Annotated in this window: 36 protein-coding genes, 1 pseudogene and 3 riboswitches (2 of these 40 running past the window's edge); of the genes and pseudogenes, 10 read left to right on the top strand and 27 right to left on the bottom strand. The window is 34.6% G+C overall.

Annotated elements, in window-relative coordinates; translation table 11 throughout:
• Both kdpA and kdpF read right to left on the bottom strand, forming a co-directional pair.
• Positions 1-1,555 carry the 5' portion of a potassium-transporting ATPase subunit KdpA gene (kdpA, locus tag B7R65_RS10065; protein WP_088042696.1) on the bottom strand. 116 nt of this gene lie to the left of the window's left edge, so only the first 1,555 of its 1,671 coding nucleotides appear in the window; its start codon is at positions 1,553-1,555; the stop codon falls past the left edge of the window.
• A gap of 40 nt (positions 1,556-1,595) precedes the next feature.
• Positions 1,596-1,673, bottom strand: a complete 78-nt coding sequence (gene kdpF, locus B7R65_RS21975) for a K(+)-transporting ATPase subunit F (protein ID WP_088042695.1) — start codon at positions 1,671-1,673, stop codon at positions 1,596-1,598.
• Between the two features lie 602 nt (positions 1,674-2,275).
• Positions 2,276-2,418: riboswitch (cyclic di-AMP (ydaO/yuaA leader) on the bottom strand.
• Positions 2,419-2,650: 232 nt separating this feature from the next.
• A riboswitch (cyclic di-AMP (ydaO/yuaA leader) is annotated at positions 2,651-2,789 on the top strand.
• A gap of 116 nt (positions 2,790-2,905) precedes the next feature.
• Between kdpF and B7R65_RS10055 the strand changes: the two genes are divergently transcribed.
• The 4 genes from B7R65_RS10055 (at position 2,906) to B7R65_RS10040 (ending at position 6,213) form a co-directional block, all read left to right on the top strand.
• Complete coding sequence (locus B7R65_RS10055) at positions 2,906-3,283, top strand: Na-translocating system protein MpsC family protein (RefSeq protein ID WP_088042624.1); 378 nt, start codon at positions 2,906-2,908, stop codon at positions 3,281-3,283.
• A gap of 239 nt (positions 3,284-3,522) precedes the next feature.
• A riboswitch (cyclic di-AMP (ydaO/yuaA leader) is annotated at positions 3,523-3,667 on the top strand.
• Between the two features lie 164 nt (positions 3,668-3,831).
• Positions 3,832-4,230: a hypothetical protein gene (locus B7R65_RS10050; protein WP_142288234.1), complete on the top strand. Its 399-nt coding sequence runs from the start codon at positions 3,832-3,834 to the stop codon at positions 4,228-4,230.
• Positions 4,231-4,263: 33 nt separating this feature from the next.
• A complete protein-coding gene (locus B7R65_RS10045; RefSeq protein ID WP_088042622.1) occupies positions 4,264-4,683 on the top strand; it encodes a CBS domain-containing protein in 420 nt (139 codons plus the stop codon).
• Positions 4,684-5,142: 459 nt separating this feature from the next.
• On the top strand, positions 5,143-6,213 hold the full coding sequence (locus B7R65_RS10040) for a pyruvate kinase (RefSeq protein ID WP_088042621.1): 1,071 nt from the start codon (positions 5,143-5,145) through the stop codon (positions 6,211-6,213).
• A gap of 37 nt (positions 6,214-6,250) precedes the next feature.
• Here the strand turns inward: B7R65_RS10040 and B7R65_RS10035 are convergent, their stop codons facing one another.
• Complete coding sequence (locus B7R65_RS10035; protein WP_088042620.1) at positions 6,251-6,592, bottom strand: hypothetical protein; 342 nt, start codon at positions 6,590-6,592, stop codon at positions 6,251-6,253.
• 205 nt (positions 6,593-6,797) lie between these two features.
• On the bottom strand, positions 6,798-7,697 hold the full coding sequence (locus B7R65_RS10030) for a LysR family transcriptional regulator (RefSeq protein ID WP_088042619.1): 900 nt from the start codon (positions 7,695-7,697) through the stop codon (positions 6,798-6,800).
• Between the two features lie 203 nt (positions 7,698-7,900).
• Here B7R65_RS10030 and B7R65_RS10025 point away from each other — a divergent pair, with 203 nt between their 5' ends.
• The 4 genes from B7R65_RS10025 (at position 7,901) to B7R65_RS10010 (ending at position 12,257) form a co-directional block, all read left to right on the top strand.
• Positions 7,901-8,500 (top strand): chromate transporter, encoded by a 600-nt coding sequence (locus tag B7R65_RS10025; RefSeq protein ID WP_088042618.1) that lies wholly within the window; start codon positions 7,901-7,903, stop codon positions 8,498-8,500.
• A 41-nt stretch (positions 8,501-8,541) separates the two neighbouring features.
• Positions 8,542-9,084 carry a chromate transporter gene (locus B7R65_RS10020; protein WP_256941247.1) on the top strand — a complete coding sequence of 181 codons (543 nt, stop codon included), beginning with the start codon at positions 8,542-8,544 and terminating at the stop codon, positions 9,082-9,084.
• Positions 9,085-9,393: 309 nt separating this feature from the next.
• Positions 9,394-10,770, top strand: coding sequence for an aspartate aminotransferase family protein (locus B7R65_RS10015; protein ID WP_088042617.1), 1,377 nt, complete (start codon positions 9,394-9,396; stop codon positions 10,768-10,770).
• Positions 10,771-10,790: 20 nt separating this feature from the next.
• Complete coding sequence (locus tag B7R65_RS10010; protein ID WP_088042616.1) at positions 10,791-12,257, top strand: CoA-acylating methylmalonate-semialdehyde dehydrogenase; 1,467 nt, start codon at positions 10,791-10,793, stop codon at positions 12,255-12,257.
• Between the two features lie 126 nt (positions 12,258-12,383).
• Here B7R65_RS10010 and B7R65_RS10005 read toward each other — a convergent pair whose 3' ends face one another.
• The 7 genes from B7R65_RS10005 to B7R65_RS09975 all read right to left on the bottom strand — a co-directional run bounded on the left by B7R65_RS10005 (position 12,384) and on the right by B7R65_RS09975 (position 27,451).
• Positions 12,384-12,593, bottom strand: coding sequence for a hypothetical protein (locus B7R65_RS10005; protein WP_088042615.1), 210 nt, complete (start codon positions 12,591-12,593; stop codon positions 12,384-12,386).
• A gap of 47 nt (positions 12,594-12,640) precedes the next feature.
• The gene (gene hydA, locus B7R65_RS10000) at positions 12,641-14,041 is read right to left on the bottom strand and encodes a dihydropyrimidinase (RefSeq protein WP_088042614.1); all 1,401 of its coding nucleotides are present in this window, start codon (positions 14,039-14,041) and stop codon (positions 12,641-12,643) included.
• Between the two features lie 26 nt (positions 14,042-14,067).
• Complete coding sequence (gene preA, locus B7R65_RS09995; protein ID WP_088042613.1) at positions 14,068-15,342, bottom strand: NAD-dependent dihydropyrimidine dehydrogenase subunit PreA; 1,275 nt, start codon at positions 15,340-15,342, stop codon at positions 14,068-14,070.
• A 14-nt stretch (positions 15,343-15,356) separates the two neighbouring features.
• Positions 15,357-16,694 (bottom strand): NAD(P)-dependent oxidoreductase, encoded by a 1,338-nt coding sequence (locus tag B7R65_RS09990; protein WP_373419558.1) that lies wholly within the window; start codon positions 16,692-16,694, stop codon positions 15,357-15,359.
• A 72-nt stretch (positions 16,695-16,766) separates the two neighbouring features.
• Entirely contained in the window at positions 16,767-17,657 is an 891-nt protein-coding gene (locus B7R65_RS09985) for a nitrilase-related carbon-nitrogen hydrolase (RefSeq protein WP_088042611.1), read from the bottom strand.
• Between the two features lie 441 nt (positions 17,658-18,098).
• Positions 18,099-24,803 (bottom strand): immunoglobulin-like domain-containing protein, encoded by a 6,705-nt coding sequence (locus B7R65_RS09980; RefSeq protein ID WP_088042610.1) that lies wholly within the window; start codon positions 24,801-24,803, stop codon positions 18,099-18,101.
• A gap of 647 nt (positions 24,804-25,450) precedes the next feature.
• Positions 25,451-27,451 (bottom strand): alkyl/aryl-sulfatase, encoded by a 2,001-nt coding sequence (locus B7R65_RS09975; protein ID WP_088042609.1) that lies wholly within the window; start codon positions 27,449-27,451, stop codon positions 25,451-25,453.
• 328 nt (positions 27,452-27,779) lie between these two features.
• Here B7R65_RS09975 and B7R65_RS09970 point away from each other — a divergent pair, with 328 nt between their 5' ends.
• Positions 27,780-28,688, top strand: a complete 909-nt coding sequence (locus B7R65_RS09970; RefSeq protein WP_088042608.1) for a LysR family transcriptional regulator — start codon at positions 27,780-27,782, stop codon at positions 28,686-28,688.
• Positions 28,689-28,766: 78 nt separating this feature from the next.
• On the opposite strand, the gene B7R65_RS09965 is transcribed toward B7R65_RS09970, so the two are convergent.
• The 6 genes from B7R65_RS09965 to B7R65_RS09940 form a co-directional block, all read right to left on the bottom strand.
• Positions 28,767-30,230, bottom strand: a complete 1,464-nt coding sequence (locus tag B7R65_RS09965) for a spore germination protein (RefSeq protein ID WP_088042607.1) — start codon at positions 30,228-30,230, stop codon at positions 28,767-28,769.
• Between the two features lie 366 nt (positions 30,231-30,596).
• Positions 30,597-31,868, bottom strand: coding sequence for an MFS transporter (locus B7R65_RS09960; protein ID WP_088042606.1), 1,272 nt, complete (start codon positions 31,866-31,868; stop codon positions 30,597-30,599).
• A 139-nt stretch (positions 31,869-32,007) separates the two neighbouring features.
• On the bottom strand, positions 32,008-33,912 hold the full coding sequence (locus B7R65_RS09955; protein ID WP_088042605.1) for an alkyl/aryl-sulfatase: 1,905 nt from the start codon (positions 33,910-33,912) through the stop codon (positions 32,008-32,010).
• Between the two features lie 61 nt (positions 33,913-33,973).
• On the bottom strand, positions 33,974-35,491 hold the full coding sequence (locus B7R65_RS09950) for a long-chain-fatty-acid--CoA ligase (protein ID WP_088042604.1): 1,518 nt from the start codon (positions 35,489-35,491) through the stop codon (positions 33,974-33,976).
• A gap of 203 nt (positions 35,492-35,694) precedes the next feature.
• A complete protein-coding gene (locus B7R65_RS09945; RefSeq protein ID WP_088042603.1) occupies positions 35,695-36,903 on the bottom strand; it encodes an iron-containing alcohol dehydrogenase in 1,209 nt (402 codons plus the stop codon).
• A 91-nt stretch (positions 36,904-36,994) separates the two neighbouring features.
• Positions 36,995-38,512: an aldehyde dehydrogenase family protein gene (locus B7R65_RS09940; RefSeq protein WP_088042602.1), complete on the bottom strand. Its 1,518-nt coding sequence runs from the start codon at positions 38,510-38,512 to the stop codon at positions 36,995-36,997.
• A 453-nt stretch (positions 38,513-38,965) separates the two neighbouring features.
• Here B7R65_RS09940 and B7R65_RS09935 point away from each other — a divergent pair, with 453 nt between their 5' ends.
• The gene (locus B7R65_RS09935; protein ID WP_088042601.1) at positions 38,966-39,874 is read left to right on the top strand and encodes a LysR family transcriptional regulator; all 909 of its coding nucleotides are present in this window, start codon (positions 38,966-38,968) and stop codon (positions 39,872-39,874) included.
• Positions 39,875-40,009: 135 nt separating this feature from the next.
• Here the strand turns inward: B7R65_RS09935 and B7R65_RS09930 are convergent, their stop codons facing one another.
• The 10 genes and pseudogenes from B7R65_RS09930 to B7R65_RS09885 form a co-directional block, all read right to left on the bottom strand.
• Positions 40,010-40,912: a LysR family transcriptional regulator gene (locus tag B7R65_RS09930; protein WP_218780416.1), complete on the bottom strand. Its 903-nt coding sequence runs from the start codon at positions 40,910-40,912 to the stop codon at positions 40,010-40,012.
• A 157-nt stretch (positions 40,913-41,069) separates the two neighbouring features.
• Positions 41,070-45,245 carry a S8 family serine peptidase gene (locus B7R65_RS09925; protein WP_179194829.1) on the bottom strand — a complete coding sequence of 1,392 codons (4,176 nt, stop codon included), beginning with the start codon at positions 45,243-45,245 and terminating at the stop codon, positions 41,070-41,072.
• A 497-nt stretch (positions 45,246-45,742) separates the two neighbouring features.
• Positions 45,743-49,882, bottom strand: a complete 4,140-nt coding sequence (locus B7R65_RS09920) for a S8 family serine peptidase (protein WP_088042598.1) — start codon at positions 49,880-49,882, stop codon at positions 45,743-45,745.
• A 339-nt stretch (positions 49,883-50,221) separates the two neighbouring features.
• Entirely contained in the window at positions 50,222-51,484 is a 1,263-nt protein-coding gene (locus tag B7R65_RS09915; RefSeq protein ID WP_088042597.1) for a helix-turn-helix domain-containing protein, read from the bottom strand.
• A 742-nt stretch (positions 51,485-52,226) separates the two neighbouring features.
• Positions 52,227-53,669: a spore germination protein gene (locus B7R65_RS09910; protein ID WP_088042596.1), complete on the bottom strand. Its 1,443-nt coding sequence runs from the start codon at positions 53,667-53,669 to the stop codon at positions 52,227-52,229.
• A gap of 418 nt (positions 53,670-54,087) precedes the next feature.
• Entirely contained in the window at positions 54,088-55,119 is a 1,032-nt protein-coding gene (locus tag B7R65_RS09905; protein WP_088042595.1) for a C40 family peptidase, read from the bottom strand.
• 21 nt (positions 55,120-55,140) lie between these two features.
• Complete coding sequence (locus B7R65_RS09900) at positions 55,141-56,226, bottom strand: dipeptide epimerase (RefSeq protein ID WP_088042594.1); 1,086 nt, start codon at positions 56,224-56,226, stop codon at positions 55,141-55,143.
• Positions 56,227-56,387: 161 nt separating this feature from the next.
• Positions 56,388-56,705 carry a DUF3870 domain-containing protein gene (locus tag B7R65_RS09895; protein WP_088042593.1) on the bottom strand — a complete coding sequence of 106 codons (318 nt, stop codon included), beginning with the start codon at positions 56,703-56,705 and terminating at the stop codon, positions 56,388-56,390.
• A 322-nt stretch (positions 56,706-57,027) separates the two neighbouring features.
• Positions 57,028-57,508, bottom strand: a pseudogene (locus tag B7R65_RS21510) (exosporium leader peptide); the annotation flags it as partial.
• A gap of 4 nt (positions 57,509-57,512) precedes the next feature.
• A protein-coding gene (locus B7R65_RS09885) for an ABC transporter permease (protein ID WP_256941243.1) crosses the window boundary here: on the bottom strand, positions 57,513-57,671 show its 3' end. It continues 330 nt past the right edge of the window; 159 of the gene's 489 nt are visible here — the last part of the coding sequence; its start codon lies off the right edge, out of view; it ends in the stop codon at positions 57,513-57,515.

Genomic DNA, 57,671 nt, shown 5'->3' with positions numbered 1-57,671 from the left:
TTCGGAATGTTCCTGATGATGCTGCAACAACTTTCTTTGTAGAAAATGACCCAGCAATTGCTAACATAGCTATTATCGATATATATCGACCTAATAACATAACTAAACCTATTGTTATATTATAGAAATCCGTATTTGAAGTAAGTCCACCAAATGCCGAACCATTATTGGCAGCACCCGACGTGAAAGCATATATAACTTCTGATAATCCATGGAATCCAGGATTTAATATCGAAGCGACTGATCCTTTAAAAGCTAAAGCAATTGCGGTTGGGACCAAAATAATTAACGGGTGTATTAATATTGCAATTGAAGCTAACTTTATTTCCTTCCCTTCAATTTTCTTTCCTAAAAATTCAGGCGTACGTCCGACCATCAATCCACAGATAAAAACAGTCAGAATTACATATAAAAGACCGTTTAACAAACCTACACCTTTACCACCAAATACGTTATTTAACATCATTTCTACTAACGGAACAAAGCCTCCAATTGGTGTTAAAGAATCGTGCATTGTGTTTACAGCACCAGTGGTTGCGGCTGTTGTTGCGGCTGTAAATAAAGCTGATTCTGATAAACCAAATCGAACTTCTTTCCCTTCCATATTTCCATTTAAACCAAGAGAGTGTAAAGCTGGTGTCCCATTATATTCAGCTACAAAAACGACTGCAAGTAGCGAAATAAATAAAATCCCCATTGTTGCAAACACAGTCCAACCTTGTTTTTTGTTCTTAACCATTACTCCAAATGCATAAACCAATGCAGTTGGTAAAAGCATCATACTTAAAATTTGTATTAAGTTAGATAAAGGAGTTGGATTTTCAAATGGATGTGCTGCATTGGTTCCAAAAAATCCACCGCCATTTGTTCCAATATTTTTAATTGCTTCTAATGAGGCAACAGGTCCTCTAGTAATAATTTGTTTAACGCCTTCCATTGTTGTTGAATCAGCTGCACCGTGAAGTGTTTGTGGAACACCTTGAAAGACTAAAAATAATGCTACAATAAAAGAGATTGGTAACAATACACGAGTAATTGCACGTACTAAATCTACGTAAAAATTGCCTAGATTATCTTGGCGTCCAACTAAACCACGAATAAAAGCAATTGCAACAGCAAATCCTGTCGCCGCTGAAGTAAACATTGGGAAAGTTATGGCCATCATTTGTGAAAAGTATGAAAGTGTGTTTTCACCGCTATAAGCTTGCCAGTTTGTATTTGTAATAAATGAGATAGCTGTATTAAAAGCTAATGCTGAAGGCATATTACCTATATGATCTGGATTAAAAGGTAAGTATTTTTGAAATCTAAAGATTGCATATAAGATCAGCAACATTACAAAATTACAAAGTAACATTGATAAAATATATTTTTTCCATCCCATCTTCTCATTTTCTCGAACGCCAATTAATCGATAAATAAATTTTTCAACAGGGCCAAAAAAACGATCTAAACCTGTTTTTTCATAATCAAATACTTTCACAAGATAGTTACCAACGGGTTTCACTAATAAAATTATTAGTAGTAACGTGACGACTACCTGTATAATTCCCATGGACATTTTATAATTCCTCCCACTTTTTCATCTGAATTTACTAAAACTTTTCTGGTTTAATTAGTACGAATATTAAATATAGAAAAAGAACAATTCCTATCAATGCTGGTATTAGCATTTCTAAACTCCCCCTTTATGCCTTTTCACAAAATAATGTAAATCCCCAAAAAACCGCAAAGATCACAACTAATAAAACAATCATGCTTAAATCGTTTATCATATTTAATCACCTTTCTTTTTGCCAACTATAGTGCGTACAATTCCCTTTTGAATATTCATATAATCCCTTAAAACTATTATTCAATTTAGTAATATTTTGCCAATTCCAGATTCCCCCTAGAAAATTTTTATATGATATTTTCTTCTGTTATCATCCGCTTTCAGACTGAATCAACCTAAGATAATAAAAATAGACCAATGCTTACAATTCTCCCTGCTGAATAACTTTAAAACTAATAAGTAATAAACAATATCCTGTGTAAAAAGATACTATTATTCTATTAGTTTGAAGTTAATTCACATTTGGAAGAAAAGTACTCATTGGTCTACCTAACACCCAGCCAGCTTAAAGCTTTCTTTGTGTTCTGTCGCCCTGTTCTTTTCTAAAAAACAGACCTCTTTATTATTTTTTTGCAAAATAAAAAGACCTACATAATTACTCGCTCAGGTAAATTACTGCAAAAAGGCAATAAAAAACCCGCTCGAATTAGGCGGTCTACTGACCTCCCTCGCTTTAGCTGACGAAGTTAGCTGTCGGGTAGGATGGCGAAAGAGTATCTCATCCCTTCTACACATTGTAGAATTAACCCCAAAAAATTGGTTCCTCCGTTTACGAACAAATCGTAATTAAGCCGATATTTAAATTGTTGATTTGATTATAATCCTAAGGTTTTTGCTTGTAAAGATTTTTTTAAAAATTAACAAAACAAATAATTAATGATGAATCTTCAATAATAATTTAAACGAACGTTTCATTATAACTATATTTTACCGAAGTATTATTAGTACTGTTTATTTATTTTTTATAAAAATAAATTTTTCCACTTTACAAATATTTTAAACTAGGTATTATAAATCATATCTACAAAATATAATTTGCTTTAATCGCTTAATCATAATTTATGAGCGGGGGAACCAATTGGTGCATTGCACTTGGGGTGAATCCTTTTAGGTAGGGCTACTTTTCAAGTCCGAATCCGTCAGCTAACCTCGTAAGCGTATGAAGAGAGAATAACTTGATCGTGTTATTATTATTTCAAGATACTTATTGGAATGTATAAGCCACGAGAAGAGTCCTCTTCTCGTGGCTTTTTATTTTGTTCTTAAATAAAGTGTATTGGAGAGATTTTAATGGCACAATCGAAAAAAAGGCTTGAAATTGAGTTAAGTGAAGCATTTATTAAATTCCAGCGAGATCTGATTGGTAGAGGACCTCAAGAAGCAAAAACGTACTTTGTCGAAGATATGATAATTCTTCGTTTTAAAGGCGTCTTAACAACAGAAGAAAAACATCTTGTTTCTCATAGTACAGGAAAAGGACTTGTAAAAAAAATGCGTCAAGTTCTAAGAGAAATGTATAGTAAAGAATATGAAGCAATTATTGAAAAATTCACTGGTTGCAAAGTGTTATCTAGTCATAGTGATATTAGCACGAATACAGGTGAACGAATTGAAGTTTTTATAATGGATCAAAATATAAGTAAATTATTTGAGATCAATAATAAGTAATTATTAATCTACTATGAAAATATAATTTAATATTTTCATAGTAGATATTTCAATATACCTTTCTGTTCGTTTTTCTAATAAATAAAAGAAATGCTGAATGTCTTTAGCAGTTATTGGTTGATTAATAAAAATTTGAACACATTTATAACATCTATCCGAAAATCCGTGTCGATTTTTATGTATTTTTCTTTATTTACAATTTGGATCGTACAGGAGTACTATTGCTTTACTAATTTCATAATCTATATTCGCTGAATTCATTTTGAAGCGGGGGAACCAATTATGCGGTGGAATACCGCTAGGGGTGAATCTTTTATTAAAAGTAGGGCTACTCTCAAGGCCCGAATCCGACAGCTAACCTCGTAAGCGTTTCGGGAGGGGATACTATGGTGAATTTTCAAAACACTGGGTAAGCCTCAGTGTATTTTTTATGCTCTTTTTTAAGTGGAATAGGATAAAAAAATCAAAATCTTAGAAGGTGACATGAAATGAGAGACATAAAAAAAATAGTACTTTGGAGTTGTCTCATCCTAACCCTAGGCTACCAAATGTCAAAAACTAAAGATCAGATTCAGAATAAACCGAATGTACCAAAAATAAATATTAATTTGATTAATAAAAAACGGAATAAACATAATACAATCTATACTTTTAAATTGTACAATAACTCTACTCAAACTATTAAACAGAGTAGTGTATATTTACACTACAACATTAAACTACCACAAGGTGTTCGAAATAACCCTTTTAAAGTTGAAGCAAAGGGAAATAAGTTGAATATTAAACCTGATGAAAAAGTAACATTAACTGTGACAATACCGAATGAATCAGGCTTAAAAACAAACATATTAGACATTAATCATCCTGTAATCGAAGTGGTTGGTTATATTAATAAGATTAGTAATGACAACTTGTTCCATTTAACATTAAAAGTAAAAAATAATTAATATGATTAAATTTACAATAGGAGAAACGTTTTAATGAATATAGCATTTTTCTTCACCCCGAAAGTTGACCTTATTTACATGAATAAAAATTCAACAATGCGCCAAGCGCTTGAAAAAATGGAATACCATCGATATTCTGCCATACCTTTAGTTGATGATGATGGAAAATATGCAGGTACACTAACTGAAGGCGATTTACTGTGGAAACTAAAAAACACGCAAAGTTTAACTTTTACTAACACCCAAGATATACGTTTAAATGAAATATCTTTGCACAACTTAAACGAACCTGTTCATATCAACGCTGAAATCGAAGATCTATTTTCTAGAGCTATCGAACAAAATTTTGTACCTGTTATTGATGACAATGAAGTTTTTATTGGAATGGTTAAAAGAAAAGAAATTATAGAGTATTGTAGTAGAAAAGTATTACTACAAAAACAAATGAAGTAATTCTTATTTGAATTGATTTAAATGATATTATTCAAATTAAACTATCTATTATAAACTAAAAAAAAGACTAGTTTCAATTTTGAAACTAGTCTCTTTTCCTGAAAAATCACCTTGAACCTAGTAAAAAATCCTCAAATTTAGATTTAATTTATGTCGTCTTTCCTTTTTTGATTTGTATTTCAGCAATAAATGAAACTTTTCATTCCTACCTTTCTTTTATAATAATTTCATTTCCATTAGATCTCTTGTCTTTGCAGAAATCTCCACTGGAGTTTGAATGAATCAATTTCGTTATTTCTCAACCATATTTAACTCCGCTCTTTAATAACTTCAAAATAATCGTATCCGTTAAGGCTTTAATTTCAGTATTGACATCATATTGTTGTCAAGTGTAGTTAATTAATAATAAAAAACGTTTAGTCTTGGGCATAATAGTTCCAATAAATGGAGGTGATTCCTATGCCGATTGATCGAATATGTACCATTGGGCCATCAAGTTTTGATAAAGAAGTTCTTAAAGACATGATCAATCACGGAATGACAATTGCCCGACTGAATTTTTCTCATGGGACCCACGACAGTCACTTAAGTGTTATTCAATCAATTAAATCGCTCTGTATCGAGTCAGGGTATCAAATCAAATTATTAGGTGATCTCCAGGGTCCAAAAATTCGATTGGGAAAAATAAAAGATGAAAAAGTCGTACTTAAAAACGGACAGACCTTTACACTTCTCATTGAAGAAGTAGTTGGCGATCGTAATCAAGCAAGTGTTGATTATGAAGGGTTAGTCCATGACGTGAAGCCCGAAAATCGAATACTGATAAACGATGGTGCGGTCGAATTGATTGTTACGAATGTGGATCAAAAACAAATTACGACTACTGTAAAAACAGGTGGAGAAATATCGTCACATAAAGGTGTTAACCTTCCAGGAGTAGTATCGAGTTTACCCGCTATTACCGAAAAAGATAAACAAGATATTGAATTTCTATTACAAGAGGAAGTTGATTACATTGCTTGTTCGTTTATTCGGAAGTCATCGCATTTAAAAGAAATACGAAATTTTATTAAATCCCAAAAAGGAAATACACCTCAGTTAATTGCAAAGATTGAAACGTCAGAGGCTGTCCGTAATTTCCAAGAAATTTGTAAAGAGACGGATGCACTGATGATTGCTCGTGGTGACCTTGGCGTGGAGCTTCCTTTTCAGTGGATTCCACTTTTACAAAAGGCGATGATAAGTGAGTGTAATCGGAATGGTACATATGTCATTACCGCCACTCAAATGCTACAATCGATGGTTGATTCAAAATTACCAACAAGAGCAGAAGTGACGGATGTATTTCAAGCCATAATGGATGGAACGAATGCAGTCATGTTGTCTGCTGAAAGTGCTGCTGGTCATTACCCTGTCCAAAGCGTAGAAACATTAAAGCTTGTAGCTCAATTTGCAGAAAGCGTAAAGCTAAAATCTCCATTAGACTTTGCAGATATACTAGAATTGATGAATTCTACAATAAGAGAATAAAAAATTAACCCCGTAACTACTAGATACGGGGCTTTTGTTAATCACATTCCGTAAAACTACGGACTAATTCGTTTTCGAGAGGTAATTCGTAAAATCCAGATAATGTACGATACTGCGTCAAATACGATTCGAAATTTTGCAAATTGAACGCTTCTTTATTGTGTCGTCTACATAATAATGGCTTATTCATCGCAGTAAATTTGTTGATGGCGCTTATGATCGATTGTACATCCTCGTTAGACATTGGCTCAGGGAATCTACGTTTAATGACGTGTTCCTTCAATTGGCCTTTCGTATCGTCTAATGCTGAACTTATGCAACTTACTAACTTATCCTCTAATCGAACTAAGTATAGGTCTTGACTTTCCGTTGGATACATACTCATCCCCTACTATTATTCATATTTATAACACAAAAATAATTCATTCATTCTACACTGCTTTCCACTAAAAATACTTGAAATGGGTTATTTTTAACAGTCTTAACAGTATATAAGCTCTATGTTATTTTGTGTGGATTTTCATATGGGTTAGAATAGCGTTTTTTTGTAAAAAGGCTTAGGATAATTAACATTCTAGTTCACTTTACTCATTTTCAAAATGGTTACTTCTAATAAAATCAATAAAATTCGAAACACTTAGTTTATCAAATCTTTTCGGTTTTCTAACGAGCCATAACTTTCTTTTCAACTCAAATCCTTTCACATTAACATTGCATAGTAATCCTTGCTTGAGCTCTCTTGCAACAGTTAATCTAGATAAAATGCTAATACCAAGTCCCGCTTCAACCGCACTTTTAATGGCTTGTGTACTTCCAATTTCCAAATAACTTTCAAGCTTATGTAATATACCAAATTCTCTTAAACTGTTTTCTACTATTAGTCGTGTACCTGAGATTGCTTCACGCCAAATAATTCGTTCATTTATAAGTTCTTCAATTTCAATTTCTTTTCGGTTACTCCATGGATGGTCACTGGGACAAATCAGCACTAATTCGTCTTCTGTAAACTCTTCTACAATAAAGCTAGTGTTCTCGACAATCCCCTCTACAAGCGCCAAATCTATTACATCATTTGATAAATCTTCTAAAATACTCGGTGTGTTTCTAATATTTAAAGTTAGTTTTATTTCCGGTTTTTGTTTTTTAAAACTTCCAAGTAAGCATGGTAATAAGTAATCCCCAATTGTGGGTGATGCACCTATTTTAAGACTTTCATCGTACTCTCCTTTTAACTGTTGTAATGATTCTACAGATCTATAAAAGTCATCTACAATTATTTTGGCAAAAGGATAAAGCAACTTACCTGATTCAGTGACTCTCAATTTCCCCTCTGATCGATCAAACAACAATGTACCATAAAAGTTTTCCAATTGATGAATTTGCCTAGTAACAGCTGGCTGAGAAACATAATTTAAACGGGCAGCCTGACTAATACTTCCTACGTCAACTACTAAACAAAACATTTTCAAATTTTCTATATTCAATCCAAACAACTCCAATTTTATAATTACTCTCGAACAAATCGTTCATTCATTATTTATTTCAGATGCTGACCTATAAAAGTCTGTTATACCCCATGCAATTATTGCAATTTACTATTTTATTTTCTATTGATACGATACAGAAAACAAGATAAACAAATGTGTGTTAAGGAACACGAATTTACGAAAAGAAAGTAGAGGACAACATGCAGAGTAATTGGAAACAGTTATATCAAATTTTTTGGTCGTTTTTTAAAATTGCTCCTTTAACATTTGGTGGTGGATATGCCATGATTCCATTAATTGAAAAAGAAGTAGTAAATAAAAATAAATGGTTAGTATTAGAAGATGTATCAGATATTTTTGCATTAGCTCAATCCGTACCAGGAGCTATCGCTATAAACTCTGCGGCTTTTATCGGCCACAAAATAGGTGGGATAAGAGGAGCTATTGCAGCAGTACTAGGTGTTTCCCTACCTACATTTTTTATCGTTCTTACATTAGGTTATGTATATAGTTTACTTAAAGATCAACCAGAAATAAATGGCGCATTTCTATCGATTAGGGCCTCGATCATAGCATTAATTGTCTATGCGGCAATAAAAGTAGGTAAAACAGCCATTATTGATAAGTTCACTTTTTTTCTATGTATCATTTCAATTCCATTACTTTTTTTTATTCATCCTCTTTTAGCTATTTTAATTGGTGCCCTAATTGGCATAGTAAAATTCTTTATTCAATTAAAAAGCGATAAAAAAGGTAAATTTGAAAGACAGAAAAGTAACGAATCTTTTGATATTAATTAATTTACTTCGACAATAAAATTTGAAATAAATGAGGAAAAATTATGATTTTGTGGGAATTATTTAAAATGTTTTTTATACTTGGTTTAGCATCCTTTGGTGGTGGCTATAGTATTATTTCAGTCTTAGGTTTAGATGTGATGAAAAACCATTGGATGTCATCCCAAGACCTGACAAACATAGTTGCAGTAGCAGGAATGTCTCCTGGCCCAATTGCTACAAATAGTGCTATTCTTGTAGGAAATCATATAAATGGATTTTTAGGCGCAATTGTTTCAGCACTCGGAATGCTGTTACCATCCTTTCTACTTGTATTAATTGTAGCAACATGTTTTCAAAAGCTAAATCAGAATCCAATTGTTCAGTCAATTTTTTATGGATTGCGACCAATAGTTACGAGTTTGATATTATTTGCAGCTATTAAATTTGCCCTCTCGAATGATTTAATTTCTACGAATCTTTCGTTCAAATCAATTGGCTTATTTCTAATTTTTATCTTATCTTTCATTTCCTTAGGTAAATTCAAATGTCATCCTGCTCTTATCTTATTAATCTCAGGAATAGTAGGTTCTATTTTTTATGCATAGTTAAATCTTATGCCCCAGTAATTCTACCTGTTTATAATCAAGACTAAAGTCTGAACCCAAGTTAGATGATTCAGGCTTTTTATTATGTATAATGACTAATTCCACGTTTTTTAACTTTATCAAAGTAGTTGCAGTCTTTATATAATCATTAATTTTCTTGTACGCCCCAGATTTCTGCTCTTTTCATCTCCAATAATTAATATTACATAACGAATCATAAAATCCTACAATCCTTATAAAATATGTATAAGAATGATTAAAACTTTCATTTTATTATGCAGTTAAATAGAGAAAGTTGGTGACTTTATAGTGAATGAAAAAAATGTAAAAGAATCTCATTCTACTACCCTCTCTAAGGAAGAACTTCTTGAAATAGACAGAAAACATGTTTGGCACCATATGACACCTCACAATCCGAATCCAATGATTCTTGTATCAGGTAAGAATAGTACTGTAACTGACATTGACGGAAAAAATTACTTAGATGGAATGTCAGGCTTATGGTGCGTTAATGTTGGCTATGGTCGAGAAGAAATTGCTTTAGCCGCTTCAGAACAAATACAAGCTATTCCTTATGTTCCAATGTCACAGGGCAATGTACCTTCCATCTTATTAGCTGAACAGTTAAATAAATGGCTTGGTGGTGACTATCGCATTTTTTATTCTAATTCTGGCTCTGATGCAAATGAAGTAGCTTTTAAGATTGCAAGACAATATCATCAACAAAATGGAGAACCTTCACGTTTTAAATTTATTTCCAGATATCGTGCGTACCATGGTAATTCAATGGGGGCATTAAGTGCGACAGGCCAAGCCCACCGTAAAACGAAATACGAACCGTTATCGCCAGGTTTTATACATGTTGCCCCACCCTATTGTTACCGTTGTCCTTTTGACAAAACATTTGGAGAATGTGGTCTTGCATGTGCTAAAACGTATGAAGATGTAATTAACTATGAAGGCGCAGAAACAATTGCCGGTATTATCTTAGAACCTGTGATTACTGGAGGTGGAGTCATCGTCCCCCCACCTGAATACTTAACTGAAGTTCGAAAAATTTGTGATAAATTCGGTATTCTACTTATTGTTGATGAAGTAATTTGTGGTTTTGGGAGATCCGGCAAAAAATTTGGACATCAAAACTTCGGTGTACAACCCGATATCGTCACAATGGCAAAGGGTATGACCAGTGCCTATTCTCCACTATCAGCAACTGCAATTCGCAGTGAGCTATATGAGGTATTTAAAAAACCGGGACCAGATAATCATTTTCGCCATGTGAACACTTTTGGAGGAAATCCAGCTTCTTGTGCTATTGCATTAAAAAACTTAGAAATAATTGAAAGAGAAAATTTAATTGAACGTGCAGCCTATCTAGGTACTGAGCTCCGTAAAAAATTAGATAGTTTGCTGATGCATAAAAATGTAGGAGACATTCGAAGCTTTGGCTTTATTGTAGGAATAGAGCTTGTTGAGGACAAAACTAGTAAAATACCTGCTAGTCCAGAGAAGGTATTAAAAATAATCTCTGAATGTAAAGAGCATGGATTAATTATCGGCAAAAACGGAGATACAGTTCCTGGGTTTAACAATATAATCACCTTAGCTCCACCATTTACAACAACAGACGATGAAATTGATTTTATTGTGAACACATTATTAAATGCATTTGCAACTCTATCATAATTCTATTGAGGTGAGACACAATGTCTATACAGACCAATATAAAAGTATTAAAAAATTTTATTAATGGTGAATGGGTAGAGGCTTCTCCATATTCTACAAAAATACCTGTTCCTAATCCAGCAACTGAAGAAATTTTAGCTTTTGTTCCTTTGTCCCAATCCGAAGATTTAGAAAGTGCTGTTTTAGTTGCTAAAAATGCCTATTCTACTTGGAGTAAAACACCGGTTCCGAGACGTGCTAGAATACTATTTAAATTTCAACAATTATTAGTGAAGCATTGGGATGAACTTGCTAAATTAATAACAATTGAAAATGGTAAAAGTATAAAAGAGGCATATGGAGAAGTTCAACGCGGAATTGAGTGTGTTGAATTTGCTGCCGGTGCACCAACACTTATGATGGGCAAACAATTACCAGATATCGCTACAAACATCGAATCTGCAATGTTTCGTTATCCTGTAGGGGTTATCGGTGGAATTACACCATTTAATTTTCCAATGATGGTACCATGCTGGATGTTCCCATTAGCTATTGCTTGTGGAAACACTTTTATATTAAAGCCTTCTGAACGGACACCTTTACTTGCAAATCGTTTAGCTGAACTATTCCATGAAGCTGGGCTACCAAAAGGTGTGTTTAATATAGTTCATGGAGCAAATGAAGTCGTAAATGGTTTGCTTCGACATAAAGATGTATCTGCCATTTCATTTGTAGGTTCTCAGCCGGTTGCTGAATATGTATATAAAACTGCTGCAGCAAATGGTAAGCGCGTTCAAGCTTTAGCCGGTGCAAAAAATCATAGTATAGTTTTAGAAGATTCCAACTTAGATGAAGCTACTAGCCAAATTATAACGGCAGCATACGGTTCTGCTGGTGAACGATGTATGGCATGTTCAGTTGTCGTAGCGGTAGGAGACATTGCGGAGCCTCTCATTGAAAAACTCACACAGGAAGCACATAATCTTACAATTGGAAATGGATTAGAGGATGATGTGTTCCTAGGTCCGGTAATTCGTAAAGAGCATCGTGAACGAACAGAACAATATATTGAAAGTGGTGTTCAAGAAGGTGCCATCTTATTACGTGATGGTCGCAATGATTTGGTCAACAATGAAAAAGGTTACTTTATTGGACCAACAATCTTTGATCATGTAACTCCATCGATGAAAATTTGGAAAGAAGAAATTTTTGCACCAGTACTTTCAATCGTTCGAGTAAATACACTTGAAGAAGCAATCGAGCTGACAAACAAATCGGATTTTGGGAATGGAGCATGTATTTTTACTGACAGTGCAAAAAGCATTCGATACTTCCGAGAAAACATCAATGTTGGTATGTTAGGAGTAAATATCGGTGTTCCAGCACCTATGGCATTTTTCCCATTCTCGGGATGGAAAAACTCTTTTTACGGAGACCTTCATGCTAACGGATCAGATGGAGTAGAATTCTATACAAGAAAAAAAATGATTACAAGTCGACTTGAGTAATAAGTGATAATAAACAAAAGAACTAACGCATGCGTTAGTTCTTTTACATTTTAATCTATTATTCTTATAAATAATGCAGATAAAACGTACGCTATAAGCACTTCTACAACTTCTCTTAAAAATAGCCTAAGTATACTTTAATAGGAGAGAAACGAAATATTTCCGAGTGTCTGCATTCATTATGTGTAAAGTAATAAGATTTACTGTTTCTCCTTGATTTTCAAATTCAACAAATGCACCATCAAGTGTCTCTCGGATGTTATTAATCTTGTATCCTTTTTCAATTAGAGAATCTATTTGACCCTTTTCGTTTAAAAATTCCTTATAGGACGTCATTTACTATTCTCCTCCTCTACATCTCCTCCAACCTATCTCTCCCATTCTCATAAACTAGTAGTCGCCTGTTCCCCATATTTGTTTCTCTTTAAGTATTGCCCGCTTCCTGGATCACCTACAAACTGCTTATTTCGTATCACAAATTCTCCCCGAACTAGAACACTCACAGGCTCACCGGTTACATTCATTCCTTCAAATGCATTATAATCAACTGCCATATGGTGGGTTTCAGAAGAAATCGTTCGTTTGATATTCGGATCAAAAATGACTAAATCTGCATCTGAACCCACTGCAACCGTGCCTTTTTGAGGGAATAATCCAAATAACTTGGCACTTCTTGTAGAAGTGATGTCAACGAACTGATTTAATGAAATTCTGTCTTTCATTACACCTTCTGAGAATAGAATGCTCATTCGATCTTCTATCGTCGGACCTCCATTTGGAATCTTTGTAAAATCGTTTCGCCCAAGTTCTTTTTGGCCTTTAAAGTCAAATGAGCATTGATCTGATCCTACAGTTTGCAGTTGTCCGTTCCTTAATGCGTTCCATAATACGTCTTGATTCCACTTTTCACGTAGAGGAGGCGACCAAACATATTTTGCTCCTTCAAAATTAGGTTTTTCTAGCATCGTTTGATCAAGAACTAAATATTGTGGGCAAGTTTCCCCCCATACATTAAACCCTTTATCTCGTGCTTCAGATATTTTTTCGACGGCCTGGGCACAAGTTACATGAACAACATATAATTGTGAATTTACAAGCCCCGTTAATGTAGCTGCTCTACCTGTTGCCTCGCCCTCTAATTCTGGTGGTCTCGTCAGCGCATGGTAAATTGGATCCGTTTTCCCTTCAGCTAATGCTTGCTTTGTTAGATAGTCGATGACATCACCATTTTCCGCATGTACCATAACAAGAGCCCCTAGTTCTTTGGCAGAAACTAAAGTACGATACAATGTTGCATCATCAGCTTGTAGTACATTTTTATAAGCCATAAAAACTTTAAAAGATGTAATTCCTTCTTTTTCGATTACTTTCGGAAACTCATCTAAAACCTTGTCATTTATTTCACCAATCATGAGATGAAATCCATAATCAATAACCGCTTTATCTTTGGCTTTTTCATGCCATTTTTCAATTGCTGTTTGAAGTGGTTCTTCTTTATTTGTTAAACAAAAATCAATAATTGTCGTTGTTCCTCCAAATGCAGCCGCGGTTGTTCCAGTTTCAAAATCATCCTTCGTGACTGTTCCTCCAAACGGCATATCTAAATGAGTATGAGGATCGATACCTCCGGGGAAAATATAATATCCTGTAGCATCTATAATTTCTAAATCTGATCCTTTTAAATTTGTACCAATAGCAGAAACTTTTCCTTCCTCTATAAGAATATCTGCTTTATAGATGTCGGTTGCAGTAACAATCGTCCCATTTCGAATCAGTTTTTTCATCTTCTTTTTCCTTTCTCGTTTATCTTTTATTCATACTTAGTTGATAAACTACTAATGGCATGTTGCCGTTCATTCCATGTCATCGAAGGCTGTTCGCTCGGAAGTTCAACCATGTTTATAGCACCATCTACAGGACATACAATGGCGCATAAATTACATCCTACACAATCTTCTTCCCGAACCTTTAAATATGGCTTTCCATTATCTTCTACTAACATATCAATACATTGATGTGATGTGTCTTCACAAGCAATATGACACTTATTGCAGTTAATGCACACTTCCTTATCTATTCTAGCGACTACTTGATAATTGAGATTTAAATTGCCCCAATCGGAATATTTATGAACCGACTTTCCTACTATGTCCATAACAGAAGAGATACCTTTTTCATCTAAATAATTATTTAAACCATCAATCATGTCCTCAACGATTCGGAAACCGTGATGCATTGCGGCAGTACAGACTTGAACACCAGTAGCACCCATTAACAAAAATTCAACTGTATTTTGCCAATTAGAGATTCCACCAATGCCTGAAATTGGTACTGTAATGCGTGGATTCCGAGCGCATTCTGCTACCATATTTAAGGCAATCGGCTTAACTGCAGGACCACAATATCCACCGTGCGCTCCTTTTCCAGCTACGTGTGGAATGGTATTCCAAGAATCTATATCTACTCCCATTAAACTGTTGATTGTGTTGATCATACTGACTGCGTTAGCTCCGCCTCGTACCGCTGCTTCCGCTGTTACAGTTATATCCGTAATATTTGGAGTAAGCTTTACGATTACAGGTGTTTGTGCCATTTCTTTAACCCAATATGTTTGTTTCTCTACTAATTCAGGTACTTGACCTGATGCAGCTCCCATCCCTCGCTCGGCCATACCATGTGGGCATCCAAAGTTCAGTTCTAATCCATCAACTCCTACATCCTCAACTCTTTTAACGATTTCATGCCATTTTTCTTGTTTCGGTTCAACCATAAGTGAGGCGATGATTGCTCGATCTGGGAACATTTTTTTTGTTTCATAAATTTCTTTTAAATTCACTTCTAGAGGTCGATCCGTAATAAGTTCAATGTTGTTAAAACCAGCAACTCTTTGACCATTGAAGTTAATTGCAGCAAAACGTGAAGTAGTATTAATAATTGGTTCTCCTAATGTTTTCCAAACTGCACCTCCCCACCCGGCTTCAAAAGCACGTTGTACTTGATATCCCGAATTTGTTGGAGGGGCAGAAGCAAGCCAAAATGGATTAGGTGATTCAATGCCCGCTAAATTAATTCGTAAATCTGCCATGCAAGTACCTCCTTTTAAGTACTTAACTGTTGATGAATAGCATAAGCAACTTCTTTTCCCTGCTGGGCCGCAGACACGACCATTGCTTCCCCAAGCCCTTTCCCAAAAATAACATCTCCACAAGCAAATATTTTCGGATTGGATGTCTGAAAGGTTTCCTGATTGATTTTTACCACGCCACCACTATGCTCTAATTTAAATTGTTCAATTAACTCTTTATATCGGGATTGACCAATAGCTTTTATGACCCCATCTACCGGAATCATAAAATTAGAACCTACTATAGGGATTGGACGACGTCGACCGTCTTCTCCTACATCACCTAGCTCCAAACGAATACACTCTAACCCTGATACTTTTTCGTTTTCACCAATGATTCGTACTGGTGCTGTTAACCAACGGAATTCGACGCCATCCTGTTTTGCAAATTCATATTCAAATTCGTAAGCTGTCATTTCTTCAACTGTTCTACGGTATAAAATTTTGACATTTGTTGCTCCTAATCGAACAGAACATGTAGCTGCATCAATTGCGGTATTCCCAGCTCCGATGACAACAATATTTTTCCCTACAAACCTTTTCGATAACTCTCCCAATTTTGTCTCTTTCACAAAATCAATCGCATCGTATACTCCATTCAAATCTTCCCCATCGATACCAAGCATAGGTACTTTCCCCATGCCAATTGCCAAAACAACCTTGTCATAATTCTCTATCAAATACGCTGTTGAAACATCTCTTCCAACTTTAGTATTTGTACGTATTTTTACTCCTAAGCTTTCTACTTGCTCAACTTCCCAACTTGAAATATTCTTCGGTAGTCGGAAAGAAACGATACCATATCTATTTAATCCTCCCGCATGATTTTCCGCTTCATAAATCGTTACACGATAGCCAAGTAGGGCAAGTTCACGTGCAGCTGACAAACCTGAGGGGCCACTACCAACGATTGCAACTGTCTTTCCATTCATTTTCCCGGCCTGAAATAGCACCTGATTATTTTTGATCGCCCAATCTGTCGCATATCGTTGTAAATTTCCAATCAAAATTGGTTTAGTAGAAGAATTTAGTACACAAGCACCTTCGCAGAGCTCTTCTGTTGGACAAACACGTGCACAGCTTGCTCCAACTGGATTGGATGACATGATCGTTTTGGCTGAACCTTTTAAATTTCTAGAACCAATTTTCTTAATAAACGAGGGAATATCAATACCTGTAGGGCATGCTTTAATACATGGCGCATCATAGCAATATAAACAACGGTGTGCTTCTTCATACGCTTCTTTATCCGATAATCCAGGATGTACTTCTTCAAAGTTTTTCGATAAATCTGTCACCGAAACTCTATCCACTGACAACACCCTCCTAATAGCATACAAAGTCGCTCTGTTAGAAAGCGGTTTTTTCCTGCACTTGTTATATCATTAAGGAAGAAATTTCGTCATATCTTCATACGTTTCCGGACGACGATCACGATAAAATTGCCATAAATCCCGAACTTCTCGAATCATCTTTCTATCCATCTCACCGATGATTACTTCTTCTTTATCGCGGCTTGCCGTCGCGACAAAATTCCCTCTAGGGTCAACTAAATAAGACTGTCCATAAAATTCACCCATATTCCATGGACCTTCATACCCCACTCGATTAATCGCACCAACATAATATCCATTTGCTACCGCATGGGCAGGCTGCTCGATTTTCCATAAATATTCAGACAATCCTGCAACTGTCGCTGATGGATTGAAAACAATTTCAGCCCCTTTTAGACCTAATACCCTAGCACCTTCAGGAAAGTGACGATCATAACAGATATAAACTCCAACTTTTGCAAATGCTGTATCAAAAACCTGGTATCCTAAATTCCCAGGCTTAAAATAAAATTTTTCCCAAAAACCACAGCCTTCGGATCCTACACCTACTTGAGGAATATGATGTTTACGATATTTTCCGAGATAAGATCCATCTGCATCAATAACTGCTGCTGTATTATAGTAAGTTGCTATTCCTTCTCTTTCATAGATTGGTAGAATAATGACTATACCAAGTGACTTTGCCAATTCCTGAAACAGTTTAGTAGTCGGCCCGTTTGGAATTTCTTCAGCTGCATCATACCACTTTGTATTTTGCTCAGCACAAAAGTATGGACCGTAAAAAATCTCTTGCAAACAAACAATTTGCGCTCCTTTTTCTTTCGCTTCCATAACAAGTTTAATATGTTTTTCAATTGCAGCTTTTTTGTGATTTTCCACTGGTTCATTTCCGTTCACATCATTAGTGGCTTGTATTAAGCCAATTTTTACAATATCAGACATACCAATTTCCTCCTTATTGTATTTGAATAAGACACCAAGTTTTTCTAACTAGTATTCTTTCATTTTCTTCGCGAAAATCTGTTTTCATGTTTGATTATTTGTTCATAATTTTTACTTTTTTTTAAGGGAAAAGATTTTTTCTAAAATTGAGGTATTTCAATATATGTTTAATAGAAATGATTTAGACATGTTTATATTAGAGGTTGTCAATACTGGATTAATGGACTAATCATACTTACTACAAAATAATTTTTTGTAAGTTTCCTATTTAGTAACGAAAAAGAAACTTACAATCTTAAACTGTTGAAAAGTTGTTTAGTCTAAATAGAAATTATTCAAATTTAACTTGATTAATAGATAAAACGAAAAAGATGTCCCAAATGAAGGAGTAACTCGATCATTTGAGACATCTTCTTTTTTTAATAAATTTAAATACTTTACTTATTTTTTAGTCAACACTGTTACTTTAGTTGCAGAACTCTGGTTCCCTGCACTATCTTTGGAATATACAGTCAGGACAGTTCCGGCTTTTTGCTTACCAATTTTAATTTTGAATGATCCTTTTGAGTCTGCTTGTTCAGTTGCTATTACGTTGTCTTGAATTTTAATTATGATAGTTGCGTTAGCTTCTGTTTTACCAGTTACAAAATTATCATTATTATCAATTAAATCAATTATTGGTGCACTTGGAGGTGTACGATCTAAAACAATTGTTAATAATGTTTTTTGGAATCCTGTCATACCTTTTACTTCTATTGTTAATGTAGTGCCTGCTTTTTGTGGACTAATTTCAATTTCGAATTTACCTTCCGAATTTACTTTTCCTGATGCGACAATACCAAATTTATCTTTTACGATAATATTTGCATCTTGTTGCGCAGTACCAGAAATTGTTGTGTCATTGTCATCAATTCTATTAACAGTTGTTTCGATATGTTCTCTTTTTATAACCGTCAGAGCAAATTCTTTTGTCGTAATCGCTTTTCCTTTAGTAATTGTCGCGGTTAAAGTAATTGGACGATCACCATCCTCAAAATAAGGAGGAATTACTGTACCATCTCCTTTAATAACAGAAGCATCACTTGAAGACCAACTAATCGTAGTATCGTTAGTACCTTTTGTTGGTAAATTCAAATTAGATGTGACAGAATTTTGATCTGAATTGTTGCCCTTAATCAGATTCCAAACGATTGAAGATTTTGCTGCCAAAACAGCTGGTTCATCATTTGTATCTTGACTTCTTACAAAGAAATAAAATTCTTTTGCCATACGTGCTTCGCCTAATTTGAAATAAGCAACCACTCGAATGTACTGGTTTTGTGCCGGTCTTGTGACTTTTCCATCATTTGCGATCACGCTTGGTGCTTCTGATTCCCATTCGATCGGCACATTGTCTGGGCCAAATGTGGTTGGGAATGTTAAATCTTTTGTCACATCCATGTCCGTTTCATTTTCACCTAGTAACTTATCGTTTGTTAATCCTTGATACACACGTAATACTTTCGTTCTGTCGCTGTTTTTCGTGTCTTTTAAGACAACTAAGTTGAACGTTTTGTAGATTGTTTGGCTGTTTCGTGTCATTTTTGCTACGAGTTCAACGTGCGCATCGCCTTCGTCAAATAATGGGAGGTACACGCGACCTTGATTCGTAATGTGTGACGTGTCATCAGATGTCCACGAAATTTTTGTTCCATTCGAACCAATTGTTGGTAAGTTTAGTGCTTGTGACACATCAGTTTCGCTTGTATTAGCCCCGCGAATGATGTCCCATGTTATGATTGATGCATCTTCTGCGACTGCAGATCGATCATCCTTGTTTCTCGCTTTTACTGTGACCGTGAATGTTTTTGTACCTGTTGCGTTACCAACTTTTGTGATCGCTGTAAGTGTCACATTTGTATCCACTTCAGGTCGGTACACTTGACCGTCTGGTGTGATAATGGATTCGTCACTACTTCTCCAAGAAATTTCTGCTTTGTTTTCAACACTTACAGTTGGAAGAGACAAATGACTCAACACGTTTGTTTGTACTGTGTTTGACCCTTTAATCGTATCCCAAGCCAATTTGTCTGCAGCCATTGTCGCAAGTACTTGGTCCGCATTTTCAGCTGCTCCAAGACGATACACAATAACATTGAATGCAATTGGATGATTCCCCACAAATGAAACAGCAGGGTTTTCACCGAGCGTACTACCGCCATCAATTTCAAACATATTTGGACCTGGTTTTAACTCGCCCGTTGGCATACTAAATCGTTTTACACCAGGTGCATAGTTGTAACCCTCTGGGATGTCTCCCGTTGGACTATCATATGGACCATTTCTCCATGCTGACGTTGGATCAAACAAGTTTTTATAAAAGTTCGTTTCTCCCGCAAATCCTCGTCTCCAATCGACCCATTCCGCGTAGAAGTTCATTCCAACTGCCGTCACGCTTCCGTTTACGGTAAACGTTGAATCATACGTAAAGAACGTTGCTGTGCCCGTATCATCAATAATCCCTTCGTCAAACTTTACTTTTGGAATATACGAATTTTTGTGAACAGGCACCATGATCGTTTTTTCATGACCTAAATAGTCAATCATCGTCACTGGAAATTCGCTTTCTCCTTGTGGGATACTTCCAGGATCTTGGTATCCAACTGGTACTCTATTAAAACTATACACATCCCCAATTGGTAGATTCCATGATGGAATCGCATTTGGCACATACCCCAAAGTTGCCACATTTTGTTCATTTCCAACTAACAGGACTGGGGCTAAATCTGGATTGTATGAATAGTTTTTCGTATTTCCGTAAGGGGAAACCAGGTAACCACTCACGGCTGGGTCAAACCCTTCTGCTCTGTACTCGGGATATTCCAATTTGATTTCTTGTTGACGTGTGTCATCTTTAAACGGCGCAACTTTGATTGACACGTCTGTTGATGTTCCGGCATTTGTTACCGTTACTTTGTCACTTTGAACGTTGACAGTAAATGTTGACGTTCGTATATTTCCTACTCGATCCGTTGCGGTTAACTCAATCGTATGAACGCCATTATTCAATACAAGTGGATAACGGAATTCTTTACTTGCCGTTGACGAATTCGGCACACTACCCATTGTTTTTGGCGCTTGTCCATCAGCTGCTACTTCGACTTTGAATCCTCTTGAATTGGCTACCGTATCTTGAACAGTTGTATTGATCATTACAGCTGGTGAATCACCTGCTTGTTCAACATAAGCATTCATTTTCGTCGGGTTCACGGTAATCGAAGGAGCTTCTGTATCGACATACGTTTTAATGCCGATTGCAGGAACTTCTTGATCATCCCATTTATCTCCGTCATTTAATGGAACGAACTTCACGTAATATTCACCTTTTGGTAAGTCTGTTGGAATTGTGAATTTTCCGTTGAACTTGTACTCACTATAGTCACCATACGCAGGCGTTTCCGTCACGAGTTCATTGACGTCTAAATCAACTGGTGAACCAATGATTGTCGAGTTGTCGTAATAATCTTTCAATAAGATTGCTTGGAATTTTTTCACGCTATTTTTTGGACCAAATGCTCCAAAGTTTAAGCTAAATTCATCACCTGGTTTGCCGTTTTCATCCCAGTAATGACTTGGAATGTTGTTACCAAGTGTCGCTGAGTTGATATCAATCCAGACATGTTTCGTTGTTTTCTTAACAATCACCGTATGCTCTTCGCCTTTATTTCCGGATTTATCTACCGGCGCAATCGTAATGGCATTTAGTCCTTCGTTTAAGTCAGGAACCTTTAATTCGTATGAACCATCACTATTTTGTTTGACATCTTGTTGGTAAGTTGTCCACGGCTCACTTCCATTTACCGCCAAGTAGACGCTTCCGTCGACATTTCCAGCGTCACCATCATCCATCGTCCAGTGGACTGTATAGGAATTCGTATTTGTTGTTTCTGGCTTCGTTTTTTCGTCATAGTCGTTTGAACGAAGTAAATTCATTTTTGGTGCCGTTGTATCTTTGTACATTGGTAGATAAACTGTTGGCTGCGGTTTTGTGTTTTCACCGTCAGCTGTCGCTGTCATGGCAAAATAATACTGTCCATCCGGTTGATCGATACCTTGATTATAGCCATACCAAACCCAGTTTGGTTGGACTTGAGCTGGGAATCCTCCACTATATGGATCACCTTTCACAAGCCATTCGTCATTGGCAAGGTGTGATACCACGTTGTGGTCTTTATCCACTACATCAATCTTCAAGTTTCGTGCATCACGTAATAACGAGATAGCCGGTGCAGGATAGAAACCTGGACCATACACATAAAACTTGTCACCAAGTGCTTTCTGCGCTGGCGTGGTTGGCTCACCAAACAGTTCGCTATAGCCAAATGTCAAACCGCCAGCTTGGATAGCTAGTTGTGTGCCACCGCCTGAGTTACTCCACACATTCGTTGTGTCTTTTGTGTCAATGATTCTCGGCTCATCCCAATCCCCGTAAAACCCGTTATATGGAACGTTTAACGTCGGTTGGTTTGAATCCGTTGGCTCAAGGTACACATACCCTTCAATAAAGGTATTTTTAAGAGCAGACGCACCAAGTGATAAACTAACCGTTACGCGCTTTGTCCCGTTCGCTGGAATCGTGATGCTGTTTGCATCAAATGACAACTTCGCATCGTTAAGGTAACGACTACGAATGTTATCTGAATTCGCTTTCGATGCATCCTTTAATAGATCTGTCATCACGGTGCCATTTAGTTTGTACGTCACCGCATTGTTTGTCAGATTCGTCACAACTAGCGTGTAAGTTGAAGATTGACCAATCTCTTTTAACGAAATACTGCTTGTTCCGTTTGTTCCTGCAACAACGACTGGTGATTTGACCGCTAAGTCTGGACGAATCATTCCCGCGCCTTGTCGTCTTGGTTGGTATTCTGTCATATAATCCGTACGATTTGCTGAATTACTTTCATTGATAAAATCACGTTTCGCCGGAATTGACGTATTCATTAGTAGATTCTTTGTTAACTGGGCAAATGAACGCGTGCCGGGTTTGTACCCTTTTGCAATTAGTGCTTGCATTACGTCTGCCACTGCACCTGCTACATAAGGAGCTGCCATCGATGTGCCGTCTTCACTTTCGTACCCGTTGTGCTTATTCGCATCACCTGTACGAACCGACGAAACGATCGCATGACCTGGTGCCATGATTTCTGGTTTTAACAATAAATCACTTGTTGTTCCCCATGACGTAAAATCAGTTGGTTGGCCTGGGTTTGATTCTGCAAACGCTGAACCAATTTTTTCGTTTCCAATCGTGAAATCAATTGAAACAGGTTCCGCGCTCATTGGACCAATATCGATTCCGCCACCGCCACATGTGTCCATTGGGCCAATGCCGATGCCGATGCCTCCACCGCCACAAGATAGTTCATCAAATACTGCTTGAAGTGCTGTTCCGTCTTCATAACTAATAAATGTAAATGGAATTGTTCCAAATCCTTGTGGATCTGGCGCTGGTTTGTTTGGATCCGAATTGTAGACAATCACTCCTGCTGCACCTTTTAATTTTGCGTTTTCAACTTTCTCTGCAAAATTAAGCGTACCACGTTTGATTAAAACTATCTTACCCGTCACATCGATTCCATCGTAGTCAGAAGGTGCTCCAAGACGATCGTTCCCTTGGGCATCTTTTCCGAGAGAAACCATTGAATAGACTTTGTTTTTATCAAGAGTCCAGTGCCAATCGTCTAATCCTTCTCCTGAAAAATTCACTTCGCCTGCTTTAAACTCATACGTATGTTTTGAGACGATATTATTTGCTGCCGCTACCGTGAATGAATCTGGGTACACACCTGGATTTCCGATTTTGTTTAAATCAGGTGTTTGACCTAGTTTGATACTTTGTCCCACACCGCCTTGGCGGTCAGCGTATGCATTTGATGCGTTTCCTGCAGCAACTACGACTACATGTCCTTCATCTGTTGCATTTCGGATGGCAATTCCTAATGGGTCGTTTACATCTCTTGTATCGAACGAAGACGATGACCCTAAACTCATATTTATGACGTCTGCACCAAGTGCTGATGCATGGTCAATCCCTTTAATGATATCTTCTGTTAATGCACCTGCTTGATGGTCAGAGAACACTTTTTCTGCAATAATTTGTGCTTCTGGTGCTACCCCTTGAACCACTGGGCCCGATCCGGCTGCAATTCCTGCCACGTGCACTCCGTGTGAACTAGTTGCATTATTCGGGTCTTCTACTCGTGGAATGATATCGTCGTTTTGATCAGCCCAGTTATAGCCATCTACAACCTTTAGCGAAATTGAACCATCGTCTCGCTTAAACTTCCCCTTTTTAATTTTTGCTTTACTCATATCTTTTGGATCAGGAAAAGCTTCATGCGTATAATCAACGCCCGTATCAACGATCGCGATAAGCATTCCTTCACCTTTATACCCAATCGGTTTTCCTAAAGAAGAACCGTCCCAAAGATTTTTAATTCCTGTCAAATCGTGCTGCTGATTAACAGCTGGCGTAAAAGTTTGTTGTAATGTAACAGCTTGTACATCTGGTAATGATTTAATATAATCAATATCTGAAAATTTTATATTATCGACGCTAAAGCCTTTAAATATATTTTCAAAATCATGTTTAAATTTTATTTTACTAATACTCTTAGATTTACCTCCAGAGAGTTTGTTCATAATCTCGCTTTTTTTCGTTTCGATGTCCTTTTGTACATTATCCTTCGCTTCACTTAAAGATAGTTGATTAATTCCTACATTTTGATCGTCAGTCATTTCAGAAACCGTTTTACCTTTGAGTTGAACAATAACCGAAACATTTTCATCTGGATTATGAGCTTCTATATTCGATAAATTCGCCAAATCAGCAAGTTTCTTTTTCATTTCCCTATCGGCTGCTGCATCAATACTTTTTTTACCTTTCTCAATCAAAGCATCGAGATCTTTTTGGGACAAATTCGGCGAATTTAAGCTACCTTTACTATTCGTAACAACTATACCCGCTTCTGGTTCAGGGTCTTTTACATTACGTGGATTATTTTGGCTATTTTCTTCTGCAAAGACAAAATTAATATTTGACATCACTAGGCCGAAGATCGCCATATACGACATTTTTTTCAATAACCTTTTTCTATGTTTCATGTTTCCTCCCCCCTTGACTGAACAATCTATTAGTGAAGTTCACTTGTTCAATCAATATCCAAGTCACAAACTAAATTATCAAGAATTTTCTTAATAATTAAACTTATTATCCTTATTGTACTTAAGCTTATATTTGCAGTAAATTGGGGGAAATTTATGTTTACTCATGCAGATTTCCTTTAGCAAAGACCAATTATCCTCGGATTCCGCTGTCAGATTTTGTGTTTAAAAGTCGAAAATCATTAAAATATGTAAAAATATGAATTTAGTAGAACTTGAATAAAAATATATCTCTAATAAACTTGGGGGAATTTTACTGGAAAAGTTAAACAAAAAAATAATATTGTCTATTCAAGGTAGTTTTATATTATTTCAGAATAGATTAGAAGATGAATTCCCCATTAGTACCTGTCGAAAAAACATTTAAGTTGTCTGCTTTTCATGTGATAAATAAAGGCAAAATTATACATAATTTTATAAAATAAGCATTACTAATTTTCGTATATAATATCGCAAAATAATGAATCGTTAATCACAAAAATAATTGACTAAAATAACAGGTAGTTTTTGGCATAACCAAAAGAAAAAAACTCAAACCCTTGAGATAACAGAGTTTGAGCTTTTTATTATTCGATCAAATGATCGTTCTATTTAGGCGTCACGATATTTGTCCAAGGATCAAACTTATCCAAAAGTGACAATAATTCTTTAAATTTATCTTTACTACCAGTAATAGAGACCTTTCCACCTGCTACAGTTTGTTCAAGATCAGTAAGGCCAAGAGCGATTTGATAAAATGTTACTTTATCTACAGTTATTGAAGCATCTGGATTTGAAGCTATTGAACCCTCTTTAAAATTTAAAACTGAATTTCCCACGTGAATCGTGTATTTCGTTTTTACATCCGATAATGAAACATTGAATGTAAGGTTTTTATGATCTGCCTTTGTGCCATTAAGTTTAATTGATAAGAAGTTTAAGAAATCTTTAACTGGCATATTTAATAATATATCCATATTCATCGGATTAAACCGTTTTGAATCGTCCTTCACAACACCATTTCTTAACTCCTGTGCTCCCGTTAAGTAGAAGTTGCGCCAAACTGATGATTCTGCTTGGTATCCTAATTGTTCGTATGCATTGTCAAGTAAGTTTTTAGCTTCTATATTTTTTGGATTAGACATTACTACATGTTTTAATACTTGAGCAACCCAGGGATATTGACCTTTGTCATAGTCAGCTTTCGCTTGTTTAATTACTTTTTTTGCTCCTCCCATATACTGTACATATTTTGCACCTGCAGTATCTTCTGGAAGTGTATCTAAATCAGATGGATTACCACTGAAATTACCTAAATAGAAATTATAAACAGCCTTCACATTTTGTTTTAAGTTTCCATAATAGCCTCGGTTAGCCCAATAAGCAGCTAAGCTTTTAGGAAGTTTGATCTTATCTGCAATTTGATCAGATGTATATCCTAAATTAGCCATACGTATAGTTTGATCATGAATATATTTATATAAATCTCTTTGTTTTGTCAGTTGCACAATCACGCGATCTTTGCCCCATAATGGCCAGCTATGTGAAGTAACCATTGAGTCTATATCTTCGCTTCCAAACTCATCAATCGTTTCATTTAGCGCAACTACCCATTTTAATGCATCACGAGTCTTAGCTCCCCTTAATGTGTATATATTATGTAATGTATGACCAGTATTTTCTGCTACTACTAACGTTTTATACTCTTTTATATAGTAATGCATTTCTGAAGGTGCCTCTGTATCTAAAGTTAATAAAAACTTAAACGTAATCCCATCAATATCCATTGTTTGGACATGGTTCTTTATTTCTACTGTTGGTGGTAAGTAACTAAAAGTTCCAGTGCTTAGTCCTGGTCCGATCCCTGCAGTTACAAACCCTTTTTCATTTGTAGGTAAAAGGTTACCAAACTGATAGCTTGCTCGCCGAGCCATTATATTACCCAAAAGTACGTTTTCACTGAGTGCCTCTTCAGAATATCTGTCAGGCACAATAATCGGAACTGTTGCAGGATTTGTTGCAAACCCTGCAACACCTTTAATACCACCAAAGTGATCGGCATGACTATGACTAATTACAATGGCACTAACCGGATGTTTAGGTCGATTTGCAAAATATAACTCCATCGCTTCTTTTGCTGTTTCAATTGTTGAAAGTGTATCCAAAACGATTACCCCAGTTTTCCCTTCTATAATTGTCATAACAGATAAATCTTGACCTCGAACTTGATAAACACCATCTACTACTTTAAATAAACCAGATGTATTTTGTAATTGAGCTTGTCTCCATAAACTAGGATTAACAGTCCAAGCTGCCGTCTTATCTTCTCTAATAAACGAATATCGGCTATTATCCCAAATTACATCTCCCAACTCATTTCTAATTGGAATAGTATTTAAAGGTGCAATAAAGCCTTTATGAGCATCTTCGAAATCTTGTTTATCAGCAAAATTCAGTTCATTGTATACTGCTTTATTTGCCAAAAATGTTGTTTTTGAAACAGAATTTGGCTTTTGATGAATTGATGCAGCATATGTCAAACTAGTACTTAATAATAATGCCAGTGCAATTGGTACTGCTATTTTTATTATTAAATTGCTTTTTGACATTAATTTTCCTCTTTTCTGATTTTTTAGATAGGTTATGTCCGTTCTTGCTCTAGTAATTTTTTACCAAAATGCCAAGCGAAAGAAAACGCTTGCAAAAAAAGGAGATTTCATAGAACATTAATCTATACAAAAAGCTTCAAAGACTTTTGCATCTTTAATTTTACGAATATTTAAAATAATAACCTAAAGTATAAAACCACTAAAATATTAAGTAATATTGATGTTTTTAATAGTATGTTCACGTTTTTTAATTTAAAAAATTAAAGTAATTTTCAAAAATAACATGACTCCTTAATTTAAAAGGGTTTATGTAAAAAGGTGGCAAAACATGCATATTCAAAAACTAGAGTTTCTTGTTGAAGTTGCTAAAACTGGTTCTATTTCAACTGCTGCAGAAAACTTACATGTAAGCCAATCTGGTATAAGTCAGGCTATTTCTAAGATAGAAGAAGAACTTGGGATTAAACTATTCGAGCGTTCTAGATTAGGCGTTAATGTAACTGAAGATGGATCTAAAATCATAAAAAAAGCATATGAAATTTTGATGAAGTATGATGAATTTCTTGAGGAAGCACGAAGTAGTTTGAAGATACAGTCTGCTGAACTACGCGTATCTACCATTCCAGCTCTTATTACATATTTACTAAAACCATTAATGGAATTTAAAGATATTCATCCAGATTCAACTATCGAAATCGTAGAAAACTTTTCAGAACGGACACTTGAATTTATTCAACAAAATAAAGCTGATATTGGACTTGTCGTTATCTACGGAGAAATATTAGAGCAGATAAAAGATATAAATGTTGATGTCATATTAGAAGGAAAAATGAAAGTCTATGTAAGTAATAATTCTCCATATGCAATTTCAAAAACAATTACTCCAGAGGAATTAGTAGAACAAAAGGTAGTCTTATATAACGGTGATTATTTAAAATGGTTTGTTACAAATTTTCAAGCTGCCTTTGGAAAATTAAATATTTTATTTTCTTCAAACAATGTTGAAGAACTATTACGAACAACATCTAATGGCTTTGGGATTGGTTTTGCTCCAGATTTTGTGATGAAGAATAATCCTTATGTATTAAATGAAAAAATTGTTGAAGTTGAGATTTTAAATTATGAACAAAAAAATGTGGCTCTAGGTTTAGTTCGTTCAAAGGCTAAACGTCCTTCAAAAATTGAAAAGCACTTAATCCAATTTCTTAAATCTGAGTTGTGTTATTGTTTAAATTAAATAGCATTCGATTTTCTTTAAACTATTTACTTAATTCTTTAGACAAAAAAACCAAATCAAATAATTTGGTTTTTTTGTCTAACTTTTTTCCTTTTTATCATGAGGATATTTGTGTGGACTATTTATTAATTTTCGTAAATCTCCCCTATAAAAAACATCTTTAAATTCTTTAAAATTAAAAGGAATGATCGGTGCTAGATATGGAACACCAACTGAACGTAAACGAGACATATGTATAACCAAAATTAACAATCCAATAGCCATACCTGTGAAACCGAAAAAATTCCCTATAAAAATAAAAATATATCGTATAGGTTGAAGGCTACCCTGTAATGTCCCAACTGTAAGCATAGTGCTCGTAAGATAAGCTATCCCCGCAACGATGAGACTAATAGGGTGAACTAGCTTAGCATCTACTGCTGTCGTACCAATTGTAATTGTTGAGATTAATGAAACTACTAGCATCATTTCCCTTGAGATTTTATATGAACCAATTCCTAATAATTGTAACAAAAGGAGTAGAAAGAATACTTCAGCCCACAAAGGCAAAATGGTAATCGTTTGTTCAAAAAACTTTTTATGAATTTCTTTTGATACCAAATTGTCATGAAATTTTGCAAATGCAAGATAAAATCCAGGAAACAAGATTGTTACCAGAAAACTTATTATTGTCATAAGGCGAACGCTTAACTTTATTTGTTTAACATAATAGTCACTTGGTTGCTGAAAGTATTGAACGAATACATTTGGTACAATTGATGCGGTTGGGGTGCCGTTTACCAAAATTGCAATTCTTCCTTCATACAATGCGGAAGCTACAGCATCTGGCAACTCAGTTATAAAAGACAGTGGAAAAAATGTTTTCTGTGTTCCTTCAATTGCTAATTCAACTACTCTTGACTCAAGTACATAATCAACATGTAATGAGTCAATTCTATTATGAACTTCTTTCAAAGCAATTTGATCAACTCGATCAGTTAAATAAACAATTGCTATATCTGTTTTTGCGACCCTTCCGAGTTTCTTTTTTTCTACCATAAATGTAGGAGATTGAATCATACTATGAAGTAAATTTAAGTTCACTTTCAATTGTTCCGAGAAAGAAATCAACGGTCCATAAATATTGCGTTGTCTTACACTCTGTTCGACCGATCGTTGCTGCCATTGTGCTGTATCAACAAGTATGCCACTTTCAAACCCATCAATTAAAACAAGTGTTTTGCCACTGAGAATCCCTTCAATTGAGGAAGAAATTGATGTTATTACCTCGACGTTTTCTGAACGAATATGATAACATGCTAACGTATTCATAAAGGTTTCTTTATCCTTGATTCGAATACTATGTAAAGGTTCAATAATACTCTCCCGAATTAGCTCTGTATTAACAATCCCATCTATATACAATAATGCACCAATGTTGTCTCCATTTGCGTCCAATTGAATCTGTCTCACATATAATTCAGGCGTATCATGTAACTCTTCTTTTACCTTTTTTATATTTTTATTCAGGCCCTTGGTAAAATCTTGTAATGCGCTATTCATATTTCACCTCGAATCAACTTTATACCATCTTATTTAGTATCTAAAAATGCATAATAAATATTCAATTTAAATTATTCTTTTTTGACTTACTACTATAAACTAAAAAACTTTAATTATATAAAAGATAAACTAATTAAAATTAAATAAGCTCAAACCCTTAAAATACAAGAGTTTGAGCATTTTCATTTGTATAATCCCAACTAAAAGCCGTCTCATTTTTTTATATCACTTGTATTTAAAATTACCTTTTAGTTTCCTCGTTCACATCATCTTTTTAGTTGGAATGATCCGATCAAAACGCTAAAAATTTCCGAAAATAGCAACCACAAGCGTTGAGATTCCTTTGATTCTTTTATCCGACTCTCTTTAGAGGTTCACTAGCTTATTATCTTTAACTGTTGAAACTTTTTGATTTCTGCTTCCGAAAAGGAATATTAATAACCCTGCAATTGCCAATGCAATTGATATTCCCAAAATTGCTATGCTATAGCCACCTGCTATATTTGTACCAGAATCTTGAATAAGTTTTCCAAAAATAATTGGAGTAATTATACCTGATGAAGTCATTATTCCAAAATAGGTTCCTGTCATAACACCTCTTCGCTGTGGAAGTAAACTAATTACTACAGCAGGGTTAAGAGTATTTACAGTCACCACAAGTGTATTTACTAATGAAAGTACGATGATGATTGAACCCACCCCGTTTAAAAGTGGATACAGTGAGTACAAAATTCCTGCTAGTAACACACAAATGGCAGTAAATAAGGTACGCGCCTTACATAAACTTTCTGTTTTTTTGTATAAACGATCTGAAATGATGGATAAGACGATTGATAAGACGGCTCCAATTAATCCAGAAATAGCAATAACTGTTGCTGACTGTTGTTCAGATAACCCTTTTACTTTTATTAGATATGAAGGATTAAAAGTAAGTCCAAAAACAATGAACGAATAGGCAATAAATGCAACTAAGGTTGTAATTATAAAAATAGGAGATCGTAAAGCTTCCCACATATCTTTCTTGTTTTTCTCATTTTTATTTTCAAAAATATTTACTTCTTCTTTAATGGAAACAGTTGGTTTCATTCTTCCTAACCAAAGCCAAGCAATGAACCAGACGAAGCTAAAAATACCAGAAATAAAAAATGCTTGTCTCCAACCATAATTTGATATTAGCGAAACTATAATAGGAGCAGTAACAGCTATCCCAACAACATTTCCAAAATTAATGATAGAAATTGCGAATCCACGTGATTCTGGTTTAAACCATTTACTTATATGGCTAATTGCCGTTGCTAGAAATGCACCTTCTCCTGCCCCCAATAATAATCTACTTAATATTAAAATAGGTATGCTTGATGCAAACAAAGCCATAGATTGCGCGATTGTCCAAATAATTGCCATAATAGCAAGTGATTTTCCAGTACCAAAACGATCCGAAAGGGAGCCACCTATTATTCCAAATATCGAAAATAGCCAAAAAAAGCTGCTACCTACAATACCAAACTCGGTAGAGGTTAAGTTTAAATCTTTGGTAATATGTATTCCAGCTAAACCTAAAATTGATTTGTCTGCAAAATTAATAATAGCCATAATAAAAAGTGAAAATAAAATAACCCATTTCGCCCAACTTTTCATCCAAACTCCTGCCTCTCATCAAATCCATTCTTTATTTTGATAACTTTAGCAAATACCTTTGGAAAAAACACCTGCACAATCCTTTTTTGAACCGAACATGATTGAACAGGTGCTTATTGTGTAAAAATTAATTCATTCATTAAGGTGTTACGATATTTGGATAAGGATCAAATCCATCTAAAAGCGATAAAAACTCATTCAATTTTGACTGATCATCCGAAAGGATTAATTTACCAGCAGCTACTGCTTGCTCTGGTGTGATAAGTCCAAGAACAATTCCATAGAATGCAAATTGATCTGTTGTTAGAGATACATCTGCTTTCGCGTCTAACTTATTTGCTTTGAAAAATAACACAGAATTTTCTAAAAATAAAGTATACTCTTGGTTAGTATTTGATAATGTTAAATTTATCGTTATTTTTTTACCTTCTGCTTTTGGACCGTTTAATTTAACAGCCACCAGTTTTAGGAATTCATTTATTGGCATATTTTTAATAACGCCAGAAACATCTAATGGGGAAATATTTTTATTAACTCCATTTCTTAGTTCTGATGCGCCAACTAGATAAATATTGCGCCAATTTGCCGATTCCGCTTGATATCCTAATTGTTCGAACGTATCTGCTAGTAAGTTTTTAGCTTCTGAATTTTCTGGGTCTGCCATAACGACATTTTTTAATACTTGAGCTACCCAGCGATACTCACCATTTTCAAAGTCAGCTTTTGCTTGTCTCAAAATATTATCTGCTCCACCCATGTATTCGACATATTTATGACCCGATTCCACTTGAGGTAATGGGTCCAAATCGGAAGGATGAGCGCTATAATAACCTAAATAAAAATTGTAAATACCTTTTGAATTATGCTTCAATGTACCATAATACCCACGATTTCCCCAATAAGTATCTAATTCTTTTGGAAGTTTGATTGTTTCAGCTATTTCATCCATTGTATATCCTTGGTTAGCTAAACGCACCGTCTGATCGTGCATATATTTGTATAAATCACGTTGCAGTTTTAAATGTTTCATTGCGTTATGTTTCTCCCAAACAGGCCATGCATGAATCATAAGTAATGCATCGATTTCTTCATTTTCAAATAAATCGATTGTTTTATCGAGAGAATTTGCCCAATGTAAGGCATCTCGAGTTTTTGCACCTCTTACTGTATAAATTTGATGCATTAATTTATTGGCATTCTCTGATACGAATAATGCTTTATAATCTTTTATATAAAAATGCATTTCAGCTGGTGCTTCAGTGTTTGGAGTTAATAAAAATTTAAAAGTTACACCATCGATTTCCATCGATTGAATTTCGTCTTCAATTTCAATATTTGGTAACATAAAACTAAAAGTACCTGAACCCATTGTTGGACCAATACCTATTGATACAGAGCCTTTCGTACCGTCTGGTAAATTTTTACCGAACTGATACTCTGCACGACGCGCCATGATCGTGCCTAAAAGCGCATTTTCACTTAACGCTTCTTCTGTAAAATATTGAGGTACTATAATTGGAATATTTGGGTTTTCAGCATATTCTAGTACTCCTTGAATACCACCGAAATGGTCAGCATGACTTTGACTTATAATGATTGCCGTTACTGGCTTTTGTGGTCGATGATTATAATATAACTCCATAGCTGCCTTAGCCGATTCAGTACTTCCTAATGCATCAATGACAATAACTCCATGTTTTCCTTCAATGAAAAAGTTAGTGACCATTGATTGTCCACGAACTTGATATACACCTTCTACAACTTCAAACAAACCAGATATAGCCTGTAACTGTGCATTTCTCCATAAACTTGGATTAACTGTGTCTGGTGCGGTGTCATTTAGATAGTTTAACTGTTCTATGTCCCAAACAACTTCCCCAGAATCATCTTTAATAATCTTTGCTTCTAGTGGTGCAATAAATCCTCTGTTTGCATCAAAGAAGTCCTCTTTATCATCAAAATTAAGATTTTCATATATTGCCAAATTTGCCTTTTTTGTAAAAGAAGTTGCGGGCATTGATTGATTTAATATGTTATTTGTCATAGGAACCTCCAAAAATCGTAGTAAACTAAAAATGCGTAGATCAGAAAATTTATCTATTAAACTAATTAATTTCCACTTGTTCAACTTTTAAAGCTGTTTTTAAAATCTTACCTGTACTATTCTTAGGTAATTCTTTCTTAAATTCCACCAGTTTTGGCAGCTTGTACTTTGCAAGCTTGTCTTGGCAGAAATGTAAGATGTCATCCATCGATATACTTTCATCATTCGATACAACGAATGCCTTTACGACTTCTCCATAATCTTTATCTGAAATTCCGATTACCGCTACTTCAACAATCGCTGGGTGTTGATAGATTACTTCCTCTACTTCTCTTGGATATACATTGTATCCGTTTACAATAATCATGTCCTTTATTCGATCAACAATAAAAATATATCCATCGTTATCCATTTCTGCTAAGTCACCAGTATAAAACCAGTCATTTTTAATGGCATTAGAAGTTGCTTCAGGCATACCAAGATATCCAATCATTACATTAGGACCTTTTACAATAAGTTCACCTATTTCTCCTCTTGGAACTTCTTTTCCATATTTGTCGACAACCTTGTTTATTACTCCAGGAATATCTATTCCAACTGAACCAACTTTTCGGATTCCTTTTAAAGGATTAAATGCCGTTACTGGAGCTGTTTCTGAAAGACCGAATCCTTCTAAAATAGTAGTCTTATATTTTTCTTCAAACCGTTGAAGTAATTCAACAGGCAACGATGCTCCACCTGATAAACATACTCGGATACTTTTGAAATGCTCGTCAGTATAATCCTTTAATTGATATAAGAAACTGTACATTGTTGGTACGCCGGCAAATAATGTCACTTTCTCATTAAAGATTGTATTAGTGACTTCAACAGGATGAAATCTTTGAACAATTACTATAGTAGCCCCACTCATAATTGGTGAATTAATACAAACTGTCATGCTAAATACATGGAACATTGGTAAAGCAGCTAGTATTCGATCATCTTCGTTGAACTCTACTAATTTAACAACTGACTCTGCATTTGATGCCATATTTTTATGACTTAGCATAGCTCCTTTTGGTTTCCCAGTTGTTCCAGAAGTATATAAAATAACAGCAAGATCATCTTCTATCATTAAAGGATATTCAATGTCATTTGACTTACCTTCAATCAACTGCTCCCAAATGAACTCAGCTTTATTCGACCCTACATAATACTGTTTTTCGATTTGTTTTAATTCTACTTTAAGAGATTCAATGGTCGCTTCCATTGAAGAATCTGCAATGACAGCTTTTGCTTGGCTATTCGATAAAATATACGAAATTTCATTCTTCGTAAAAATTGGATTAACCGGTACTACTACCCCACCTGCACGTAGAATTCCATAATAGGCGATGACAAATTCCGGACAATTCCCTAATACTAGGGCTACTCTATCACCTTTTCTGATTCCATCTTGTACTAAGTTAGAAGCAACACATTCAACCTGTGAATATAAATCGCTATATGTGATGTGTTTATTTTCAAATGTAATTGCATTATGATTTGGAAATTTTTCTGCACTTTTTCTTAAACTTTCATTTAAATTCCAACCCATTACTATTTTCCTCCTACTAATAAATACATACTTTTATAGACCACAATCCAGCAAAATACTGAATTAAGTGAGATTGACTGAAATTCTATTAATAAAACAAGAGATAGATTAGTAAGATTATTTCTTCCTATTTTATTAATAAATTTTGAATATAATTGAGGCACCATCAATTATTTGAAGGTGCCTGCTAACTATAATTAAAATTATGAAATAACTACGCCAGAGCCCGCTACTTCATTGGAAACTTTTGCAATAACTTCAGGCGGAATTTTGAAGAATATTCCACATGGATCGCTATGAACCATCGCTACAATGTAAGCCATATTATCGACATTCACCTCAAAATCAGCGAATGTACTAGGAAGACCGACTTTTTCACGTAGATTACGGATGAATAATACAACTTCCGCAAGGCACTCTTCTGGTTTTTCAGGTAAATCCTTTAGACCTAGCGCTTCCGCAAAGCCATGAATTCGTTTTAAATAAAATGGTGCAAGTGATTCCATTACATTTGGTAATAACACTGCATTTGCTAGTCCGTGTGGAATTCCGAATTTTGCACCAAATACGTGTGCTATATTATGAACTGGAATCGCATTAACAGAAAGACTAAACGCAGAAATTGCCATCGAACTAGCCGTTAACATATTCGATCGTGAAGCAAGGTTATGCCCTTCATGAACTGCAGTAGGTAAATTATCTACAATCATACGAATCGCTTGAAGTGCATATGCATCTGTCATTGGATTAGACTGAGGTGAGAAATAAGCCTCAATTGCATGTGTTAATGCATCAAATCCTGTAAATGCTGTAATTTTTGGTGGTAAGCCAACTGTAAGCTCCGGGTCTAAAATCGCCATATCAGGACTAATGAATGTATTTAGGATGTTCGTTTTAATTCCTACCTTTTCATTAAATACTACAGCGATTGGAGACACTTCCGCACCAGTTCCCGCTGTCGTTGCAATTGCAACGTGTGGAATTGGAATATACTGCGCTTTTGGCCAAAATTCCATCACATTACCAACAAGAAGTTCTTCACGAATATCATGTACTTTATTATGAATCATCCATTTAATTGCTTTAACTGTGTCTAAAACACTTCCTCCACCAACAGCAATCAATGAATCTCCATTACATTCTTTAAAGAACTTAGCTCCACGATTTATGATTTCACCTTTTGCATCCTGTTCAATGTCTTCAAAAACCCCTACTAGCTGTACTGCACTAGGTATAGCTTCAAATAGTTCCTTAATTTTATCTGTAATTCCTGCTTGAGTTATTCCTTTATCAACGTAAAGAACTGCTCTTTTACCACCAAGTCCTTTAATCATTTCTGGTAACATTGAGCGAGCTCCAGCCCCACTGTTTACAACTGTACGAACCGAAAACTGAAAAAATGACGTTATCATGGGATCACCTTCTCTTTTCTATTATTGTTTTTTATAACTCATACTGAATTAATCTACTATTTTATAATCGTAACTTTTAAATCTAGTTATTTTATAATAAGATACCGTACCAAGGTTTTTGGCTTAGTTCAGGAGTAAGTGAGCAATGAACATGCTTTACTTGCGTGTACTCATCTAATGCATAACGGCCAAGTTCTCTCCCAAAACCACTTTGCTTATATCCACCAAATGGTGCGTCACTTCTCAACATGTGCCAGTCATTAATCCAAACTGTACCTGCTTTTAATTCACGTGAAATTTTAAGGGCTTTGTTAACATCTTTTGACCAAATACCAGCTGCTAATCCAAAAATTGAGTCATTCGCTATTTCGATTGCTTCTTCAATCGTAGAGTAACGAATTACGCAAAGGACAGGACCAAAAATCTCTTCTTGAGCAATCTTCATTTTATTGTCCACATCTGCGAAGATAGTAGGTTCAATGAAATAGCCATGGTCATAGCCTTCTCCTGTTAAACGCTTTCCACCACATACTAAGCGAGCACCTTCTTGAATCCCAGTCTCAACATAGGATAATACCGTGTCAAGTTGCTGCTGAGAAGCCATTGGCCCCATTCCATTCGCCATATCAAGTTGGTTTCCAATTGTAATTGAAGAAGCCAATTTTGCTAAGCGATCAACCACTTCATCATAAATCGAATCATGTACTAATAGTCGTGTGCCAGACTCGCAAAGTTGTCCCGAATGAAGACAGAAGCCAAATAAACTACCTGGTACTGTAATATCTAGATCAGCATCTGGTAAAACGATTGAAGGTGACTTTCCACCTAATTCAAGCGTAACGCGTTTTACAGTTCCTGATGCTAATTGCATAATTCGTCGTCCCACCTCTGTTGATCCCGTAAAGGCGATTTTATCAACTTGAGGATGAGTAGCAAGCACTTCTCCTACCGTAGCTCCAGGTCCTGAAACAACATTGAATACACCCGCTGGAATTCCAGCCTCAGTAGCTATTTCTGCTAATTTCAACGTAGAAAGAGGTGTATTTGAAGCTGGTTTAATAACAATAGAATTCCCCATTGCTAGTGCAGGCGCAATTTTCCACATTGCTAAAAGCATTGGAAGATTCCAAGGTGTAATCGCAGCTACGACACCAATCCCTTCTCGCCATACCTGATTATTGCTAGGTCCTGGAAAAGGTAATACTGGTAGAGACTCCACAAATGGATACTCAACAGTAAACTTTGCTGTTTGTTGAAGCAGATCCACTAAATATAAGATATCTAAATTTGAAATTCGTCGAACAGTTGCACCTGAGCTAATAGCTTCTAAGAATGCAAGTTCCTGAGAATGTTCGACAATCTTATTCCCGAAATTAATTAAGATTTGAGCTCTTTCTTGTGGTGATTTTTTTGACCATACTCCTGAATCAAAAGCTTTACGTGCAGAAGCAATTGCAGCTTCAGTATCTTCTTTTCCTGCTTTAGCGACCTTGGCGATAACTTCTCCAGTCGCAGGATTTTTCACGCTGAATGTTTCACCACTTTTTGCAGGTGTCCATTTACCATCAATATAAAGCGGAAATTCCAATACTTTTACAGTCGTTTGCATTTAAAAACCTCCTAGAAATAGTTTTATAAAAATTAAATAAATAGGATTTATAGTAACACCTTTTCCTTCGAATTGGCCTTACCTCTTATTTAGTAAAAAAGTGAATCATTAAGCTTTAACGCTACTAGGTCACCGATCATTTTCATTCCCTTTTTTAATAGAAGTAAGATAACTTAAAATGACCTGTCCCACTCACTCTTACACCCAAGAAAACGCTTGCAAAATACACAAAAATAATTTTCAAACTATAAAACAGGTGAAAGTTAATGTTAGATTTTTTATAATTTAAAAAATTAAGAATTATCTGAACTAATTGTATAACTTCACAAATACTTAGTAAAATTAAGGTTTGTAATATCTAGTTCACAATTACTAATATCTAAAATTGGAGGATTTTATGATCCTCAAAACGAATTTCTACTATAGTAATCTATCTAATAAGGTGGTCATCCTATGCACATACAAAAATTAAAGATTCTTTCTGAAGTTGCTAAAACGGGCTCTTTTTCGATAGCTGGCCAGAATCTTCATATTAGTCAATCTGGTATTAGTCAAGATATAAAAAAAATAGAAGATGAATTAGGTATAAAGATTTTCGATCGCACTCGTTATGGGGTTGTTCAATCATATGAAGGTTCTAAAATTGTAAAAAAAGCAAATGAAGTTTTGTTAAAATATGATGAATTGATCGAAGAGGCTAGAAACATCTTAGATATACATACTGGAAATCTCAGAGTTTCTACAATACCTGCTTTTATTACTTATCTATTAAAACCATTAATGGAATTTAAAAATTTATATTCAAATTTAACGATAGAGATTTCAGAAAATATTACTGAGCTGACGGTTGAATCGGTTCAACAGAATAAAGCTGAAATTGGTCTGATCTGCATATATGAAGATATTAAAAAAAATATTGAGCATTTAAATTTCGAAAGTATCCTTGATGGAACCCTAAAGGTTTACGTAAGTAGCGATTCGCCTTTCGCCAAAAAGAAAAAAATAACACCAGAGGAAATCTTACAGCAGACAGTAGTCTTATATAATGGCGATTATATTAAATGGTTTATTACTAATTTTCAAGTTGCTTTTGGAAAATTGAATATCCTTTTTTCTTCAAATCAAACCGAAGAAATTGCAAGATTAATCGCAAATGGATCAGCCATTGGATTTGCCCCAGATTTTGCCACTAAAAGTAACCCTTTTGTTCTAGAAGGCAAAATTGTAGAAGTTGATATTATCAACTATGAACCTATTAATGTAACACTTGGAATTATTCAAACTAAGAATAGAACTCCTTCAAAAATAGAGAAACACTTAGTCCAGTTTATTAAATCTGAATTACAATATTATATAAATTAAGAATAGTAAGCATAAATTCAATTGACAGTAGTTGCTTTACGTGTCTTTTCCAAAATAAAACAAGCATTTCATTATGCACTAGCTTTGACTGAAAAATAAAAGTGGATGAAAATATTCATCCACTTCTTCACAATATCATTTTGCATTTAATTCTTCTTTTAAAATCGTTATATAATCTTCTATCATAGTTGAATAATGTTTTTTACTAGACATAATCCAAACATATTGAATTTGTATCTCCTCGTAATCTTTAATATCTAACAGCTTAAGATTTTCACCAATGTTGTAGTTAACGTCAGGAAACCAAGGAACAAACAAGACACCTAAGTTATCATCAGTCGCTTTCCATAATGCATCAATATTTGTTGAGTTAAATAATTCCTTCATTACGCCAAACTTTTTATAGAAATTATGTTTAAACCATCGCATATATTCACCGTTATAGCTAAGAAGTGTTTCTTTAACGATTTGTTGTGGCGTAACAAATGATTTTTTTGCTAATGAAGACTTTTTACTTACTAATAATTTCATTTTACCTTCAAATAACTTATGATAAATTAAGTGTTCATTATTTTCTAGTAAATGTTTTATAAAAGGTACGATCCCTATATCACTGCGGCCTTCTAATACATCCTCAATAATTTCTTGTCCCGGTTTTTGAAAGATATCAATCGTGATATTAGGATATTCTTCCTTAATTGTAGAAATTGGGCTTAATAGTTGTTCAATAAAACCTGGAACTGTCGATATTTTTAAATTGCCAGTCATATTATTATTAATTAATTGGGCTTTATGGATTAGTTCTTGATATTTTAAAACGATTTCATTCGCTATAGGAATAATTTGTTTGCCATCAATTGTTGGAATTGCATTATTTCCTCCTCTTGATCGCTCGAATAATTTTATCCCTAATTTTTTTTCAATACTAATAATTGATTGACTAATAGCGGACTGACTTACAAATAGATTTTGTGAAGCAATCGAGAAGGAACCAGTTTTAGCAACTTCAACTAGATACTCTAATTTTTGTATATTCATGCTGTAAATATTCGTACTGTTGAAACTCATACTATTCTCCTTCTTACTACATTATTAGTATTCTATACTAATTTTCAGGTTGAATATAGTCTTTTTTTTTAGGTTAAACGATAAGTATTGAAAAGCCTGTTCTCTTGCAACGAGAACAGGCTTGCTTTTATTGTATACCTAATTGACTCTTAACTGATTCTAAAGTACTTCCTTTATACTTTTTAATTGGTTTTGGAGGAGCTGGGATCCAAGGGTTTTGCATTAAGTAATTCTTTTCAACAAATGCCAAGTCCTTCGCATCGACCGTACCGTCGAAGTTAATATCTGCACTACGTTTATTTGTACCCCAATATGTTTGGATCGCTAATGCGTCCATCACATCGATTACGTCGTCTTTGTTTACATCTCCAGCAGTTGCATATGGAGTACTTTCTACACCTACTCTATAAGATACACCATATAATTCATCATCTAGATCAAAATGAGCATTAATTTTTGAGTAATACGTTGTAAAATGACCTGGAATATCTTGGATTAACGTATAATCATCTTTTGATGGATCCATACCTGTAATATCAAACGATCCATTTTTTGCGACGATATTTGTTTTTACTACTTTTCCATTACTATCAATTACTGTTAAAGTTGGTGAACTCTTTGAGTAATCTTTTGTAGAATCAAGATTACCTTGAGCATTTTTAAATCCTTCTGCATGAATATAGCCTACAAATTCAGTTTGATCATTTAAGATCATGATTGGTGCCAAGTTTGTAAAAGGATTTGAAGTTACATTATCTACATTTGTAAACGTTGATGTAACTTGGCTACTAAATGCACTTAGTGGACTAAATGATATAGCATCTCTTGGCAGAAGCGGTTTAGGAACTTGAATTGTTAAATCTACCATTGGTATATCACCATCTACGCCAGTAGTTCCATTAAAATTAACAGTAACATCAGATGAGATCGTGCTTCCTGAAGTAGTTTGTTTTACGTCTAGTGTCGCTCCAAGCTTTTGTGCTTCAGAATTCAATGAAATATTTGTGATTTTTGTACCTGATGTATCTGAGAACTTATAGTTCGCTTTCTTTAATTTATTTACATTATTTGCTGTTAACGTCATTGTAAATGTGTCCCCTGGCTTTGCTATTACCCGATTATATTTTGTTGGAACATTTGGCTGACCATATACATAAGACGTATGCTCATTTACGAAAAAATATTGACTTTGGAGATTACCATTTGTCGCTTCATCCATTCCTTCAAATTTTACAGGTAATACTTGTAAATCCGGTGACATTGCAATTTCATCAGATGCATTACCATCTTTATCAACTGTCAAATTTCCAGTTGGTAAATAAGAATTATAATAATGTAAAAGTTGATTTTGTGACTGATCAGCACTAATTCCAGCAGCTTGTTTTACCGCAACATTATCATCTGTAATATGCCCTGTTACACCAACTGTAGTTTGTCCATCTTTATATTCAACGATTTGTTTTCCAGGTACTTCACCTTCTACATGAACATCCCATTTTGGTTTTGTACCATCTACAAATAAATCTTGACTGATCGTATATTGTTTTCCGTCATCATCTGTACCAACCAATTTTAATACATATTGTCTCGCTTTTGGTAAGACAAGTTGGTCATCTCTCATACCGATTGGATTATTCGGATCATTTGTAAATGGGCGGTAATATCCCCAGTATACGAAACCAAGTGGAATATCAACACCTTCATCAAATGCTACTCCATCATACGAATTAGCAATACCAAGATCTTTACCAGTTTTTGCATCCGATATAACGACGTCAATTGTTTTCATATGTGAACTTAAGCTAAAGTTAGCAGCATCTGTTCGATTCCATTTTTGACTGCTTTGAATTAGTGATTCAGGCACTGATTTTTTATAAAGTTTAAAGTAATTAAACCCTTGCTCAACGTAGTGTACACCAAATGGAACTCGGTAAGTTTCTGATGGATTGTCTTTGTTTGTATACACTACATATCCTTCATAAATCCCTTTTTCTGCTGTTTTTGGAATATTCAAGGTAATATTTGTTTTCTTTTGGCTAATCCCTTTTAGAGTAATGGATGAATCTGTTTGAACAGTTACACCGTTTGCTTGTGCATCTTTTGAACCGCGCAGATTTGATTGGAAATTGACTTTTACATCAAATGTTTTCGATTTTTCTCCTCTGTTCATTAATGTAATCGAACGTGCATCAGAATAATCTGAACCATCAAACGCTACATTTCCAAAGCTCAATGCACCTGTATCTTCATTAATTTGTTTTTCTTTTCCATTAATAATTGTTGGAGTTTTTTCTTTAACTTTAATTTCAATAGTTGAATGAATTGCGTTATAAGGATCAATTCGTCCAGCACCTTGCTCGAATACACTATATGGCTTGCTTAATGAATCCGCAGTATTCATTAAAATTGCCTTGATATCTTCTGGTTGTAAATCAGGTTGTGCTTGTTTTAATAAAGCAGCGACTCCAGTCGTAAATGGTGTAGCCATCGATGTACCAGACATTCTTTGATACGCATTTTTATAGTCAGTCGGATCATTTGGGCTATTAATAAAGCCTGGAACAGTTGATAATACACTTACACCTGGTGCCGTAATTTCTGGCTTAATATCATAGTTTACACGTGAAGGACCGCGAGAGCTAAAGTCTGCTAATGTATCTCCCTGAGTTTTCGCTTCACCTATATCAGTAAATGTAAAGTTAACAGATCCTGATTGTAGCTTTTGCTTCATAGCAAGTCCATCTGCGTTAGATAATGAGAACGTTGGGATAAAATTCACACCATCTCCTAAGAAAGTTGGGATTTGTCCTTCAGTTGGATTGTCATTATACATAAGAACTGCTGCAGCGCCTTGTGATTTAGCGACCGAGATTTTAGAATCTAATGTATAAGTTCCACGACTCATTAGAACAATTTTACCTTTTACATCCTTACCAGTATATGCTTCACCTAGATTTACATCTACAACTGAATTAGTTACACCTTTTAAATTTGAAACATCATCCCCAGCGCCTTTTGCCATCAAAAGTAATGATGCAGTTACATTGTCGATCGATCCTTTTCCTCCAAGTGTCGTAATTGGAACACTGCTGGCACCTACTGTTAATGCTAGAGCTGCTGTACCAGGTGATCCTACAGTATACATCTTATTACCTGCATTTCCAGCTGCAACAACTGCTGTTACTCCATTTAAAACTGCATTGTTTATTGCAATACTAGTAGGATACATTGGGTCATTATAATTAGCACCTAAAGAAAGACTCATAATGTCCATTCCGTCTGATACCGCTTTATCGATTCCAGCTAAGATGCCATCCGTCGTTCCACTGCCCCCAGGTCCAAGTACACGATATACATAAAGATCAGCATCAGGAGCAATTCCAGTAGTTGCATCTTCACTTTCATTTTTTCCTTGTCCAACAATCGTTCCAGAAACATGAGTACCGTGTTCAGTTACATAAGACGCTGCACCAGAGGTTCCTCCCGGCTTTCCTGCTTTTACCCAATCTTCATATGTCGTTTCCATTGGATCATTATCATTACTAACGAAATCGTATCCGCCTTTATAAGCACCTCTTAAATCCGGATGATTGTAATCAACACCAGTGTCCAATACAGCGACCTTTACCCCTATACCTGTATAACCTTCTTGATGTAATTTATCGATTTGTAGGTATGAACGCTCGTCTGCCATTCCTTGGCCTTGTGTTTTAGTTGAATCTTCTGCTTTTTCTACTGGAAGATCTTCTTTAACAGTTTCATTACTATAAATCGCTTTAACTGCTTTTGAATTTAGAAGAGATTTAACTTTATTTGCAGGAACCTTTAATGAGACTCCATTGAAAGCATTTTTATATTTCCTACTAATTTTATATGTCTTATCATCATCGCTTGATAGCTTTTGCAAGTCTTTGTCAAATGTTGCATGATCGGCATCTTCTAAACTTTTAGCCTCACTATCAGATAAGCTATTCCCTTTTAAGGCTGCTTCTAGAACTGCTACTTTATGTGGCTTTTGATTGAATTGTACAATAACAGAAACTTCTTCTGAGCTATTTATATTAACATCAGGATTTAAGAATAATCCAGAATGATCATCCTTCGAAAGCTGTGTTAAAGCCTCTCTTTGAGCAGGTGTTAAATTTGCTAAAATCGACTCTGCATTCGTATTGAATGTGGCAGCCTTCACCTTTGATGATGAATTAAAATATGAAGCATGAAAACTACTAGAAATCAAACCTATACCTAATGTAATAGCAGTAGCATTTTTTACAATTTTTTTGTTTGTAAACTTCTTCCCCATTTTCCAGTCCTCCTGCATGTGTGTTTTGATCTGCACTGCTAGAAATCGTTCAAAATCCATTATTAGATTTTCTTAAATTGAACAGAAAATCTACCAATTTCCACTAAATTTTATCCCCTTCCTTATTTATTGACTTAATTATACGTAATCTGAATTTTCTGGTAAAATTAAAAATAATTCAAGATTAATAAGAGAATCTAATATTTTCTTAATCCATAAAAAATACTAAATCACTTTCAGATCCTACCTTTTATCAATCTTCGTTAAGAATAATCTAATACTCATCAGAAGTTTTCAATTAAATAGTAAATTAAGAAAGCTCATAGACTGGCGAGCCTTTTAGAAAAAGACAGAGGTGCATATACTTATTTCCTAAAATTTGCAACTACGTCGAGTTTTCTTCTACGCTACCAATTTAAACTTTCTTAATACAAAAAAAGAGAAGCCGAAAATTTCAGCTTCTCTTCTCTTTAATTACAAAAACTAATATTAACTCTTTATTTTAATCCTAACTGACTTAACACTGTATCTAATGTTTGACCTTTATATGATGTTTTCGCTTTTGGCGCATTATTAACAGTCGGATTTTGTAAACCATAATTTTGAACAATATAATCCATGTCTTTTGCATCTACTACTTTATCAAAGTTAAAATCAGCAGATGCTTTATTTGTTCCCCAATACGTTTGTACAGCTAATGCATCTAAAATATCGATAACATTGTCTTTGTTCGTATCTCCCGCTGCAGCAATTGGTAAGTTGTATTTTAATCGCTTTCCAACGATTTCACCACGAACATCGGAGTACATTTCAAAATTTTGACTCATCGTAAAATGGCCTGGTACATCTACTTTTAGTGTGTAAGGATTTTTATCAGCCTTAAGTCCATCGACTAAATAGCCACCATATCGATCAGTAATTGGAGATTCAACAACTGTTTTTCCATCAAAAGATGTAACAGTTACTTTTGCACCGATTTTACTTTGATCAATTGCATAATTTGTGCCACCAGTAGCCGTTGAAGCTCCTTGTACTCTTACATTTCCATCTAATCTTGAATAGGTTGTCTTTACTTTATAACTTTCCATGTACGCATAAACATTGTTTGTCTCAACATTTGATTGATCAATTGTTGTTGCACTCATACCAACCCAGTTAATACTATCTGTCGTCCACTTGTTTGCAGTTTTTAGATCAAAATTAAATAACGACAAATCTTCTGGCAATGCTTTATCACCTAAATAATTAAATGTAAAAATATACTTCGATGGTGTACTTTCTACACTAACCTGTGCATCACCATACTTTTTAACTGCATCATTTACAACTACATTCTCAACTGAAGCGTAAGTATCTTTTATCATTGTAATTTTAGTTGTTTTTAAATTTTTCACATTATTCGAACGAACGGTATAGTTTACACTATCACCTGTTGTAACGGTTTGTTTATTTGCTTTTACATAGAAATACGGCAAATTTTGATCCACAAAAACAATTCTTAACTTATTAGTTGCATTACCATTAAAGTTTCTTGCCGCATCAAAACCATAAAAATCAACTGGTAATGGCTGAGCTTGTTTTCTCACTAAAATTTTATCAGTGTAATTTCCATTTTTATCTGTTTGGACTGGATTAGCAGGATATCCGTTATTATAAATTGAAACACCTGAATTGTTTGATTGATCGACAGGTAATCCTAAGCGAGTTGCTTCTTCAGTTTCAGGATCATGCAAGTTAATATTAAAGTCATATAGGAATTGTCCATTCGAATCAAATTGACTATCTTTAACTTCAATAACTTTTTGATCTAACGTATCAAAACTTGAAGTCAGTGTTGGTGCTCCTAGTTCATAAATGAAATCAGAAGATGCTGAGAATGTTTTCCCTTGATCATTTGTACCAACTAGTCTCAATTTATAGTGACCCGTTTTTGCAAATACGGGTTGACTACTAATTGGATTTTTCGAATCACCTGTAAATGGATAGTAAATTGTATTAAATGCAGGAGTATAATACTCTTGATTTTCATTTACTGCCATCGCATTAAATGTTCCCACTAATCCAAGATCTTCACCAGTAGTTGGATCTTGTAGTACTAGATCTATCGTCTTCATATATGATTTTAGAGTAAATGTAATATCTAAAAATGGATATGCATTTGCTGGCCATGCTGTGTCTGTGCCATACATTGGATTTTCGATATTAAATTTATCAATACCTTCGTTTACAACACGTCCACCAAATGGAATTTGGTAAGTTTCAGTCGGATCTGAGGAATTCGTGAAAATAATATATCCCTCATATGTTCCTTTTTCGGCAGTTTTAGGAATGTTTAAGTTAAACATAATCGATTTTTGACTAATTCCATTTAATTTAACTGAAGTTGGTCCTTCTAACGTTACGCCATTTGATGCTGCATCTTTTGATCCTCTTAATCCTGTTTGGAATTTAACATTTACATTAAATGTTTTTGCTTTCTCACTACGATTTTTTAATGTAACATTTTTTGAGTCAGAAATATCTTCACCATTAAACCCGTATGATCCAAAGCTCATTGCCCCTGTTAGTTCTTTGATCGATTTTTGTTTTCCGTTTATTATTGTCGGAGTTTTGTCGTTAACTTCTAGCTCAACATTTGAGTGAATGGCTTCATAAGCGTCTACTCGTCCACTTCCTACCTCGAACACACTATAATCCTTAGATAATGGATCAGCTGTATTCATTAAAATCGACTTTACATCTTCTGGTTGAAGATCTTTATTCGATTGAAGTAATAATGCTGATACACCTGCGACATATGGAGTAGCCATTGATGTACCTGATAAGCGTGCGTATGCATATTTATAATCTTCTGTATGTGTTCCATCTACCGTTTGATCATTTACGTAAAACGGAACCGTTGAAAGAATTGAAACACCTGGTGCGGTTACTTCCGGTTTAATATCGTAGTTAACACGACTCGGCCCTCTCGAACTGAACGTAGCTAATTCATCAGATGCTGTTTGAATTTTCTTGAAATCACCAAATGTGAAATCTGATTTACCATCTTTTAATGCTGCAGAAATTACTGAACCCTCATCAAATGAAACTGAGAATGAAGGAATCGCATTCATTGATTCACCAAGGAATGTCTGAATTGCTCCCTCTGCCTTGTTTGTTTCATCGTTAGCCATAATAACACCCGCAGCACCTTGTGCTTTGGCATATGCAACTTTAGAGTCTAATGTATAAACTCCTCGGTTCATGAATACAAATTTTCCTTTTACATCTTTATTTTTATAGCCATTTGGATCTCCAAGTCCTACATCAACAAGTTGTACAGTTTTTTCTTTTAATGAAGATAGGTCATCTTTATAGTTTTTCGTCAATTGTCTTATATTGTAACTTTTACCATTATTTACGCCCGTATATTGAAAAATATCAATTGCAACTGAAGATGCTCCAACCGTTAATGCTAATGCAGCAGCTCCAGGTGATCCAAGGGTAAACATTTTATCGCCACTATTACCTGCAGCTACAACGGTAGTCACTCCACTTAATACTGCATTGTTAACAGCAATAGAAGTTGCAAAAAGCGGATCATTTATTGTTGCACCTAGTGACATGTTAATGACATTCATACCATCTTGTACTGCTCGATCAATCCCAGCAATGATCGCATCACTTGTCCCGCCACCACCTGGGCCAAGTACACGGTAAGCATAAAGGTCCGCTTCAGGTGCCGCACCGACTGTTTTATACTCACTATTTGATACACCACGCCCACCAATAATACCAGCAACATGTGTTCCATGTTCAGTATAATAGTCCGCTCCATTTTGAGATCCCGGTTTTCCTGCCTTCACCCAATCCGCATATGTAGTTTCCATCGGATCATTATCGTTATTAACAAAATCATATCCACCTTTATAAGCATCCTTTAAATCTGGGTGGTTATAATCCATTCCGGTATCAAGAATTCCTACTTTAATCCCTTTACCCGTATACCCTTCAGCATGTAAACGATCTAAACCGTCATATGGAGTATAATTTGCTACTTTAGCTTCATCAGTTTTTAGCTGGTCATTTTCTTCTGCTGGAGGGTCTATCGAAAATTTTTCGTTACTCCAAACTGTTTTAACAGCTTTTGATTTTAATAGATTTTTAATTTGATTTGCTGGTAGGCTCATTGATACACCGTTAAAGGCATGCTTATATGAACGATTAATCTTATAATTTATATTTTTATTTTTATCACCAGTTAATACTTTCTCTACATCATTTGAAAACGTTTCATGGTCCTGATCAACTAGCTTATTAGCCTCGGTCTCAGATAAAGTTTTCCCTTCTAAACTTGCTTCAATTTTAGCAATTTTTGCTGGTTTATTACTAAACTCGACTATGACACTTGTTTGATTTGTAGAGTTTAAATCAGTATCAGAACTAATTTGAAGACCAGTCTCTTCATTTGTTGACAGTTGATTAAGGGCCGCTCTTTGTTCAGAAGTTAAATTTGCAAGTAAATTATCAACATTGGTAATACTATTTGCTTTTGACACATTTGAAACATTGCCAAATGAAGCTAAAATAAAACTTGATGATAAAGCGACTACTGACAAGCTTTTTACAATCTTATTTTGCTTTACTCTTTTCCCCATTTTCTTCCTCCTAGACTGTATTAGACAAGTTAAAATTTAATGAAAAACGAAAATATGAATCCTAATTTATCGAAAGAACTCTATCCGTCATTTTCCTTTGCTAACTTTCATTAAACGTTTCTTGTACTTTTAATTATTAAGAATTTTCATTATTTAAACAATTGGGTTATATAAATCCTATTTTTTCAAATCAGTTGAGCTTTTTACACATACTTCGACACCATTCATGTCTAAAGTTTATAAACAATCAATCAAATTTAAATTATTTATCAAATTATTTATTTGACCTTTCTAACAAAAAAAGTAATTAGATAACGATCATTCGTCATCTAATTACTTTTAATTTAATACTATATTACATTCAGATCTTAAGTACTGATTTAATTCAATTGCTTTTTTTAATTCTTCTAACTCAATATAATATGTATATAACTTTTTTCCATACTGCTCTATATAAGATTCATTTTTAATTGAAACAAACTGTGGAATAGCTTCTTTTGCTAAACATTCATAATATTGACTTCGATTTTTTTTACATTTCAATAATAAAAGTTTAAAAAGAGTAATATAGATTGGGCTATTTTGTTTTTTAGCCAATTTGGCACCTTTTACTATTTCTTCTAAAAGTTTTTCTCTATTCAATAACTTTCCTTCCGAGCAAGTTTCAACAAAATTGTAGAATCGACGTAAATAATAGATTGATGAACTATCTGTCCTAAGTAATGATTGCTCTATGTATTGGGCAGCTTGTTTATACTCTCCTCTTTTAAAGAATTCTACCCCTAAATTATTCAAAAGAATAAGTTTTTTTTCAATAGCCCCTAGGCTCTCACAATTATGAATTAAATCCTTGTAGCTTCCAACTATTTCTACTAAATCAATTTCTTTCTCACCTTCAAATTGCATTAGCATTAATATTTGAGCATTTATAGCATTCATATAGTTATATGTATTATTGAAAAAATTAAGTGCTTTATTGGCATATGAATATGCTAATACTTTTTCCCTTGCATAATGATAGCCAAGAGCTAAATGATAGTAAAATTCTTCATTTTTGTATTCTTCTATGTTAATTTGCTTTAATATTCTAACAGCAGTTCGAAAATCTTCACTAGTTGTTGTCCTATAAGTGCTAATACAGTACATCCCTTTAATATGAAGAATTAAATTTTTCTCAAAATCAGAAATCGTTCGGAAATTTTTTTCAGCATATTCGGTAATAGATTTAGCTTCATTAAACATCTTATTATGAAGATAATATCTTGCTGTTAATAATAAATAATACGATGAATGTTTAGAAGTCATTATAAACGGCATATTTTCTAATTCTAATTTTATTTCCTCAATTTTAATTGAGTTTTGCATAATCATAGCTTGATTCCAATCTTTTAAACGTAGTTCGATAATATGTAACGCTTCTATTTCTTTGTTTATATCAATTCCTAACCGTTCTGATAATTTGGAAATAATTTCAGGTGATAAAATTACTTTTCCTCCCTCGAATCTACTAATATATGCTTTGCAACAAATCCCTTCCCCTAATTTTGATTGACTGATTCCCTTTTTCTCACGATAAAATTTGATGATTTCTCCGACTAACATCTTTCGCCCCCTTAATCAAGTAACAAAATTAGGAATAGTTCATTCAGCAAATTAGTTATATGAAATTACCTTTATCTTAAGAAACTTTGCATTTTCATAGGTTCTTGAATTATGACGGAACGGTAATATTCCAAGTTTCAATTTAAAAGCGATTTAATTTGTATTTTACTTAAATAATATATTTGTTGAGTAAAGATTAAAGCTCAATGTCATAGTCAATTCTATTAACCAAGTTATATTTACTAACTACGGTACTAGGGGTTTGAATACCAAAGATCATAAAAATCAACTCCTTTAAATTCACTTTTTCAACATGGAATTTAACTCTTAATTTTAATTACTCTAAAGAAAAATTAATGCATTTTTTTATTCCGAATATTACTTAATTTTCTAACATACATTAATTGTTTTTATTATACAAAATCAAAGTTTTCTAATAAAATTAAATATTCTGAAAGTATAATAAGAGAATCTTATTTTAATAAAGCAGTCAGAGGACACCTATTATTTATAGATCGTTAAAAAAATATCACCTGTAAAGTTTTTCTAGAAGAATTACTTCAGACAAAAGTAATCCTTTAAATTGGAAATTATTTAAATAGGGTCATATATAATTTCCAACAAATTCTAGAAATACGTATATTTTATTATCTATAAGTCATGCAGAAGAAATTATCGAACATTAAAAAACAACGTACCTTTAGTGGCACGTTGCCTTATTAATATGTTATAAATAAACTTCTTATTTTTTATGTGGATATGTATGTTTACTATTAATCAACTTCCTCAAATCGCCTCGAAATAATACATCTTTCATTTCTTTTGGACGAAATGGAATAAAGGGAGCTAAATATGGAACACCTAGTGATTTAAGCGATGCCATATAAATAATCAAAGCCACCATTCCAACTATCAATCCTTTTAATCCGAAAAAGAAACCCCAAAAAAGAAATATAGCTCGAAGTGTTAACGATGTACCGTATAATCCACCTGCTGCAATAGCGATACTTGCCAAAAAATTGATTCCTACAATAATTAAAGTCAATGGGTGAATCAATTTCGCAGAAACGGCTGTTTGTCCTACTACAATTGCTCCAATTAGTGAAACAATGATGACGGTTGCTTTTGGTATTCTTAGCGAGGCTTCCACAAGTAATTGAAACAACAACAATACGAAAAAAACTTCCATTAGTGTCGGAAATACTGTGTCCGATTCTTTAAAAAATGATTTAACGAACTTGTGAGGAACCCAATTGTGATGAAAACGTACCATCGTAACATAAAGACCGAGCAACATAATAGAAAGAATCCAACTAAAAAAGCGTAACATTCGATTACCATAGCGACCTGATTTTGTATTGTATTCATCAGGTTGTTGAAAATAATGAAGAAATAGAGTTGGAACGATTATTGAATAAGGGGTACCGTTGACTAAAATGGCAACTCTCCCTTCAAACAATGCAGATACTGTCACATCAGGACGTTCACAAGTAAACGCAAGTGGAAATAACGTCTTTCTCCCTTCTAACGCATCCTCGATAACTCGTGCTTCTAATAAATATGTTACATCAATTTCCTTTATCTTTTGTCTCGTCTCAACTAAAACTTTTTCATCGACAAAGTCCTCCATGAATAAGATGGATACGTCTGTCTTTGTCTCATTTCCGACTTGAATATTTTCAACACCTAATTTATGTGTTTGAGTCATATTCCGAAGAAGATTAACATTGACTTTCAGTTGTTCGGTGAATCCAATCATTGAGCCCTTTACAGATCTTTGTGTATCAGGTTCTGTTATTGATCTCTTTTGCCAATCAGCAGTGTCTGCTAAAATACCTTCTTTATATCCATCAATTAGTACAAGCGTTTTCCCACTTGAGAGCCCTGCCAAAACTTCATTAAAATCCCCTATTTTGGCTACGTCAACAATTGAAAGATGACGAGTTATAACAGCATCAATATTGTCGAATTTTATTATTCTTAACAATGGTGAAAGAATATTATCTTGTATGTTTTGGGTATTCGCAATTCCATCCAAATAAAGAATAGCAGCATCTCGTATAACTTCATCGTTGACTGTAAGTTGTCTAATTTTCAAATCAGAGGAATGATTAAATTGTTCTTTCAAATGATTAATATTCTTTTCTAAACTTATGGTTAAAGTAGTTTGTACTAAGTTATTCACTTAAATCTCCTTAGACATTTTCCGCTTAGTATTTACATAAATTTTCCAAATATGTATGAGTATAAGAGCAGTCAATTAAAATTCAAGTCTTTAACTAAATATTTACTATATTTGGCAATCTAAGATCCGTTTCAAATACCTCACACCCCTTTACTTCGTTTCCGCTAATGGCGCATCTGCTACAGTTGGATTTTATAAACCATTCTTTTTAACAAGATAACAGGTTTAACAAATTTTAAGTTCATAAAATTTCTACCCTTTTTAAGGTGAATGATTGTAACTTATCAAAACATAAAAAAAGCACCTTTCCATATTCGGAAAAGTGCTTCTTTTAAGGTGAATCTTAAAAATCTACTGATTTTATTGACACTATTAAATTTCAACACATAACTTCAATGTCTTCGAATTTACGATTCTATTATTCTTCCCAATAACGACGCGCACCAGAGAATTCCTCAATGTAACCTGGAGTATTCAATGGAATAATTTCGACGTTCTTAGAAGCGTTAGGAGCATGAATCATTAGACCGTTACCGATATACATTGAAACGTGATGAACAGAACCAGTCCCATTATTAGACGCAAAGAATAATAGATCGCCAGGTTGAATCTCATCCTTATTGACTAGCTTACCGCTCTTAGATTGAGGGCCTGAATCTCGTGGTAGCGTAATACCATATGACTTGTAAATTGAATATGTAAATCCAGAGCAATCAAATCCGAAGCCTGAAACCCCCGCCCATAAGTAGCGTAAGCCAAGGAACTTCTTCGCCGTTTTAATTAACTCTTCAGGAGTTGCCTTAGGAAATTCACCTTCGTTTTGATAGAATGCAACATCTTCTTTCTTAATAAATTTATTCCCATCATCTGGAGTTGCGACCATGATAATATCACCAAAATCTTTTATTACTGGCAAGTGCGTATTAAAGCTAACTTCCATGAACTTGTGATTTAGGGCTTTTCCATCATACAACCAAGCTGTTGGACTAGATACCATAATAAATGGATCATCATTTAAATTTTCTAATCGATCATCCGCTGTTAATTGTTTCTTCGGCATCCAACCAGGATAACCTAAAGGGTTACGTGAAGTAGGCTGACCTTCTACCGCAACTTGCACCCAGTCATCTTCCTCCTGTAAAATTACTACTTTCGTTCCATACACCGCTTGTGTTTCAAGTTTTCCAGTCAGCCAACGTCGAACCTCGCTATCTTCCATATTAGCTGACCATTGCCATGGATCAACTGGATTGCTTAAAGAAGGTGCATCAATATCTCTGACTTGAAATCTTCCATTCGTTGTCCACTGAGTTGATACAGAAACATCGACATAGGCTGTATCACCTGGGTGAAATTCTTCTGGCGATTTTGCTAATGCTTGGAATGTCATTGTCGATAGTAAAGTACCTGCAACTGATAAACACAAAATCAATTTTTTTGTCTTTTTCATGTTAAAACTCCTCTCCTTATTTTAACGAAGACTTTTAGATAATCTTCGGTGAATCCCTAAGCCAGGCAAGGATGATAAATGGACTTCATCCCCAATAAATTCAATTCCATCAAAATCTTGGTTTACAAGCCAAAGAGGTGCATCCAAATCAATTTTTTGAATGTTTGGATGTGCTGAAGCTATATGTGCAGCAGCTAGTACGGAAACCGAAGATTCCATCATACTACCAATCATGCAAGGAATATTCGCTCTTTCCGCAATGTCAGCAATTTGCATTGCTCTTCTAATACCACCAGTTTTCATTAACTTAATATTTAGAAAATCAACAGCATCTTCTTTAATTAGACGCAATGCATCTTGTGGAGAAAAAAGACTCTCATCCGCCATAATTGGTATATTGACATGCTGCTTAACAAATTTCAGCCCATCAATATCACCAGCATGGACCGGTTGCTCAATTAGTTCTAAATTAGCATCCAACTGTTCTAATTCTTGGATGATAGAAACGGCCTGACGCGGGGTCCATCCTTGGTTGGCATCAACACGAATAGAGACATCTTTTCCGACTTTTTCCCGGATAGCCATAATTCGTTGAACGTCCTTTGCCCAGTCTTTTCCGACTTTGATTTTCAAAATAGAAAAACCATCTTTGATTATTTGGCTCGCATCCTGACACATTTCTTCCACCGTTCCAACACTGACGGTCATATCATTTTTTAAGAAATTCGTCCTTCCTCCGAGAAATTGATAGAGTGGAAGATTAAGATGTTGGCATAATGCATCATAAAGCGCAATTTCCATCGCCGCCTTCGCACTTGTATTTGCTACGCAAGAGCGTTCAATTATCAGGGAAAGCTCATAAATATTTCTAATATCCTTCCCAATTAATAGTGGAGTAAGAACCGTCTTTAAAATGGTTTCAATGCTTTCTTTCGATTCTCCTGTAATGGCAAGTGTAGGTGCTGCAGCTCCGACACCAATTAATCCATCCTCCAATTGAACATAAACAAAAACGTTCTCTATTTCAGTGGCAGTTCTAAGAGCCGTTTTAAAGGGCTTTTTTAATGGGAATACTTCTGTTTGTACATGTATTGATTGAATGATCATCATTTTTTTCCTTTCTTTATTGAGTTCTAATATGATTTGTCACTAAAAAAGTTTCCAGTAAACTACCAAAAAATTATGTTATAAATATAAAAATCCAGCTATTAGAAAGGGCATGCCTTGCTAATAGCTGGATTTCATCTACGAAAATAGATAAAGCAGCATTACGATTCAATAATTTGCATGTATTTAATGTGTGCATTTTTGAAAGCCACTGTCAACGCTTTCTGTGATGATCCAAAATATCGTGTATTAATTTCACTTACTACTCCATCTATATTCATCATTGATTGACCTACGAATAAATGTTTCACAAAGGATGTAGTTAAAGAAATTGTAGCTGAGCAATCAGCATCAACGATGATATGGCTTGTCCTGTCGACTACCAACCCTATAAAAAAGGCATTAAATTGCTGCATAATTGGATTATTAGATGAAGTCTTTGAGTCCCCAATAATAAAGATTGTATCCTTACTGTACACTATACTTCCTCCCGCAAAACAGGTATTCCGTGCGAAATTCAATCCGAAAAGAAAAGAATGGGCAACGGTATATGTGTTCGCTTATAGTTAATGATAATATATGAAAAAGATTTTTACAATATATTATGAATATTCAGTTTTACAAAAGTCGAATTTCAGGAAAAAAGCATTATGAACTATTAAATCACTCTTACTTTTTCACTATAAAGTGAAAGTGGAAACAGGAGAAACTTACTTCAAATAGTATACTGAATCAATAATATGAAAGGACGATTAACAAAGTGATTTATGTTAATCGTCCTTTTTTTGTAATAAAAATTTTTAAAACTGTACCTGTTCCGAAAATAGTTACTCTAGATCGTATTGGGATTGAGTCAACTGTCGCCCTAACTCCTGTAAGAACATTATTAACACCATTAACTATTAATCTACCTGAATTAGGAAATGGATTAAAAATATTTTCTGTAATTGCAAAACTAGTTAAATTTAAAGGCTCAATTGAAATATGCTCAGATTGAACATTTATAATAACATTTCTATTTATTCCTCCACCTACTAAATTCAATTGTGTATCAGTAGTTGCTTACGAATTTATGGTAATATTTCCACTAGAAACGAAAGACGAAAACATCATCTTATTAATTCTATTTTGAGTATAGCCAGAAGATAACAGCGAGTCTCTTATACTTACTTGATTAACAACGGTAGATAAATGCTGTAAATGTTGCAGTAGGTGTGATGTTGACACTTTCAAAAAAAAATTTACCAGAAACACTGTGCGCTAATAGAAAGTTAAAATCAAGATAATTATGATGGTGAAGGAAATCTCGCAGCTTCAAAATGAGTACTAGCTTGACCATCTATATTTACGGAAATAAAACCAGCAGTACTACTTTGGGCAAAAACCTCAACCTTATCCATTGCTCTAAGTTTCTGGATCGTCGAGACATTTACAACATTTCCAAA

Origin of the sequence: Bacillus sp. EAC (genome assembly GCF_002156875.1) — a bacterium.
Taxonomy (GTDB): domain Bacteria; phylum Bacillota; class Bacilli; order Bacillales; family Bacillaceae_G; genus Gottfriedia.
The sequence above is the reverse complement of the archived record's forward strand: the minus strand, read 5'-3'. Positions and strand labels throughout refer to the sequence as shown.

What these genes read in the sequence shown, in the direction of transcription:
- B7R65_RS09935 (WP_088042601.1), top strand. Translation starts at nt 38,966, where the DNA reads ATGCACATACAAAAATTAAAGATTCTTTCTGAAGTTGCTAAAACGGGC.
- B7R65_RS09985 (WP_088042611.1), bottom strand. Translation starts at nt 17,657, where the DNA reads ATGTCTGATATTGTAAAAATTGGCTTAATACAAGCCACTAATGATGTG.
- B7R65_RS09965 (WP_088042607.1), bottom strand. Translation starts at nt 30,230, where the DNA reads ATGAATAGCGCATTACAAGATTTTACCAAGGGCCTGAATAAAAATATA.
- B7R65_RS09950 (WP_088042604.1), bottom strand. Translation starts at nt 35,491, where the DNA reads ATGGGTTGGAATTTAAATGAAAGTTTAAGAAAAAGTGCAGAAAAATTT.
- B7R65_RS09960 (WP_088042606.1), bottom strand. Translation starts at nt 31,868, where the DNA reads ATGAAAAGTTGGGCGAAATGGGTTATTTTATTTTCACTTTTTATTATG.
- B7R65_RS09930 (WP_218780416.1), bottom strand. Translation starts at nt 40,912, where the DNA reads ATGAATATACAAAAATTAGAGTATCTAGTTGAAGTTGCTAAAACTGGT.
- B7R65_RS09900 (WP_088042594.1), bottom strand. Translation starts at nt 56,226, where the DNA reads ATGATCATTCAATCAATACATGTACAAACAGAAGTATTCCCATTAAAA.
- B7R65_RS09980 (WP_088042610.1), bottom strand. Translation starts at nt 24,803, where the DNA reads ATGAAACATAGAAAAAGGTTATTGAAAAAAATGTCGTATATGGCGATC.
- B7R65_RS10025 (WP_088042618.1), top strand. Translation starts at nt 7,901, where the DNA reads ATGCAGAGTAATTGGAAACAGTTATATCAAATTTTTTGGTCGTTTTTT.
- B7R65_RS09920 (WP_088042598.1), bottom strand. Translation starts at nt 49,882, where the DNA reads ATGGGGAAAAGAGTAAAGCAAAATAAGATTGTAAAAAGCTTGTCAGTA.
- preA (WP_088042613.1), bottom strand. Translation starts at nt 15,342, where the DNA reads ATGGCAGATTTACGAATTAATTTAGCGGGCATTGAATCACCTAATCCA.
- B7R65_RS10035 (WP_088042620.1), bottom strand. Translation starts at nt 6,592, where the DNA reads ATGTATCCAACGGAAAGTCAAGACCTATACTTAGTTCGATTAGAGGAT.
- B7R65_RS09925 (WP_179194829.1), bottom strand. Translation starts at nt 45,245, where the DNA reads ATGGGGAAGAAGTTTACAAACAAAAAAATTGTAAAAAATGCTACTGCT.
- hydA (WP_088042614.1), bottom strand. Translation starts at nt 14,041, where the DNA reads ATGAAAAAACTGATTCGAAATGGGACGATTGTTACTGCAACCGACATC.
- B7R65_RS09915 (WP_088042597.1), bottom strand. Translation starts at nt 51,484, where the DNA reads ATGTTAGTCGGAGAAATCATCAAATTTTATCGTGAGAAAAAGGGAATC.
- B7R65_RS10050 (WP_142288234.1), top strand. Translation starts at nt 3,832, where the DNA reads ATGTCAAAAACTAAAGATCAGATTCAGAATAAACCGAATGTACCAAAA.
- B7R65_RS09940 (WP_088042602.1), bottom strand. Translation starts at nt 38,512, where the DNA reads ATGCAAACGACTGTAAAAGTATTGGAATTTCCGCTTTATATTGATGGT.
- B7R65_RS10020 (WP_256941247.1), top strand. Translation starts at nt 8,542, where the DNA reads ATGATTTTGTGGGAATTATTTAAAATGTTTTTTATACTTGGTTTAGCA.
- B7R65_RS10055 (WP_088042624.1), top strand. Translation starts at nt 2,906, where the DNA reads ATGGCACAATCGAAAAAAAGGCTTGAAATTGAGTTAAGTGAAGCATTT.
- B7R65_RS09905 (WP_088042595.1), bottom strand. Translation starts at nt 55,119, where the DNA reads ATGAAAAAGACAAAAAAATTGATTTTGTGTTTATCAGTTGCAGGTACT.
- B7R65_RS10005 (WP_088042615.1), bottom strand. Translation starts at nt 12,593, where the DNA reads ATGACGTCCTATAAGGAATTTTTAAACGAAAAGGGTCAAATAGATTCT.
- B7R65_RS10045 (WP_088042622.1), top strand. Translation starts at nt 4,264, where the DNA reads ATGAATATAGCATTTTTCTTCACCCCGAAAGTTGACCTTATTTACATG.
- B7R65_RS09970 (WP_088042608.1), top strand. Translation starts at nt 27,780, where the DNA reads ATGCATATTCAAAAACTAGAGTTTCTTGTTGAAGTTGCTAAAACTGGT.
- B7R65_RS09975 (WP_088042609.1), bottom strand. Translation starts at nt 27,451, where the DNA reads ATGTCAAAAAGCAATTTAATAATAAAAATAGCAGTACCAATTGCACTG.
- B7R65_RS09945 (WP_088042603.1), bottom strand. Translation starts at nt 36,903, where the DNA reads ATGATAACGTCATTTTTTCAGTTTTCGGTTCGTACAGTTGTAAACAGT.
- B7R65_RS10010 (WP_088042616.1), top strand. Translation starts at nt 10,791, where the DNA reads ATGTCTATACAGACCAATATAAAAGTATTAAAAAATTTTATTAATGGT.
- kdpF (WP_088042695.1), bottom strand. Translation starts at nt 1,673, where the DNA reads ATGCTAATACCAGCATTGATAGGAATTGTTCTTTTTCTATATTTAATA.
- B7R65_RS10040 (WP_088042621.1), top strand. Translation starts at nt 5,143, where the DNA reads ATGCCGATTGATCGAATATGTACCATTGGGCCATCAAGTTTTGATAAA.
- B7R65_RS09955 (WP_088042605.1), bottom strand. Translation starts at nt 33,912, where the DNA reads ATGACAAATAACATATTAAATCAATCAATGCCCGCAACTTCTTTTACA.